This window comes from Legionella pelazae, assembly GCF_052527395.1.
Genome location: NZ_JBNVZS010000010.1, coordinates 1 through 57671 on the forward strand (window position 1 = coordinate 1; position 57671 = coordinate 57671).

Genomic DNA, 57671 nt, shown 5'->3' on the forward strand with positions numbered 1-57671 from the left:
ATTCTAAGGGTAAAAAAATTTGACAATAAACTAAGTCAATTTAATAATCATAAAAAGGAGGCAGGAGAGAATACTAATGAGAAGCATAATTCTTTGTATAGTTTTAGTGATTAATTTACCTTTCTCTTTAATTTTTGCTGCTAATTGTCCCGATCCGCTCACAAGTTCGCTTAGATGGGGCGAAATACCTAAGCCGTGGCAGGAAAATCCTTTTTCTGAGCATAAACCCCAAGGGGATGAAAATACCGAATTCGTTCGTGCTAATATTTTAGTTGCTGGTGCTTACAGCCGTGGCGTTGTTTGTTTTTATAAAAATAGTTTAGGTAACTATTCAATCTGGTGGCCTATTTTAGTAAAAATCCCGGCACGTGTTGATTATCGCTGGATTGAAACCTTAGGTGGCTATGTTTGTACGGAATCTTTAGAAAACTGTCAATTTTATCCAGCGAATTAATTTATTACCTTAACCGAGATACAGGCGGCGAGTATTAGGTTCTTCCTTGTCGCTAGGTGTAAGTAGTGTCTCCTCTATAAACTTTATTCGTTTTCTTAAACTTCCCTTTGTTAAACTCCCTTCTTTCTCTTTCTCTAGGTTAATGCCTGTGTTAGCAAGCCATTCCTGTAGCCGCTGAAGAAGACACGTTACATTTCTGAAATTATTATTAGATTCAGCAAGCCTTTCATGATTTATCAGAAAATTACGTACAGCCCTTACATGATTGCGGCCAAGGTGACATGTAACAGCTAACCAAAAATAAGAACGCACTGATGATAAGAATTTACCAGCTCTGCTGTTTTTAGAAAAATCATCTTCATCCATTTTACAATAATCTTGTAATAATGATAAAGCACAATAATAGTTTTGCTCAATATCAGGGTTAGGAGCGATTTTTTTATTCGATCGTGGTACGGTCGGTGAGGATATTGGACTATTGTTAGCTGGCTGCTTACGATGGAGTTCTATATTAGGTCGCCCTGTTTGTGGTGAGTATGTTATTGGGTTGTTTCCGCTTGGTAGCGCTTTGTTATGCTCTTTTTTTATTTCCGGAGATAGTTTCTGCTTACTATCCTGTGCTTTTACTTTGTCACATATTTTCATATAACTTGAGGGATAAGATATCTTTTTTTCTTTAGGAGTCTTAAATGGAATGGCGGCTGGGTTATCTTTCTCTCTTGGTGTAACCATCGATGCTTGCCTTGGATGGCTCTCTACTTTTGGCGCCTTTTTTACCTCTGCCCCTAAACTAAAAAATTCTTGATGTAATCTATCTATGGCACTGATATTAGGTTCACTACTAGAATCAAACATGACTGGTATAGAGTTTTCCCTAGCTAAAGTTTTAAGATAATTTTCATTTGCTTCCTTATTAGGATCGTTACATTTATCACATTTAGTGCCTACCAAGATCAACTTGGCATTCGGAAAACTACGTTTCCACTCTTTTAAGTCTTCCTCAATTTCTTTTCGGTTGCTACCTTGCTTAGCCAGCGTCTTTGACATATCTACGCAGTATACAATAATGTGAGCATTTTGAGCGATTGAATTATGTAATTTAGTATAGTTTTCATCTTTGCTGAATTCCCAAATATGAATCCTATGTTGATTGCTATTTAGATCTAGTATCGTTGTAAAATGATCTATTCCTTTGGTAGGCGGATAATGACTATTGCAAAGTTCAAATGGTGTCCCGTGTGGTAGAGTTGCTCTAACTGCTAAAGAGGTTTTACCGGTTTGCGAATTACCAACAATGCATACTGTCACATCTACCATATTAAACTCATTTGCCATAGTTATGTAGTTAATTAAGAGATGAACTACATAGCAGATACACAATTGTTTAATATTAACACAAAATGATTATTAAAATCAAATAATGTTTTACATTTTAGTCAACTGGTTAAATTGAGTTCGTATTTTATTTAATTGCTTATTTGATAAAATTCAAGAAATACTCGCTATAAGTCTGTTGAGAGGTATAAAAATACCTCAGCTAATTAGGTGGCAATTTAACATAGAAATGTAAGTTTTAGCTTATATATATTTTATTAGTGATCTTATTGATGTTTAATACTGTTAAGGGAACGTTAAGTATCACTAATGCCTACATGCACAGATTTTTAAACTTAGTACAAATATCTTAAAGGCCCATATTAGGTGAAATCTCCCGATTATCGGTATTAATGACATTTGTACCTGTCATGCCTTGAATAAAGCGAATTCGTCTTGCTAAGCTTCCATCGGGCTCAAGTTTAGAGTTACCAAGCGCAACCTTTAACTTCTCAAGAAGCTGTTCTACGTTTAAATTACTTTTGTCTGGCTCACTCAAAACTTTGCGTACAGTGGATGTATGATTACGTCCTAAATGAAAGGTGAAAAATAATTTTATTGAGCCCAGACCTGACGATAACTTAGATTTAGGCGTATCAGTTTTACAGTAATCTTTTAATAATTCTACAGCACAATGATAATTGCGAAGGTCTATATTCGCACCGAGAGCCCTGTTCTTAGGATTTTCAAAAACTTTATTCCATATCTTTTTATAACTAGCTGGAAAGACAGAAGTATCAAATGCAGACTGTAGGTTAGATGGTGGTTGTTGATGGGTTTTCTTTTCTTCCGCTATTTTTATAAATTCTTGCTGTAGATTTTCGCTAATTTTGGGATCATCCTTAGACGTTATCATTTTTTTAACATTTTTACTCTCTATTACAAGGTTATTAAAAATCGTTGTATTTTTTTCTAAATACTTAGAAGGTACGTCGCTCTTAGTGCCTACTACTATAATTTGACTATTGGGATATTGTTTCTGCATCTCTTTAATATCCTTTTCCAATTGTTCTTGGTTTAAGGGAGCAGTTGACATATCTACACAATATAAGAAAATATCTGTACCTTCATAGTACATCGCTTTTAGTGAATCATATCTTTGGTTTCCGCTAATATCCCAAATATCAGCTCCATCACCATCAGTATTGCTTTCCGACTTAATCACTAGACGTCGGAATGTAGCGCCCATAGTAGACTCATGGCTGGGATTAAATTGAAATTTATCACCCTGGACTATTTTCTGAACTAATACAGTTTTGCCACTACCTTCAGGACCAGTTAGACACACTTTAATAGTAGTCATAATAATTAAAAGTAAAATAATATCTTGTATTAATAGTATACCAAATGTTTATTAATTTTATATTAAGTTTTATTTCTAATCTAAAAACTGAAACAGCTGAGGTAAACTGTTAGTGATTCGTCTTGTGATCAAACTGCTCTAATTCCGCCTCTTGAACTGCTAAAATCTCAATTAAATAACGACGCAATATAGAAACTTCCGAAACGAGTCCAATGAAGTGTTGATGTTCATCAATCACAGCTAGCCTTTTTATTTTATTTTCTTTGACCGAATCAACATAATCAACAATAGATTCTTTTTGGTATACGCATGGAATATTTTTTTCAATGAGATTATAAAGTGAGAGGGGCGTAGCTTTTTCTAACTCTGTAGCTAATACTGAATAATTAATAAGCCCTATAAAACGTTCTTTATTGTCTTTAATTGCTAAGTAATTGACTTGTGCTTGAGTTGCAATTGCAGCGGCTTCAGGAATGGCTGTATCAGCTGCTATGACAGGCAATTTAATTAAAGGCAAATCACCAAAGGTTAATGCTTTTAGCCTGCCAATATCTTGTGGGCCTGTAATATCGGAACCACGGATATGGAAGCGCCAAGTTGAGAATGAATAACCGAAAAGATAGCGTGTTAATAGACTTGCTACGATAACGGTAACAATGGTTGAAAAGACCCCTAAATTTAGATTTGCTGTCTCTAATACTAGAAGTATGATAGCAGCTGGGGTTCCAATAATAGATGCAGCGACACCTGACATGCCGGCAACAATAGTCAAATCAAGCGGTATAGTGTCACCGAAAATAGGTACAACAATAAGGTAGTGAATAATACAGCCTAAGATAGCACCTAGAAGAAGGGAGGCAGAAAATAAGCCACCCCGAAATCCTGAACCCACGCAAACAACGGAAGCGGCGATCTTGGCTAGAAGAATTATGATAATGATATTTAACATTTTTGATCCAGCAAGGATTTCATTAATAGCGTAATGTCCAGGACCCATGACCTGTGGAACAATAAGTGCAATTACACCTAGCAGAAAACCACCAATGGCAGGTTTTATGTAGGCAGGAATGCATAACCGTTTTAATAAAGACTCAAAACCGGTGGTGCCTCGCATAACAATAATACCAATAATAGCTGACATAAAGCCTATAAAAATAGCTAATGGAAAGTGCCAGAGTGTAAGGTGTTCGGTGATATTTGCCTTAAAAAGTGGTTCATAACCAAGAAAAATATAAACCATAAAGCTACTTAGAGCACTTGCAAGTAAGGTTGGCATTAATGCGCGTGTTGCATACCCGCCAACTACTAATTCTAATGCATAGAAAGTGCCAGCCAGGGGAGCGCCAAAAATAGCAGCTATGCCAGCGCCTGTACCACAAGAGACCAGCAAGCGTAATTCCTGCCGTTCTAATTTTAAACACTGGCCTATAGCGCTTAAAGTACCAGCACCTAATTGAGTCATTGCTGCTTCAAAACCAACGGAACCGCCTATGGAAATGGATACAATAGATAATCCGACAAAAGAAAGTGAATCCAGAAAAGACATTTTGCCGCCTTCAATAGCATTAGCCTCAATTGGATCGACAGGGGTTAGTCGTCCGTAGCGGCCAATTAAAAGCAAAAAAAAGCCTAAAATTAAGCCACCAACCGTAGTAACACCTACAATTCTTTCCCAAGGAGCATTGGTTGCACTTTGGGCATTAATATTAACGCCAAATAAGAGAATTTGAATATGACCAACTAAGGTACGGATAAAGACAACTGCAGAGCCTACGCCGATTCCTCCTAATGCGGCCAAGCTAAATAATTTTAAATTGAGATAAGTATTAAGTTTGTAAGTTAAGCTATTTCGTAAAGAAATTGCCATATCTTTATCCCTAAATATTGAAATAAGCTAGTATTAGCGATTTAAAATAATCAATCACTTAAGTGGCTAGCCTATCTTGAGCTTTCTGCTCATCCTCTAGAATGTACTATACTTTTTATGCAGCTTAATTAGGAGTATTAGCATGTCTAGTAAGATAAATCTAGTAAATCAGGATGAGGTTTCCATGCTTCAGCAATATTATCAAAATATCATTAATTCTCTACCTAATCTCGTTTATATTCTTGATAAAGATTGTACGTTAGTAGGTTGTAATAATAACGTATTAACGATGCTTGGACTTACTGACTTATCTAAATTAGAGGAAAGTTTCTACCAACGGTTGATAACTTTTGCCGAGTGGTCAGAGGAGCGGGCACAAATGCTTAAACGGGATGATATTAATGCTTTGCTGTCTGATACGCCCAGTTATTCTGCTCCGGAAAAACCTGTACTTGATAGAGGGGGGAAGGTTACCTATTATCTTGCTACTAGGGTGCCTCTTTTAAAACAAGCAAATCAGGTAGAAGGGCTGCTAGTTATTTTAATAGATATTACAGAGAATAAGTTATTAACAGAGCAACTTGAAAAAATTAAACAGCAATTGCAGCAAAATAATGCTAAGCCAAACCTCACTTCCCTCTCAACTCATCTTAACGAAACAAAGAAAGATAGACCTAAAGTATTATTAGTGGAAGATAATGCTATTGCTCAAAAAGCAGGTCAAGCATTACTTATGCAGTTTGATTGCAAAGTTGAAGTTGCTCCTTCAGAAGGCGAAGTTGCAAAACTATTTAAGCCTGGAAAATATGATATTGTCCTAATGGATATTAGTCTTGAAGACACTTCGGGCTATGTCATGGCAAAAAGAATTCGCCAAATGGAAAAAGATACTTCATTTCATGTTCCCATTATTGCCCTCACGGGTTATCAAGCTGACGTCGTTAAGTATGATTGTGATGATTATTATATGGAGGGAGCGATTACTAAACCCTTAACAGGTGAGCAAGTTAAACAAATCATTCAACATTATATTTATAATATTGATATACCTGTTAGCGGTTTAAAAAGTATTAAATCAGAGCATGAAAATAATTAATGTAATCACTCTAAGAAAGAACACTGCATGAGGTAAGCAGTCTAATGCATAGTAGTTATAGGGATCTAGAACAAAAAGGAAAAAAAGATGACAGTTACAACAGGCTTATCAGGAAATGAGCTTTTTTGCTTAGCTCAAAAAGGATTCTTACCGGGTAATATTGTTGTTGGAAATAGTGTACACAGTTTAGGGATCATAGGCAGTGTGGGCTCTAATTTAAAGGCTATGTTAGGTGGTGAATTAAATCAGGTGACTCGCTTAATTGAGGAAGGACGAGAAACGGCTCTTAAGCGTATGTTTAAAGAGGCTGAAGCCCATAATGCATCGGGTATTACAGGCGTAACAAGTCAGTTAATATTCCATGGCTCAAATTTAGAATTTTTATCTATTGGTTCCGTCATTAAATCAAATAATACAGGGTTAAGGCTATTTTCAACTTCAGCTGATGGGCAGGAACTTTATGCGCAGCTTGATGCTGGTTATCAGCCCATTTGTTTTGCATTAGGTAATGTTGCTTATTCAATGGGTATTGGCCGAGGATTTATTGGCGGTATAAAGACGCTTATGAGAGGAGAGATTAAGGAATATTCTAATATTTTTAATACAACTCGCCATCTTGCTTTAAAACGAATCAAAGCGCATGCCATGGCAAATCGGGCTAATGCTGTATTAGGTATTCAAACGACTATTTTACCTTTTGGTGGTTTTAATGAGATGTTGATGATCGGTACTGCTTCAAAAGCGCCTTTTTTAGTTGGCAAAGATGTAGATGATGTTATTACCAGTGATATGACAAATATAGAAATGTGGAACATGGCATCATTAGGTTACATGCCTTTACAATTATTATTAGGAACCTCTGTCTATTCTTTAGGAATAGTGGGTGGGATTACTTCAGCAATTAAATCATTCGCCCGGGGTGAATTAACTGAGTTGTCACGGTTAATTTATGATGCTCGAGAAAATTCTTTAGGCATTATTAATGATGCAGCAAAAGCAATGGGTGCCGATGATGTTGTAGGAGTTAAAACCTATGTTTATCAATTAGGAAATGGTTTAGTTGAATTTTTAGCTATCGGGACAGCTGTGAAGAAGGCAACCTCTGTCAAGCCACAATCGTTGCAACTGCCGCCCCAGGCCATCGTTGTTGATAAAGATACTTATTATAACTTAGTAAGTGACTATGGTTTTAATGTTAATATTAATGAAGGTAGTAAACCTATAAATAAAAACGCCAGTTCTTCAGTCAGGGCAATGATTTTAATAGTTTTTTTATTTATTTTCGTTATTTATCATATTGTACAGGCCTTCTTTTAATAAAATGCTATTAATAGTGAATTAATAACTTAATAAAATTTTTATTCGCGCGATCTAAGTAATTCTTGTAAGGGCTTAGGTAAAAACGATTGCGCTTTAGTTGTTAAGGTTACTTCATTTTTCTGCCATAAAGTCCCTAAATAAATAATGATTAAACCGATAATGGTAAGTGCAACAGGAAATAAAACACTATTTTGGAAGACTTGCCAGGCAAGATGGCCTAGATAAATGCAGCAACCGATACCGCCAAACACCACAAAAACACGTCTTACTAAAATAACGCCAATGCCTATCATCATTAAATTGATGCAAAGATAAAAAAACTTAGAAAGTTCACTATCAGAACTTTGAGCTGTCATTCCTCCCCAAAATGTTATAACGCCAAATATATATAACCAAAATGCATAATCAACTGTATGACGAGAGCGTATATCAACCCAAAAGGCAATAAGCAGCATGATTAAGCCAAAATACATAGAAATAATTGCTTTAAATTCAAAATCGATATAATTTCCCATAATTAATTCAGCAATATCCATAGACATATACCAAAGAGTTACAGCAATAGGCATGATCATAAAAGGGTAGCGATAAATCCATGCTAAAATAAGCCCAATAATTAACGTTCCAAACTCCATCATAATCCATTGTGCTTGGATAGTTGTGTGAAAATCACGATAGTGAGATTCATCAGTCGGCCAGTAGCCTAACGCTTTCTGTAGTGAGTAGATTGCTAGAGGTGTTAAGGCAACAACAAACGTGGCGCAAATTCCAGCTGGTGTTTTATGATTTTTCCTATCAAACAGTGCGGTAAGAACTAGTCCAATTAAAGCGTAAATAATTGTAATAGTAAAAACACCCCAAGGGCCAAAACGTTCCCAGCCTAAATTCATAAATAATGTCATGGCACCTATAGCTACTAAGCCACCTAAATAATATAAGACATTTGTAAAATTAAATGATACTTGCTGGTTATTCTGAATTTTAATGAAATGATATAGGGCTTGAGCTTGCTCCGAGCTAAGAATACGTTCCTCCACTGCTTTATCTAAGTCTGTGCGAGAAATTTTCATGTTCTATCCTAATATTAAACAGACAGCCTTTTTATAAATTATAGAGTGCAATCAAGGTTATCTTAAGGGTTTTTCTGGTCAGCCATTTAATTTAGAGTTTGAATATTATGTAAAATTATTGAAAAAAGTGTTGATTAAATTTGATTTTTAATTAAATAATAGTTATTTTATCGGCACTTGCTCGTTTGATAGTGATGTCTATGCAAGAAGTACCCAGTTTTTTTGATTTTGCCTCTCTTTCTTCACAAGAAATTGCTCACCTGCTTGATAGATTTAATATACGCTTAACTGTCGATGAAGCCCTTTTTATCCAAAACTCATTACTTAAGAGGCCACCGACTTACGCAGAATGTATACTTTGGTCTATTCAAGGATCAGAACATTGCTCGTATAAGAGTAGTCGTAAATACTTAAGTCAATTTGTAACCTCAGCACCGCATGTTATTTTAGGCCCAAAAGAAGATGCAGGTATTGTTGCTGTAGCCACTGATCATCAAGGTCATCGCTATGGGATTGTCGTTAGTCATGAATCTCATAATCATCCTTCACAACTTGTCCCTTATGAAGGGGCGGCAACGGGTGTAGGAGGTAATGTCCGTGATGTTAGTTGTATGGGCGCAGAAGTTATTGCAGTAGCTGACAGCTTACGATTTGGCGATATTAATAAAACGAAAACCAATTGGATTGCAGAGGGCGTCATTCAAGGTATTGCCGGTTATGCAAATCCCTTAGGTATACCTAATATAGCAGGGGATGCTTACTTTGATGAAGCTTATAATGAAAATTGTTTAGTTACCTTAGTTACTCTTGGTGTTGTCCGTGAAGATCATGTCATTCACTCTTATGTACCACCTAATGCTCAAAATTATAAATTTATATTAGTAGGTAAACCCACTGACAATAGTGGTTTTGGCGGTGCGGCTTTTGCATCGGCAAACTTAGATGTCGCGCAAGAGGAAGATAATAAAGGCGCGGTTCAAGAGCCTAATGCTTTTTTACAGCGGCATATTCTCAAAGCAAATTATGCTTTATTTGAGTGGCTGCGTGAGCAAAATCTCCTGAGCCAAGTTGGTTTTAAGGATTTAGGGGCCGGAGGCATTGCTTGTGCATCAGTTGAACTAGCCGATGCTGGCGGTTATGGCGCTGAAATTAACCTTAATCTAGTACCAACGAGTATGGATGGGTTATTGCCTGCTGTTATTTTGTGTTCAGAAACTCAAGAGCGTTTTATGTGGGCAGTACCTGAACATTTAGTACCTATTATTTTAGATCATTATAATAAGCGTTTTGCGTTGCCTGATATTTGTGATGGTGCTTGTGCAACTGTCATTGGTAATTTACGTCATGATGGGTTATATATTGTTCAGTATGATGATAAGCCAATTGTCAGAGCAAAAGCACAAGATATTACACGTGGAATTCTCTATGATAGGCCATATGAATATGTTAGGGAAATCGCTCCAGAACCTGAGCACCTAGATTCAACTGATGTAAATACTATTTTGTTAAAGTTATTAAGTCATGAAAATATTGCATCACGCGAGCCAATTTATGAACGGTATGATAAACAAGTTCAAGGCAGAACTATTATTGAGTCAGGTTGGGCTGATGCAGGTGTTATTGCTCCTTTTAATGAAGATAAATACCCGCCTGAAATTCAGTTAACCGGTATTGCTTTATCACTCGATCACAGTCCGCGTTATAATAAAATTGATGCTTATTGGGGCGCTGTCAACGCTGTTTGTGAAGCAGTACGTAATGTTGTGGCAGTAGGTGCGTGGCCTTTATCGCTTACAGATTGTCTATGTTTTGGTAACCCTGAAAAACTTAAGCAAATGGGTGAGTTTGTCGAATCAGTAAAAGGGATTGTTGATGCTTCTAAAGCAGTGCAGTGGCCGGACAACCCGCAAACGACTCTTCCTATTATCTCTGGTAATGTTTCGCTTTATAATGAATCAGAGCAAGGCGCTATTCCGCCAAGTCCCATCATTAGCTGTCTAGGTCTCTTAGCTGATTATCGCAATGCCTTAACTTATGATTTAAAACAGCCAGACTCTATCTTATTACTTGTTGGCGAACGTAAAGATGAGTGTGGCGGAAGTGTTTACTATCAGTTGTTTAATAGGCTGGGCAATCAATTACCTAAGCCAGATTTACCCTTGTTTAATCAAGAAATAACCGCTGTTTTTTCCGCTATTAAACACGGTTTAGTCTTATCAGCACATGATATCTCTGAAGGAGGCGTAGCAGTGGCACTCGCTGAGATGAGTTTTAAGAATAATATCGGTATAGATGTTGAGCTACCAGGTCATTTACCTCTTGAGAAAAAGCTTTTTTCAGAAACTGGCGGTTTTATTCTTGAAATTTCACGGAAAGATTTATCAGCAATTGAAGAACTCTTTAATAATTTCTCGCTACCTTTTCAGATTATAGGGAAAACAACAAGTGAGCCTATTCTTAAAATAAATGGCCAGTTGAATTTAGCTATTAGCCTTGCCAAAACTGCTTGGCAACAAGGATTACGGGAGAAATTAACTTAATGACAAGTATCGATTATAAAGCAGCGGGTGTTGATGTTGATGCAGGCAATCAAGCTGTTTTTGCCATTAAAAAAGCCGTAGAAAGTACTTTTTCGCCCCAAGTCTTAACCAATATTGGTAGCTTTGGTGCAATGTATGATCTTAAGGTGCTTTTAGAACAATATAATCATCCAGTACTGGTCCAAAGTATCGATGGGGTCGGGACTAAGATGATGGTTGCGAAAATGATGCAAAAATTCGATACCATTGGCATTGATTTAGTGAGTGCTACTGCTAATGACATTATTGTCTTAGGCGCAAAACCGCTTACTTTATTAGATTATATTGCTAATGATCAGTTAAACCCTAAGATAATTGAGCAGATTGTTAAAGGTATAGTGGTGGGCTGCCTTGAAAATGATATTTCTTTAGTAGGCGGTGAAACTGCTGAAATGCCGGGTACTTATTTACCTGGCGAACATGATTTAGTGGGTGTTATTACAGGTGTAGTTGAAAAAGAGAAAGCTATTTTAGGACAAGCAATTAAAGCTGGCGATATTGTTGCAGCTCTCCCTTCAAGTGGTTTGCATACGAATGGTTATTCACTTGCTCGAAAGTTGTTGTTTGAGGTAGCAGGCTATAAAGTTGAGTCTTACATTGACGATCTAAGTCAAACAGTTGGTGAAGTATTGTTAACGCCGCATCTTAATTACACTAAACCTATCTTAGGCGCGCTACAAAAAGGAATTTCTATCAATGGAATGGCGCATATTACAGGCGGTGGTTTACTTGAAAATATACCTCGTATCCTGCCTACTAACTGTACTGTAGAAATTGATAAGCAGAAGATTCCTTCCCATCCTTTATTTAACTTATTACGCAAGCTGGGTAATTTAGATGATAACCAAATGTATAGAACCTTTAATATGGGAGCAGGTTTAGTATTATTTTTGTCAGCTGAAAATTTTAGTTTTCTAGATAAGTTTTTACAAGCTGAATTTCCATCTTTTCCACTTTATAAAATAGGCCAAGTTATTCCAGGTAGGCCAGGGGTGAGGCTATTATGATCCGTATTGGTTTAATTCAATTTCCAGGATCAAATTGCGAACGTGAAACCGCACTAGCAATAAAACGTGCTGGGATGCAGCCCGTTGAGTTTTTGTGGAATGAGTCACTTGAAAAATTAAAAAATTTCGATGGGTTTATACTTATTGGTGGTTTTTCTTATGAGGATCGTTCCCGAGCTGGCATTATTGCGGCCCTTGACCCTGTTATAAAAGAAATTAAGACACAAAGTGAACTCGGTAAACCCGTGCTTGGTATTTGTAATGGGGCGCAAATTTTATTGGAATCTGGTTTAGTTCCTGGCTTAGCACAGACTGAAATAGCATTAACTGAAAATAAGCGCATAACCGAAGGGAAAATTTTAGGCATGGGCTTTTATAATGCTTGGGTCAATATACGCTTAGCTAGCCAATCTAAAAGTACGGCCTTTACTCGTTATTTAAAACCTAACGACACTATTCACTTGCCTGTTGCTCATGCAGAAGGACGATTTATTATGTCTGATGCGTGCTTGCAGGCTATTAAAGAGCATAATTTAACCTTATTGCAATATTGTAATAAGCAAGGTGAAGTGATTAATGATTTTCCAGTGAATCCTAATGGCTCAATAGATAATATTGCTGCAATTAGCAACTTAGCTGGTAATGTCATGGCTATGATGCCACATCCTGAGCGTACCACTAACGGTAATCTTTTATTTCATTCTATGCGTGATTATATTATTTCAACGCAGCCTACCTATGAAGCTCAGGTTAAACCTTATCAAAATACCGTAATCAAACCAGCACTTTTTATTCCAGCGCCTAAACATAAACAATGTTTAGTTAAATCAATCATTACAGATAATCACGCCTTAACAGTCCAAAAAACCTTAAGAAAATTAGGCCTTCCTGTAACTGTAAATCGTTTTATACATTGGGAAGTTGATTGTGACGGCTCGGAAGAAATATTTGAAAAAATTAAAAAAAGTGGTGTTTTATATTGTGATCGGAAAGAGCGTGAAGTTCATTTGCCATCGCATTCTAATGAGAATGATTACTTTTGCTTAATACGCGCTAAGGATAATTTAGTTGGTCAGCGTACTAAGCAAACACTAAGCGAGCATTATTTTATTTCAAATGTTAAATCTATTACACATAGTATTTTATGGCACTTTAAGAGTGAGCATGGAAATATTAATTTGATGCTTGATGAAATTTTATTAACTAATATTATTGGGAATCAGTACGCACATGAATTCTACAGATATGATGGATAATTATCGGAAAAAAATTCGGGCCGCTATGCCATTTTGTCTAAATAAGACTAATTTTTCACTAGGAATTAGGCAGGAAGGCAAGGTAAGAGACACCTATGATTTAGGTGATAAGTTATTGCTCATTACTACAGATAGGTTAACAGCTTTTGATAGGCCGCTAGCCTTAATTCCTTATAAAGGACAGGTACTTAATTTAACAAGTGCCTGGTGGTTTGAGCAAACATCACCAATTGTACCTAATCATCTTCTAGCTGTGCCTGATCCCAATGTGGTTATTGCTAAAAAATGTAAGGTGTTTCCAATCGAGTTTGTTGTAAGAGGGTATATTACGGGTACAACCAATACTTCTTTATGGACACAATATCACCAAGGTGTACGCGAGTATTGTGGCATTGTTTTTCCCGAAGGTCTTAAAAAAAATCAAAAATTAGAAAAACCTGTTCTAACGCCAACAACGAAAGAAAAAGTTCATGATCGCCCAATTGCGCCAAAAGAAATTATTGCTGAAGGCTGGATGACTGAAGAGGATTGGGAAGAAGCAAGCGCCTTAGCAATTAAATTATATGAGCGAGGCGTAGAACTTGCTAGGCAACAAAATTTAATACTAGTCGATACTAAATATGAATTTGGTCGCGATGAAAAAGGCAACATTATAGTTATCGATGAGATACACACACCTGATTCAAGCCGCTACTGGCTCGCTAATAGTTATGAGCAATGTTTAGCTGAAGGCAGAGAGCCTGAAAATATTGATAAAGAGTTTTTAAGATTATGGTTTTCTAAAAATTGTGATCCTTATAAAGATGAACAATTACCGCAAGCGCCTACTGAATTAGTTGAAGAGCTTTCAGCTCGATACATCAAGCTCTATGAAATGATCACAGGACAAAAATTTAGCTTCGCAGTGCAAGATGAACCTATAGAGGAGCGAATTTTGCGTAATATAAAAGATTATATTGGTTAGAGGATTTTACTAAGTTTTAAATATTAATAGTTTGCCATTCCCGCGCAGGCGGGAATCCATCCTTGTGATCGTACTATGCCTATAAAATTAGGAATTCCCGCCTGCGCGAGGATGACATTCTAATTCGCAGAAGTGACAGTTTGAAGTCTACCTAGCTAAGCAACTATGTTGTTTTATCTGCGGGATTCAGCAATATAATTAGATAGCTGATTTCGGTGAACAAGTTGCAGGATGTTAAGTTGGCGAAGTTACAGGTTGAAGGCTGAGGTTTAAAAATTTTTTAATTTTTTATCTCGTATTGAAGTTCAAGCACCATTTTGTGGACTAGACTGTGATAAAGCTTAAAAAATTAATGAGCTTAAAGTTTTAAGGTAGTAAAATATGTGCGGTATAGTCGGTATTCATAGTCAAAGAGCCGTTGCTCCTGAATTATATGAAAGCTTAATTCATTTGCAGCATCGTGGCCAAGACGCTGCAGGAATTCTTACTTCTGATCAACGATTCTATTCAAAATATGGATTAGGTCTTGTTCGTGAAACATTTACCGCTGAAAATGTACTGTCCTTAAAAGGTCATGTTGGTATTGCACATACGCGCTATCCTACAGCGGGTGGCTATGGTGCGGCCGATGTTCAACCCCTTTGGATTGGTAGCCCACGCGGTATTGCGCTCGCCCATAATGGTAATTTATCAAATTATCAGGAATTAGCATATGAAATACGTAAGCAACATCGACATCTAAATACCGGCCTGGATTCAGAAGTGTTATTGCTCCTCTTTGCCGACTTACTTGCTAACAGTCCCGGTTTTATTGAAGATGATGATAGGTTCTTTGATGTATTATGTGATGTTGTTGGTTTACTTTTTGCAAAACTGGAAGGCGCTTATTCTGTAGTAAGTTTAGTCATTGGCAAAGGACTCATTGCTTTTCGAGATCCACACGGTATTCGTCCTTTAGTATGGGGCACAAGAGAAAACGAAGAGGGTACGTTAGATACTATTTTCGCTTCTGAAACAACCCCTTTTTATGCCTTAGGTTTCAATCCGCAAGGTGATATTTTGCCGGGCGAAGTGGCTTACGTAAATAGCCAAGGTAAGCTTTATCGGCGTGTTGTTAAAGCAGCCGAGTTTAGGCCGTGCATTTTTGAATATGTCTATTTTTCACGTCCTGATGCCACCATAAATGACATCAGTGTTTATCGTGCCCGATTACGTATGGGGCAAAACCTAGCTATCCAATGGAAGAAAAAATACCCTAATCTTTTACCAGATGTTGTTATCCCTGCGCCATTTACAGCAAATACTGCGGCCCTTTCTTTTGCCCATGAACTTGGTGTGCGTTATTCAGAAGGTCTTTATAAAAATCCCTTTATTGGTCGTACTTTTATTATGCCAAACCAAGATGCGCGTACAAGCAGCATCCGTCATAAACTCACCCCACAACGAACAGAAATTAAAAACAAAATAGTCTTAATTGTCGATGATAGTATTGTTCGTGGTACAACTTCACGAGAAATTGTTAAAATGGTTCGTGAGTCAGGTGCTAAGCAGATTTACTTTGTATCTACTTCCCCACCATTAAAGAATCCTTGTTTCTATGGTATTGATATTCCCTCTAAGAAAGAATTAATTGCCGCAAACTCGACTGAAGCAGAGATCGCCGAGTTTATCGGTGTTGATGCCTTACTTTATCAAACTAAAGAGGATTTATTGGAAGCTGTAACTCGACGTGGCCAATATAAAATAAATAAAACGTGTATGGCTTGTATGGATGGTGATTATTTTTGTAGCAAAATTACGCCAGGCAAAATGCAAGAGATAGAAATTTATCGCAACGCCTCACGTGATAAAAATAATAGTGATATAGAGGATTGAACGAATGAATATTCTTATTATTGGATCAGGTGCCAGAGAGCATGCCATCGCTAAAGCCTTACTACGTTCTAATCAAAAACCTAACTTATACTGTTATGGTACTTCTATCAATCCAGGTATAAAAGAATTGTGTAGGCAATATAATGTTGGAAATATTACCAATTGTACTGAAGTCAGTCGGCAAGCTAAGATTTGGGATATCCATTTAGCCATTATTGGTCCTGAAGCACCACTTGAAGGCGGGGTGGCAGATGCATTATGGCAAGCTGAGATTCCAACAATTGGGCCTAAAAAAGCATTAGCCCAAATAGAAACAAGTAAAGAATTTGGCCGTGATTTAATGCGAAAGCATCGAATTCCTGGTCTACCGAACTATAAAAAATTTACTAGCTTAGATCAGGTTACTGAATTTATAACGGAACTTGGCGAAGAAAATTATGTTATTAAAGCAGATGGATTAATGGGGGGCAAAGGGGTTAAAGTTGCCGGAGAGCACCTTAAATCTATTGAGGACGCTTTAGCTTTTGCAAGCGAAATTTTAGCTAAAAATCAAACTTTTATTATCGAAGAAAAATTAACTGGTCAAGAATTTTCTTTTATGTGTTTTGTTGATGGTAAAACATTAATTCCTATGCCTTTAGTACAGGATCATAAACGTGCTTATGAAGGTGATAAAGGTCCAAATACAGGCGGTATGGGCAGTTACTCTGATAGTAATCAGAGCTTACCTTTTCTTAGTGAACGAGAAGTAGCGGATGCTTTAAAAATTAATCAAGATGTATTTTTAGCTTTAAATAAAGAATGTGAGCAAAATTACATTGGCATCTTATATGGTAGTTTCATTGCAACTAAAAAAGGGGTCTTTGTTATTGAGTTTAATGCGCGCTTTGGTGACCCGGAAGCACTTAATGTTTTATCCATCCTAGATTCTGATTTTGTAACAATATGTCAACAAATGGTAACAGGCTCTTTAAAAAGGGAGAGCGTGCAATTTAAAAAACAAGCAACGGTATGTAAATACGTTGTACCAGAAGGGTATCCAGAGCAGCCTTTACAAGATTTTCCAGTTGATTTTAGTAGTATTAAAGATACACAAAATCTTTATTTAGCTGCTGTTCACGAGCTTGATGCTCAGACAGTACTTGCGACAGGTTCACGTACAGCAGCCTACGTGGGTATTGCTGATTCTATAATTGCTGCTGAGAAAATCGCTGAAGCAGCAGTTTCGAAGATTAAAGGTCCTTTATTCCACCGTAGCGATATTGGTACAGAGCAAGTAATTAAACGGCGTGTTCAAGATATGAAAAGGATTCGCAACCTATGATTCGCCTTGGTATTCTAGGTTCCACACGAGGTAGCAATTTAGTCGCGATTGTTGAGGCAATAAAGCAAAAAACGCTTAATGCATCCATAGAAATTGTCGTTAGTAACAAAGCAAAAGCACCCATTTTAGAGAAAGCAGCTCATGCTGGTTTATACACCGCTTATCTTTCTGCAAAGGGATTAACGAGAGAAGAATATGATTGTAAGTTAAGTCAATTATTAAGAAAATATCAGGTTGATTTAGTCGTTTTAATTGGTTATATGCGTATTTTATCAGCTGAATTTATTCAGAAGTGGCAACAGAAAATTATTAATATTCATCCTTCTTTGCTACCTGCTTATGCTGGTCTAATGGATTTAGAGGTACACCAAGCTGTGTTAGAAGCAGGTGAAAAACACAGTGGTTGTACTGTTCACTATGTTAATGAAGAGGTTGACGCAGGCCCAATTATTTTACAAAAGCAATGTGATATATTGCCAACGGATACACCTGAAGCGCTTAAAACACGTATTCAAAAATTAGAGGGCATTTTATTAATTGACGCAATTAAAACTATTTCACAAAAAATTTAATGATTAGTACTTGAGGAAAATTCATGACAAAAGCATTAGTAGCCATTTTAATGGGATCAAAATCAGATTGGCCTTTAATGGAAGAGGCAAGCAAGGTACTTGACGCCTTAGATGTCCCCCATCAGGTTCGAGCATTATCGGCTCATCGAACACCTGAAGCCTTATTTGAATATTTAAAAACAGCGGAGAAAGATGGGGTTGAAGTTTTTATTGCAGCTGCTGGTGGCGCTGCCCACTTGCCTGGCGTGGTGGCTGCTAAAACAACTCTGCCCGTTTTAGGTGTTCCTATTCCTTCATCAACGTTTACTAATGGCTTAGATGCACTCTTATCCATCGTTCAGATGCCAGCAGGTATTCCTGTTGGAACCTTAGCTGTGGGTAAAGCAGGTGCTATTAATGCAGCAATTTTAGCTGCTAGTATTTTAGGTAACAAACACCCAGAATATAGACAAGCTGTTAAGAATTATCGTGTTGAGCAAGCTCAAAAAGTTTTAGATAACTCAGTTATTAAGGGTTAATCCAAAATTTTAAAGAATTAAAATAATCGATGGATATAAGCTTATATCTATATCCATCGGTGAAGTTAAGAAAAATAATGCACGCTTAGCTCGGCATTCTAGTTATTCTTCTCTGCTTGTATAGTTCGTATTCTTTGCGCTTCAAAAGCTAAAAGTTTAAAGTAATCATAAGACATATAAAAATTGCCTTGATCGCCAAGACTTTTTCCCCAAGAGTTACGTAAGGTTAATAAACCTCTATATTCGTTTCCCTCATCATCTCTAGCTACAGCATTGTCATCGAAACCTGTAATAACCATTTCATGGCCTGCTGCAAAATCAGTGTTTAGCCATGCGTCGCGTGCAATAATAGGCGTAAGTACCCAAGTATCATGAGGTGCATTTTTACTACCTACAGCACCAACAACACCTAAGTCATAATCAACTAGAAAGACAGCAAAGGTTACACGATCACCAGAAAGTAAAGCTTTTTTAACTTCAGCTAATGTTTTATTGGTATCAATTCGATCATTAAATGCTTGATAGGGATCTAAAATAGGGGATGATTGTATTTCATCAAGGTTAAGCGGTTCACTGATGCGATGGAACTCCTCAAGCGGCATTGCCGTGACTGGATCCTCGCCCTCATGTGGGTATTTATTTAGACCACCACAACCTATATCGGCTTCTTGTTCTTTATTAACAATGCCAAATGTTTCCATTTGGTTAAGTACTGTCCGGGCTAATGAACCATCCCAGCCGCTAAAACCATAACCATTTTGAGCTAAATAATTACCCAATTGCAATTGGCAAAGCTGGCTTATATAGTCTCCTTTGTTAAGAGCAGCATCTATTGCCGCAGTTACAGCAAAAGTAACACAAGTACCATGTCGTCCTTGATCTAATACCGGAACAGTATTCATACCTAGCTGAATGTGTTCTGGACCTCTATAAGTAGCTATAGGGTTTACGGATGCTAATAGATTTCTAGCTTTTAAATGAATTAATTCTTTTTCTTTAGTAGATAATTTAATTTTTAGAAGCCTAATTTCTTTTGGCTGTTCACTTTTAATGAGCTGATTGGGGGTATTACTTTTAATTATAGTATGCGTTAACGTACCTGCTAGCTCTATTCCTTGCGCAAATAATTGACTGCTAACCAAGGATGATAATATCGCTAATTTTGCAATCCTCATGAAATGATTCTCTTACTTTTTTGGGAATTAGTAGTTTAACAGAGGAGAGAATTAGCTGCTATGAATTTTGAGAACGTGAGGTTTTTCTTATTAACTGAGTGTCAATTAATTCATCTATCTCGTCTTAAGAGGCTAACTATTAGAGTCTAGGAGTAAGTAGGCTAGAGTTAATTATAAAAAAGGGCGGAAAATCCGCCCTTTACGACAATATTTTTAGCGGCTTAAATTATCATTATCATACTGACGCCAATCGTTTTCTAAGTCTGAGTAGTCACGGTTAGGGTCACGACGTACACCCATCACGATACCGCCTGAACGAACACCTTCTTCATAGCGACGTGCTTTATCTTCAGGAATACCCCAGCCAGCTAATGCACCAATTAATCCGCCAGAAAGGCTTCCAGCGCCAGCACCAGCAAGTCCTGCTGCAATTGGGCCTGCAACAACTAAACCTAAACCAGGAATAGCTAAGTTAGTGCCGATAGCAGCAATAGCACCCAAGGTAGCACCTGTGATAGCACCAATCGCACCGCCAACGCCCATACCTTCTTTTACTCGATCACCATCATCTACCCTATTATCAGATAAATCAGAATCATCAGACATGCTAGAATTTGAGCTTGCTCTAGCTATATCAGAGTCATAGTATTTGCGACGAGTGTCTTCTGACATAATGACATTAATATCTTTAGGATCATAGCCACGATCAATATAAGAGCGATATGCATTCTCTGCAGAATCTTTATCACGGAAGTAGCCAGTAATCATTGAATCTTGGTTACGATTAAACGTTTGAGAGCGAGAAGAATCTCGGTTCGTTCCTTCGTTACGGTCCATATAATTGTCCATATTACTCTCCTAAATTAAGGTTACAATTAAACATAGGTCATAAATTCAAATTCTGCAAATTGATAACTTTATGACTAATAAAGAGATTAAATTCATTTAATTTAAGTTGACGGTCAAGCTCACTGGTGTAAAATCGAGACACTTTGCAGTAATTTACTCTTAACCGGTTGTTAGAAGGAAAAAAGTTATGCAAGGAAATGCCGAAAATAATAAAGCTTGTGATTTAATTTTATTTGGCACAAAAGGCGATCTTGCAAGTCGAAAGCTTTTACCAGCGCTTTATCAACTGGAAAAGCAAGGTTTGTTACATGCTCAAACGAGGGTTATTGGCGTTGCGCGTGATAATTTCAGCCAAGATAATTTTATTGATTTTGTTGAAGAAAACTTAAAGAAGTTTAACCAAGAGCCTCTAAATCAAGACGTTTGGCAAAAATTGCGAAAGAAACTATATTATGTACAAATCGATCTGACTCAAATAGCAGATTATACTAAACTTAAAGAAATAACAGATCCTAAGTCACGTATTGCTGTGAGTTATTTTGCAACCTCATCTTCTTTGTTTGGTTATATTAGTGAAGGATTAGCTAATGTTGGCTTAGCTAAAGATCCGGCTCGTGTTGTTGTAGAAAAACCTATCGGCCATAATTTAGCCTCTTCTATTACTATTAATGATCAAATTGCGCAATATTTTAAAGAAAGTCAAATTTATCGCATTGATCATTATCTAGGCAAAGAAACAGTATTAAATTTATTGGTGTTACGTTTTGCCAATGCAATTTTTGCAACAAATTGGGACTATAATGCCATTGATCATGTACAAATATCAGTTGCAGAAGAAGTCGGTGTTGAAGGGCGGTGGGGCTATTATGACAATGCCGGACAAATGCGAGATATGGTGCAGAATCATCTTCTACAGATTCTAGCTCTTATAGCAATGGAGCCACCAGTTAGCTTAGATGCTAATAATATTCGTGATGAAAAGTTAAAAGTACTCAAAGCATTAAGGCCTATTACTTTAGAAAATGTGCATGAAATGACAGTACGTGGTCAATATGCGAGTGGGTTTGTTGGAGGTCGTGCAGTTCCTGGTTATTTAGAAGAAAATGAAGCAAAAGCAAGCACAACTGAAACCTTTGTTGCTTTAAAAGTTTTTATTGATAATTGGCGCTGGGCAGGCGTTCCTTTTTATTTACGTACTGGTAAACGTATGCCGAGGAAGTACAGTGAGATATTAATCTCATTTAAGCCACAGCCTCATAATATATTTCATAAAACTTATAAGAACTTAAAAGCAAATAAATTAATTATTCGTCTGCAGCCTGATGAAGGTGTTGAAATTCAAATTATTAATAAAATTCCAGGTTTAGGTGAAACCATGCAGTTGCAGCAAAGTAAACTTGATTTAAGTTTTGATGAAACGTTTAAAGCTGAACGTATTGTTGATGCTTATGAACGTTTATTATTAGAAGCTATGTTAGGCAACCAGTGTTTATTTGTACGCCGAGATGAAGTTGAGGTTGCTTGGAAATGGGTTGATAGTATTTTAGAAGCCTGGCAAGTATATAATGAGCCTCCGCGAGCTTATCAAGCTGGTACATGGGGACCAGCTGCAGCAACTTCTTTATTAGCACGTGATGGCAGAAATTGGGATGAGTAATATGCATTTACAGCAATTTAATGATTCTGCTAGTTTAAATAGTTATTTTTGTAATAAATTAAAATCTATTTTAACAGAGGCGATAGCGATACGCGGTCATGCCTATTTAGTCGTATCAGGCGGTAAAACACCGCAATCTTTATTTAATCTTCTCTCTGAGGCAGATTTAGCTTGGGATAAAGTAACCATTCTCCTTGCTGACGAACGTTGGTTGCCAGTTAGTTCTAATGACAGTAACGAAGGAATGTTAAAGCGTCATCTACTCATAAATAAAGCGGCGAAAGCAAAATACATTAGTTTATTACCTAAAAGTAATGAACTTGAAAAAAATATTGAGGAAATTACTGCTCGCCTAGACTGCTTACCTCAATTTGACGCTGTTATTTTGGGTATGGGTGAAGATGGCCATACCGCATCGCTTTTTCCTTGTAGTAAGGAAATTCAAGCAGGCTTAACTACAGATACTTCAGTCATTGTTGTTAAACCCACAACAGCACCCTACACGCGAATTTCATTGACTAAAAATAGATTATTAAATAGTCGTTTTATCTTTTTACTTTTAGTAGGTGGAAATAAACTAGCTGTGCTTAAAGAAGCTGCTTCGGGGCAGGATACTCTTGCTATGCCTGTTCGAGCTTTTTTACATAATCCAGCTATTGAGCTGCAAGTGATGTTTTCGCCTTAGTGAGATATTTATGAATACAACTATTAAACAAGTCACCGAGCGTATTATTAAGCGAAGCACAAACAGCCGCGCGCGCTATTTGGCACGTTTAGAAAAAGCACGCTTAAAAGGCCCACATCGAGGTGCATTACATTGCGGTAATTTAGCGCATGGTTTTGCTGCTTGTCGAGAAGGTGATAAATTAGTCATGCGTCAATTAGTGCAACCTAATATTGCTATTGTTTCTGCTTATAATGATGTTTTATCAGCTCATAAACCTTATGAGTCATATCCAGCCATTCTTAAAGAAGCAATTAACGAAATAGGTGGGATAGCTCAGTTTGCTGGCGGTGTACCTGCGATGTGTGATGGCGTAACCCAAGGCCAGCCAGGTATGGATTTAAGTTTAATGAGCCGAGATGTTATCGCATTATCTACTGCTATCGCTTTATCCCATAATTTATTTGATGGCGGCTTAATGCTTGGCATTTGTGATAAAATTGTTCCTGGATTATTAATTGCAGCGTTAAGTTTTGGTCATTTGCCCTTTGTTTTTGTTCCAGCAGGACCTATGCCTTCTGGTATTTCTAACAAAGAAAAAGCGCGTATTCGTCAATTATATGCTGAAGGCAAGGTTGACAGGGAAGTTTTATTAGACGCCGAAGCTGCCTCCTATCATACCTCTGGCACATGTACATTTTTTGGTACAGCTAATTCTAACCAACTTATTGTAGAAATGATGGGTTTACATTTACCTGGCTCATCATTTATTAATCCAAATACACCTTTACGGACGGCGTTAACTCGAGCTGCTGCTAAACAAGTCATGAGTTTAACTGATTTAGGTAATCATTACTTACCTATTGGCCACATCGTTGAGGCAAAATCAATTGTTAATGGCATTATTGGCCTATTAGCTACAGGTGGCTCTACAAATCACACTATGCATCTTGTAGCGATTGCACGAGCTGCAGGTTTTATAATTAATTGGGATGATTTTGCTGATTTATCCAAAGTAACACCTCTTGTTGCTAAAATTTATCCTAATGGCAGTGCAGATATTAATCATTTTCACCGTGCTGGCGGTATGGCTTACTTAATCAATACTTTATTAGAAGCTGATTTGCTTCATGAAGATGTGCAGACCGTAGTAGGTCTAGGTTTACAGCATTATACAAAACAGCCTATTTTGCGTGATGGTCAATTACAATGGGTAGATGGTCCTTCAGTAACGTTAGATGACGAGGTGCTTCGTTCTGCTAAAGAGCCTTTTAGCAGCCATGGTGGATTAGAAGTTTTATCAGGTAATATTGGCCGGGCTGTTATTAAAACTTCAGCGCTTAATAAAGATAATTTAGTTGTGCAAGCTAAAGCAGAAGTCTTTACCAGCCAAGATGAATTTATGGAAGCATTTAAAGCGGGAAGATTAAATAAGGATTGTGTTGTCGTTATTCGCTTTCAAGGTCCAAAAGCTTGCGGTATGCCTGAGTTACATCAGTTGACTCCGCAGTTATCAGTATTACAAAATAGAGGTTTTCATGTGGCACTGGTTACAGATGGACGTATGTCCGGTGCCTCTGGAAATGTGCCGGCGGCATTGCATGTAACGCCTGAAGCACTGGATGAAGGCGCTATTGCTAAAATTCAGACAGGCGATTTAATTTTGCTTGACAGCAGGCAAGGTATTTTGCAACTTCTTATTTCTGATGAGGAACTAATTGCACGAGCACCGGCAAAACTTGATACTTCCGACTATTATCAAGGTATGGGACGTGAATTATTTGGCTGCCTGCGTACACAATTAACTGGAGCTGAGCAGGGTGCTTGTAGTTTGTTTGTTACTGAGGATTATTTATGAGTACTCAACTTGCTCACGAAACATGTGTCTATGCCATTGCTGCTGATATTGGCGGTACTAATGCTCGATTTAGCCGGGTTAATTTAATTAATTTAGCAGTTGATGAAGTTGCCGTTTTTCCTTGCGCAAATTTTCCAAACCTAGAAGAGGCATTAGTTCATTACCGCACTATGCATAATCTTCTGGATATAAAATATGCCTCTATTGCTATAGCGTGCCCTGTTATTAGCGATCAAGTATTTATGACCAACTTAAATTGGCATTTTTCAGTTAACAAACTAAAAGATAATTTAGGATTTAGCGAATTACAGGTACTTAATGACTTAACCGCAGCTGTTATGAGTTTACCTGTTTTAACCCCTGAGGAAAAAGTAAAAATTGGCTCAGGTGATATTGATATTACAAAACCTATGGTGATGCTAGGTGTAGGAACCGGCTTGGGCGTTGCCCATTTAGTTCCTACACCCTCCGGTTTTATGCCTTTATCAGGTGAGGGAGGGCATACAGGATGGGCTGCACAAAATGATCAAGAATGGTTCATTCATCGTTTTTTAACTAATAAGTTTGGGCATGTTTCTTCAGAGCGTTTACTATCTGGTCCGGGATTAGAAAATTTGTACTTAGCAATCGCGGCTTATCAGAAATTAGATGTTTCTCATTTATCTGCTGCAGAAATAGTAAATTTAGCATTAAACGGCAAATCTGAACTGGCCACGGTAGTCATTGATCAGTTTTTTGCAAGTTTAGGAAGCTATGCCGGTGATTTAGCTTTACGTTTATGCACCTTTGGTGGCGTCTATATTACAGGTGGCGTAGTACCTAAACTATTACCCTTAATGGAACATAGTGAATTTAGGGCTCGCTTTGAATCAAAAGGACGATTTAGTGAACTAAATAAGCAAATACCAACCTATGTTATTACCGCGGAGCAACCTGGCCTTCTGGGTGCTGCTCTTTATCTAAAACAAATTATGGAAAGTGAAGCGTATGTCTTTAAATAATTGGTCACTACAACCGGATACTTTATTTAGTCAGGGACCTATCATTCCTGTCTTGGTTATACGTCATGTTGAAGATGCTATTCCTTTAGCCACGACCTTAATTAGCTGCGGTATTACTCTTTTTGAAGTCACTTTAAGAACAGCAAGTGCCTTAGAAATTATTCATCGATTAAGACAGGAATTTCCAGATATATTGGTTGGGGCTGGAACGGTAACATCACCAACTCAATTAGAGCAGGTTATTCAAGTGGGCGCTCAGTTTGCTATTAGTCCTGGTTTGACTAGAGAATTATTACAAACAGCAAAAGACTCGACAATCCCATTAATTCCTGGTATTGCTAGTATTTCTGAATTAATGGAAGGGTTGCAATTTGGTTTTAATCATTTTAAGTTTTTTCCTGCTGAAGTAGTAGGCGGGGTTAACATGTTAGATTCAATTCATGGCCCATTTCCAAATGTTCATTTTTGTCCTACTGGCGGCATTAGTGAACGTAACTTCTTAGATTACTTGAACCTCCCAAATGTTTCTTGCGTTGGTGGTTCTTGGATCGTTCCTGAAGAAGCAGTAAAATCAAAAAATTGGGAGAAAATTAGAATGCTAAGTTCAACAGCTATAACTCAGGCAACTAGTGTTTTAGGTAAATCAGTACTACAAAAAAATTAACGTTTTAGAATGTAGAATATTTACGAAGATGCACTCTTTAATTTTCAAATTTTTATTACTGACATCTAAATTAAATCTTTTAAAGCTCAGTTAATGATTTCATGATTAATACTAAGTTATTTCCAAAAGTTAATATTTAGGCCGTTCATAATTAAAAATTTGACTAAAAGTAAGGATTGAATATGGCTTGGTTGGTAGCAATTATCGGTTCAGTAGCAGGTTTCTTATTCGGTTATGATGAAGGCATTATTGCAGGGTCATTAGATCTTGTTAAAAATCATTTTTCACTTACCCATACACATGTAGGTATTATGACCTCAGCGCTGCCTTTTGGCGCTTTATTTGGATCCATGTTTATAGGTGCGTTAATTGCTTCTCGTTTTACAAAATATATAGGTAGGCGCACAACCTTATCTTTTGCAGGCTTCTTTTTTCTATTAGGTGCTGGCGGCGCAGCGCTTGCTAATACTGAAACAATTCTAATAACTTCTCGATTTATTTTAGGCCTTGCTATTGGCATTGCTGCAGTAACAACACCTCTATACTTAGCAGAAACAGCACCCATGAAATTAAGAGGGGCAATAGTCGCTATTTATCAATTAGCCATTACAATTGGGATAGTTTGCGCTTATGCTGTTAATTATTTGCTCATAGAACAACAAGCTTGGCGCGCTATGTTTGCTTCTAGCGCGATTCCGGCATTAATTTTAACAGTAGGCATTTTATTTTTGCCAGAATCACCTCGATGGCTTTGTAGTGTAGGTAAGCATAACCTAGCCATTCGCTCTTTAAAAAGATTGCGTGCGGATAATTCTGTTGATCAAGAATTAAATGATATAGAAGAAACGCTTGCCAAAGAGCCGCATAATGGTAAAAATTGGCGCTTACTATTTCAAAAACGGCTACTACCAGTATTACTTTTAGGCGTTATATTATTCTGTTTACAGCAACTAAGTGGCATTAATGTCATTATTTATTATGCACCAGAGATTTTTAAAAATTTAGGCTTTACTAATACGATGGGGCAAATTTTAGCAACAATGGGTATCGGTTTAGTGAATGTTTTAGTTACTATACTTGCTATCTTTTGGGTTGATAAAATTGGCAGACGAAAGCTATTGCTGTTTGGTTTTGCGGGTACGTTTATTAGTCTTACTGCATTAAGTTTATTTTCCTTATTGCAGGTAAGTGCTTTAGCTTATCTGTCGGTGCTCTGCTTAACAGTTTATATCTTTTCATTCGCTATAAGTCTTGGACCTATTCCTCATATTGCGATGGCAGAAATTTTCCCCTTGCATGTTCGAGGTGCGGGCATGGGTTTATCATCAATGAGCAATTGGGGATTTAACACATTAATGGTCTTTAGCTTTCCAATTTTATATAGCCAAATTGGTATAGAATATACATTCCTAATGTATGGCGTAATTTGTTTTCTAGGCTTTATTTATTCCTATTACTGGATGCCTGAAACTAAAAATATAAGTCTTGAAGCCATTGAAGCTTATTTAATGGATAATAAACCGCTTCGCTATCTAGGCCGCGAGCAACAAGTTAGCGAAAATGATGCGACTATAGAACGACCAGATTTAGCACCCACATTATAATTTCTTTATTTGGATGACACGGCTGCGCCGTGGCATCCTCAAATAGTATAGATATATCTAATCTAACACTTTATTAGCATAAATAGTCATGCCTGCAATTAAGAAATCGAGTAATTTTGGATGGATATTTTCATAGAATTGCTTAAAATCTGTATGTTCTAGATACATCTGACTAAGGCCAATATAGCTTTCCTGCGTTGGAGTCCAAAATTTTTTAACCCAATTATAATGTCGTTTAATTATTTTCTGAACTTTATCATCCTCTGGCAATAAGCCGGCCTCAATAGCCATGACTAATTCTTGATTAATAGCATTTCCTTCTTCCTGGTGAGCTTCCCAATCTTGTTTTTGCCAGTGACTCACTTTTTTCCAACTTGCATCAATTTCTTTTTGGGTTAATCCTCCTTTTGCAACTAAATATTTTTCATATTCTGCTTGTTTATCGGCATTAAAGCCTTCGTACATTTCAATTTCACTCATGATTACTTTTCCTCTAATATGGGCAATCGTTTTATCAATTGTCTTAAGGAGAGCCTTAGTTTTATTTAAATTTTTCAGCAAAGCTTCCTTGTGTGCATGTAATGCTTCAAGTTTATCGAAGTCATGACTGCAGATTATTTTTTGGATTTCATTAAGCGAAAAACCTAACTCACGATAAAACAAAATTTGCTGTAATATCAGTAATTGATCTTCTTCATAATAGCGGTAATTATTACTGCCATAAAACGCAGGTTTTAATAAACCAATTTGATCATAAAAACGTAGTGTTCTCGTACTAATACCAGAAATTTTAGCTAATTGTTTTACCGTTAAAGACATAGCTACTCCTTAAGTGACACTAAAACGATAAAGGATTACGTAACGTTAATGTCAAGAGTTAGAGAAAAGTGAAGTAAAATAAGTGGATTATTTTATTTGCTAGCCGAACATGATTTCATAGAAAATAATTCGTTAAATATATTTCCAATTTAATAGGAAATAGGTTGTTAAGTATTTAAAATTTAAATACCGCGATTATACCGCGGTATTAATTTTTGAGTTAATTAGGAAATTAGCTTGCTACAATCATATTATTTAATTGCTCACGTACTTTTATAGCTCGTAATACAGAGATATAGCTCCAGGTCAATGAATAAGCACCTTGTTGTTCACCTGTGTAGCGATTTATCTGTTCACTGATATATAAATTAGGTGCATATTTTTTAATTAAGTTTAGGTATTGATCGCCTTGTTTTAGATAAGAAGTGAAAAGTGCTTTATCTTTGTTAGGTAACATAGTCCCTATCGTATAGTAATATTCTGCCATAGTTGCTGTTAGAATAAACCAAGGGTTTCCTTCGCTATCACCATAGCCATCATAGAGGTCATCAATATAACGACCAAATAAAATACCATCAGTATGACCTGCATTAATGGGATAGGTTTGAAATTGCTCCTTTAATGCTAAGGCAGTATTTTTAATATAATCATCTGCTGGAGCGAAGACATTATCATGCGTATTACCTAATAAAGTGGCTAATATTACTGAGGTATCTAATTCTAGTGTCTTTTGTCGGCCAGGATGGGGCGGGCGAGTTGCTTGAATAATTTTATTTTTTTTATCAATAAATAAATTAAGATCTTGGGTAATCCGTTTTGCTTCTGTTTCATAATAAATAGCGCGTGATTCATCATGAAGTTGTCTTGCTAATTGAGCGCCTTCTAGCAAGGCTTTCCTTTGTACCATTTCGGTAAAGAAATGATGGCCATAAACTTCTTCCCATAAGTCAAAGTTATCTTCTTGCCAATGCGTAGCCACAAAATCTAAATCAGTTGTGATAGTACCTGGCGATGAAGAGAGAGGGTTTGCATTATAAAGATGAGTATTGACATAATCTAACTCATTATCTTTAAGTAAAACTTGGGCAAAATGAATTTGAGTGAGAGCCCTAAGTGCAGGCCCATCATGTTGCGGGCGGCCCCAAGGGCCATCAAAAGGCAAGCCATTTAAGTAAAATTTAGGCTCACCTAGGATATGCTGGCCAGGTAGAGGATCAATTTGATTTTGAACTTTTTGAGTCCAATTAACATAATTTAAAAGTCTTTGCTTATCTTCAAAATGATGATCTTTCTCATACCAAGTTTCAATTAAATCCATCGTGATTGCTGCATCTCGAATCCAATCAAAATAATAGTTGGGATAAACTTGAGACGGTGAAGCGACTACAGCGCCTTGATCATTAATATTGGCAAGAAAATTTTTTTTAAGTAAGTCAATTTCAGCAGAAGAGAAAATATCTGCATAGCTTTGCAAGGCCAATAGACATAAGCCTGTAGTTAAAATCCGTTTCATTGTTACTCCTAATATAATTTTTAGCGTAAGCAGAATATCTTAATAAAAATAAAGAAATCAAGTCGCTTAAAAATTTAATATTTAAATTAACTTACATCGACTATAGTTAAAAGAATTGCTTATTAAGTGTATTATCATGATGAAAAAAATATTAATTACCGGTGCCAGTCGAGGTATTGGTTTAGAAACTGCTAAGCTATTTCTTGATAAAGGTTGGCAGGTTATTGGAACATCGACTACAGGCCACAGTAAGTTAAAACATCCAGGCTTAACTATTCATGCGCTTAATTTAGCAAATTCTCAAGCCATAACTCACTTTGTCAATCAAATAGGTTCAATTGATGTTTTAATTAATAATGCTGCAGTCTTACTAGATCATTGGCAGGAGGTAAAGATCAATTTAGACGAGCTTAGAAAAACATTCGATATTAATGTTTTTGGTACAATTGAATTAACTGAAAGTTGCTTAAAAAAAATCGTTAATCAAGGTCAAATTATCAACATATCATCTGGGTGGGGCGCTTTTAGTTCAAATGATTCACCTTACGCACCGCTTTATAAGCTATCTAAAGTTTGTCTGAATATGTATACAAAATTATTAGCTGAGAGGCTTTCTAATATTATTGTTTCAAGTTTTGACCCAGGCTGGGTAAAAACAGATATGGGAACACAAAATGCCCCAAAATTAGCAAGTACCGTTGCCCAAGAATTATATGATTTAGTACACTTATCAAAAAAATCTGGCCTTTTTTGGCATGAAGGTAAAGTAAGGGAATGGTAACTCTAACTTCAAGCATTAGCTATTGAAGGTAAAATAAAGTGGTTACCCCTAAGCAGGTATCTTGTGTTAAAGTCAATTTTTAAATAATGGATAGCAACTAGCAGCTAATTAATATCCCAACAATTTAATAATTCATAGTTTTTCATTGAAAATTTAATTAGATAGTTTAATTTAGCACATTACCATAAAGATAAATTATTAAGGTTTAAGTTAACCTACTTATTAGCTGTTTATTAGTTTGTCTGATACATTTAATAAGAAAGGGATATTAAGGATAGAGCATGCAAAAAAGGACTTGGGAGCAGCATCATTTACAGCAATGTAAACAAAAATTTCCTACCTCTTTTTACGAGGATGCAGATCATTTAAATTCCTTTAAGGAAGACTTTGGTAGATTAATTTCCGCAGAGGCAAAAGCAATATTTATTCCAAAAGATATGAAATCACTGCAAGAATTTGTAGCCTTTGCTAATGAAAACAACTTACCAATGACCATTCGAGGTAATGGTCTGAGTCAGTGTGGGCAGTCTTTATCTTTAGCTGGCGTTATAATAAATACAGTAATGCTTGATTCTATTTACGGGTGTGAAGATCAATTAATTTGGGTTGATGGCAATGCAAGTTGGTCAGCATTGATAGATATATCGTTACAACATAATCAAATACCCTATATTACGCCTTATAATTGCGGCTTATCAATCGGCGGCGTATTATCTGTTGGCGGCGTAGGGGCCGCTTCATTTCAATATGGCAGTGCGGTAAATCATGTGCAAGCGTTAGAAATCATTACAGCTGATGGTAATCTTTTACAAGTTGATTCTAATTCAGCACTATTTCATGCATGCTTAGGGGGGCAGGGCCAATTTGGTATAATTACAAAGGCTTGTATTAAGCTTAAGCCCTGTAAAAATCAGGTTCGAACCTTTTTCTTAGCTTACCTAGATGAAAAAGAATGGCTGCATGATTTAGCTTTATTTAGACAATGTGCCGATTATATAGAATGTTTTTGTTCTCCCGCAGTTCAGGGTGCAAAATTAACCTCAGCTGGTAGAAAACCCTTTGCACAATGGTTATTTGCTTTACATGTTTCAATGGAGTTTACAGAGCGAGCGCCGGAACTTTCTAGTATTCCACAAGTTAGTCCTTGGAAGATTTTGCATATACAAGATGAACCTATTAAAAATTATTTACATCGTCATGATGGCCGTTTTCAATTAATGAAGTTAACAGGCCAATGGGAACTACCTCATCCTTGGTATGAATGCTTTGTCCCTAAGCAGGTATTATTTGAGAATTTTCAGGACTTCTTAGCTTCTCTACCTTTGCACTATGTCCCTATTTTACAAGTTGTTCCAATTGCTTCTAAGCAACCAAATGGGTTTCTTATGTTACCGTCCGAGGAGGATATTTTTGCAGTAATGATTTTAAATCCTGGTATACCTGCTGCGTTAATACCTAGTTGTTTAGAAGCGATAGAAAATCTTGATAAACGATTTTTACCGCAAGGCGGCAAGCGTTATCTATCTGGTTATTTAGGTAAAGAAGTAAATAACCATTATTGGCAAAGACATTTTGAGCATCGCTATGATGACTGGAAAAATTTAAAAACTCAGTTTGACCCAAAATATCTTTTCCAGTCAGTGCTCCATAACTGGCAATAAATAATTTAGCATCGCCTGTAAATTTATATTACGTTGCAAGTTCTTTAGGCTTTAGTCGTGTATTAATTATAGTTCTTTCACCTCTTGCATCTCATCTAAGCTTAGTGAACTATGCTATAGAAACTATCTAGGCTATGCTAAATTTCATTAAAGTAAATAAACTTGATGTGCTATAGCTCTCTTCAAAGTGAAAACCTAATGGTTCAATTGTCTTTCGCCATTCGGTTAGTGTACGTTGTCTGCCATTTAATAATACCATCATGACAATATCCATGGTTTTATTAGGATGCGGTTCGTCATCATCTGGCATGACTTGTTCGGCAATAAATAAGCTCGCTGTTTTAGGCATTCGGTTAGCACAATTTGTAATTATTTGTTGCATGAGTTGATCATTAAAGTCATGTAATACGCCTTTAAATAAATAAGCGTCAGCAAGTGGTATCTCTTTTAAAAAATCGCCAGCAACTAATTCCACATTGGGTGGAAAATCATCTGGGTTTAGTTGATCAATAACAAAGGGGGTATCAAAGAGTATCGTTCTAACTAAAGGATAATGCTTAACAATCGATTTAACCATACCACCTCGGCCACCGCCCATATCAACAATACTCTTTACTTGAGAAAAATCATATACCTTGCTAATGGTGTCATCATCATAAGTTGATAACTTGGCCATTCCACGATCAAAATTGGCTTGTTTTTGTGGATTTTTACTTAAAAAATTAAAAAAATGATCATGATGTTGATGGTAAAAAGCGGATTCTCCCGTTTTCAAACTCACATCCAGTTTAGAAAAAGCTTGCCACCAACTATCATCAACCATACATAAGACTTCACGTATAGAATGAGGATCATCATCACGTAGTGGTTTAGATAACTCCGTTAGAGAGTAACCAGTTTGGTGAGATTTAACGATCTTGTAAGCACTTAAAAATCTTAACAAGCGAGCTAATAATTCTGGTTTTGTCTGGGTTTTTTCTGCTAGCTCTTCTACTGTTATAGGGACTTCTGACAGATAATTAGCTATTCCAAGCTGTGCAACAGTATGTATAGCGCGAGAGATTACATACCAACGTGACATTGTGGCTAATACCATAAATGGTTCTTGTTGATAAGTCATTCTGTAATTTCCTTATTTTATTTTCCAAACAAAATCTAGTTAACTATTGAAAGAAGTTTAGCAGAGTCTAAGTTAATTAATTATTAATCTCATAACTTAAATAGTTAGTTAGTTTATTAGATTAGTAAGATAGTTGGCCAGAAGAATAATCTAACTTTTGTAAATTTGAATTACTCATTTGAGCTTCATCTCTTAAAAATTGTCTTGGTAAAGAGTGATTTTTTTCAAAATCTTTAAGGTAGTTTCCTAATGGAAACGATCTTAACGCTTTTACCTCATCAATAGAGAACTTTATATTGTTATTTGTGGGTTCCTGTAATGCTTGAATCATTTTTTTAGCTGCATGGATTCTCACTTCTTGCGGAACAGAACTACATGCATTAGCCATTTGTGATTTAAAATTTTGTGTTGTAGAACTTGGCCCCGTTGTCTGCGCTGAAAGTACATTGATATGTTGGTTTAACTTGTTAAGAAAATCAGTCGTGGGATTTGGTAACGCTACAGGCGTATTGAAGTGAGCTAATATTTTATCTTTATTCTCAAACATCTGTCTTTCGACAATGCTTAATCTTCCTGGCGTATGACCCTGAGGAATACCATTCTTGTCTATAATTAATGAACGTGGCTCACCTCGGCAGTTTTCGCCATTTATTCTATAACCACCATTAAATGGTTCGACGCTGGTTACGTAGTTATTACCATAGGGATCTCGAAGAGTAAATTTAGTCGCGGTTGGCTTAAAATCAGTACCTTGCCTAGCTTGAAAAGGCATAGCTGGCATGTCAGTTCTTACCGTTATTGAGTTAACATTTTTTTCTGTAGTAGGGCTACATGTTGCAACAACGATATTTGTACCTGAGGCTTTAAATTCATCAATTAATGATACAGCACTATAAATCTCAGCAAGGCTAGTAGTACCTAGCGGCTTTATTTTACCAAGCTCTTTATCGCAAAAACAGATTGGTTTATCTGACTTATTATTACTTTGTAAATAGTTTCTTAGCGCTTGGCCTTCGTAAATAACAATTTTGCCATCTTGTTGTTTAACAGCTAAGGCACCACGTTCAAGAACATCATGAGGTGGTGTTGTTAGCTTTTCCCATCCTGTTTTACCTTCAATTAACGAATTTTTAAATGTTAAAAAATTGTAGTTACTTTGGAGAGGCGAGATACGAATATTATGAACTGTATCTTGATACTGATGCCAATTGAGTTGTGCTCCATTACCATCGGTAATAGGCCAAATCTGTCCTTTGTGAGTCATTTCTTCTAAATGACGATGTCCGTCAGTAAAGCTAACGACATAATTGTTCTCCATTTTTCCAGGCGTGGTAATACTATGCTGCTTATCGAGCGATATTGTTTCAGAAAGCTTAGCTCCATGACCATTAATGACTAATGTCTTAGGTTTTGACGGTATTACTTCAGGAAGCTTACTACTTAATGAGACTGAAGGGTCTATGTTAAAATGCGTGAAAATGGCTTTCCTTTCTTGATACATCTGCATTTCAGCAGGCGTTAAAAAAGTATTATGAAATCCTCTAGCTTTACCGGTTTTATCAATGGTGATAGAGCGAGGCTCACCTCGACAATTCAACCCATTAATTCTATAACTACCATCACTGAGGGTATCAACGCTCGTTACGTAATTATCCCCTCTATGATTTTTAAGGACTAATGCTCCCGAATATTTTATTTGAGTAGGTGGCTGACTCATAGGTGACATTGTTTGCTTTTTAAGTTTTCTGAAGTTTTCGTAAGCTTGATAGACTTGCTGATTACTAATCTTTATTTGTGATTGTTTACTTCCTTGTGGTGTAGTCAATTGCACGCCTTTAATTCTACCATTTTCAATTAAAGCATGATTATTTGTTTGTTTAAGATAATTTAAAAAGCTAGCTAATTGGTTTTTAGCTAGAGCTCTATCTATTGGTATGATTTGAGGTTTGAATCCAGAAGGTGGTATGCCAGGTGATTTAACTATATTTGTCGTGTTTGGCGTAAAATTAGGGTCAAATTTTCTACTAATATTATCTTGAAAAATATCAAATGTTCTAGCGGAACGAGTTTGGCCATTAATTTGTACTGTAGGCTTTTCAGCAGATTGAATAGTTTGAGGATCAGTGCTTGGCTTGAAGTCAGAAACATTAGAATCCCCTAGGCAAATGCCATTAAAGTTATTGATATATTTAGTCGTTTTGGCTTGCTCTCTAAAATGCCCATGCAGATTGGCTAAGGGGACTTTTTCCCCTGTTACATTATGGGTTAATTCATAGCGTGCTCCACGATTATCTAAAATGGGTTTTGCTTCTTTCGATAGTGTAAACACCCTAGGATTATATAAAAGTGACGTGCCAAACTTATGTCCCCTTGTTTTTTGCCATTGTGACGCTAAGGCATCTGTATCAATTAAATTAGAACCGCGGTCAAGCTCTTTTAATTTATTGATTAAATATTTAAAGTTTTGGCTTGAAGGATCAGGTACCTCTTGCAATGCTAAACAACCAACGCCTTCCTTAAACATTTTATATATGTACTCAGCTTTTAACTCCATTTGTTGCTTACCCTCTTCAGGTAAAGCAGTAACGCCATCCACTTGGGCTGCAGGGAACAACGGCGATCCAGGGTGTAACATATTCAATGTAGCCATGGCGCCCCATCGCGTATTTTGTATGACAGCGTGCTCACGATCGGTTATAGGTCTTGTAACATCCTTATTGTTCGATTTAAATCGCATGTTCGGAACTTTAAGATCTGCGCGGCGAATATTATAATTAGGCATATAAATTAAATAAAGGTCAATTTGTATAATTTTAATACATTAAAGGGGCTCTTGCAAAGCTTAACTCTGCTAATCCTATAATACATATCCATATACCTTTCGGGTTTATCTTTGATTTAACTTAATGGATAATGATTAAACGTTGGATTTTATAATTAATTTTTGCTTTAGATAACTATACTTTATAGAATAAGGTTACTAAGTATGCTTAAGTATGTTAGTTTTTAGGTTATAAATGAATTTATGGAATGGCGAAAATTGTTTTTATCTGTGTCTGAATCCCAAAAATTAATTGCTATAATAATTTTCCTTATTATGACAAGCTTATTTCTTTATCAGATAATGAATTTTCTACAACAGGACTTGGCAGAAAATGTAACAGTGCAGCCTACTTTTGTTAACTCTAAACAAATTAAAATTACTAATAACTCAATTGTTTTTACTAAGCCTCTTTTCGGCGATTATATACCAGTGATTAATGAGGCAGATATCAAAGAATCAACGCTGGATGTGGAGTTAGTAGGTATTATGTTTTCACTTAATCCCGAAGCTTCTCAAGTTATTATTAAAGATACCACAGGAGAAGAGCGATCTTATCTAGTTGGTGATACACTACCTGGTGGCGCAGTAGTTAAACGTATTAATGAAAATGGAGTGGTTGTTTTATATAATGGTTCTTTAGAGAGCTTAAGTTTACCAAAAATTGAATTGCTCTTTAATAAACCAGCAAAGCCTTTAATCAGTGAGGAATAACGTTATGCAGAGAGTTGTTCGAATGGCTCTGTTGGCAGTACTAAGTATAGTATTAATAGCTTGTGTAAGTATAAGATCGTCTGATTTTTCCCAAGGTATCAGCTGTTTCAAAGCAGGAGATTATCGTAAAGCATTTATCCGCTTAAAACCTGAAGCTCACAAGGGCCAATGTGATGCTCAATATGCAATAGGTTATATGTATTATTATGGCAGAGGAGTAGTTGAGGATCGTCGAAAAGCCTGGTATTGGATAAGGCGCGCTGCTGCTCAAGGACAACCTGAAGCGGTTGAAGCGGTAAAAATTTTAATGACTACAAAAACAATCGAAAGTGTTTAAGCCATTCTTTAATGTGTTGCGCTAATAATAAGTGACATGATATAGCAACAATAGACCAAAATTAAAAGACCACCATGCCAACGTGTAATTTTTTTATGGCGAGTGTTAATCCATAAAAGAATAAGTGTGGTTAGAAACATAACTGGCATATCCCGCCATAAAATGGCATGGCTAATTAAGGCGGGATGAATAATTCCAGGAAAGACCAATACTGCAAGTAAATTAAATACATTGGCGCCTAAAATTGTCCCTATAGCTATATCATCAGCCCCTTTTCTAATTGCTAGAATAGATGTAGTAAGTTCAGGTAAGCTACTGCCTACAGCTGTTAAAGTTAGTCCAATAAATAAATCCCTAAGTCCGAATTGATGAGCTAAGTGCGAGCTATTAATAACAAGGAATTTTGCGCTAATAGGAACTACGATAAGACCTACGCATAAGCTAAGTATATAATTTCGTAATGAATGTTTGCGTAAAGTAGCTTGACGAAATTCTTCAGCAATCTGTCGCTCTGCAGTCGAATTTTTGAGCGTATATAATAAATAGCCGATAAATAGTAAGCATACTAATAATGATAAACAACTATCAATAATACTTATGTAACCATCCAGCATGAGTGAATAGATAAATAACATCGCTATAAAAAGTAAAGGAAATTCACGTTGCAAGAAAGACGATTGAACTTTAAGAGGTCTTATTAGTGCAATAAGGCCAAGCACAAACCCAATATTAGCAATATTAGAGCCAATAGCATTGCCTACAGCAATATCAGTCAAACCATCGAAAGAAGCACGAATTGCTATCATAATTTCAGGTGCTGATGTACCTAAGGCAACTAAGGTAAAACCTATTAATAGCGGCGGTAGGCGATAATAATAAGCTAATCCAGACGCACCTGAGACTAGGTGACTTGCTGACCAGAGCAATGCTGCAAAATTAACTAAGATTAAAAAAAAACTAGACATTTTATTTCTCAATACTGTTATTAGATATTCTGCAAACCACTTCTCCGAGTAAATTACTGCTCGTTAATTTTCTATAGTAATAGAGTCAATAGAATATTTATGATACTTGATTTAGATAACAACACAATGATATTGCTATTTTCTTTAACAATATTTTTAAATATTGGTTCGGTAAAAAGGCTGAATTTTAACTATTAGAGATAATTAAAATCGAGTTTCTTAGTACTTTCTAATTTGGCAGTAATTAATTTTTGTGTTAATATAAAACAGAAATTTTCTTTTAAATTCATTTTGATTTGATAATAACACTTTCGTTTAATCTCATGAACAGATTGTTACTAATAACAAGAAAATCAGGCACCTTGCTTTAATATTTGATGGGTAGCCTACGCTCATTAATCTTCACATAATGTCACCTCTTTAAGAGGACATATCGAATAAGTTGTTAGCATCTTTGCGAGCGCAGGAAGCCATCTAATTAATCTAATTCTTTGATGATGGTATTGCTATGTTTAAAGAACAATATCGCCTTTTGCGCCAAAAAAGCTTTAGGCAATACACATTAAGCTGTATGTTAGCTATGTTTGGTAATGGCTTAACATACATTATTATGGTTTGGGTGCTGATGCATTTTGATGCTTCAGTCGTTTCTACAGCTTTATTAATGACATGTTTTTGGCTGCCTAACGTTTTATTTGGCTCTTTATGTGGCGTCTTGGTAGATAGATGGAATCGGCAATATTTATTAATAGCTGTTAACGCCGCCCGAACTATTTGTCTTTTTGGCTTTGCCCTTTTAGGAAATGATTATGAAACACCACTAGCAATTTATATATTAGCAGCAGTTTTAGGGACGCTTTTAGCAGCATATGTTCCAGCAGCGATGAGTTTCGTACGTGAGTTAGTTTCTAATAAAGATTTACTCTATGGCAATGCACTTGCCGATATGGCTTATGAAATAGGCGCTGTTGCAGGCATGGGATGCGCTGGGCTTATTTTAGCGACGACCTCTTTTACCGCTTGCTTTATGATAAATGCCCTTTGTTATTTGTTGGCAACAGTAATCCTAATAAAAATTAAGTTACCACAACGGGCGCAAAAATCTTTGACTAATGAATCATTTGGTTTGCAATTTGTTCAGGGATGGCATTACATAAAACAAAGATTGCCACTATTTCTTATTTATTTAACACAAGGCTTATTTTTTATAAGTTATATGACTGCACCTGTTTTATTAGCGCCGTATGCCAAAACTGTTTTGCATAGTAGTGTAGGTCAATTTGGTTGGCTTGAATCAGGATTATCATTAGGTATCATCTTAGGCGGTTTTATTGCACCTTACTGTGCCTCTTACTTTTCTGTTTTAAAAGTCATTATTGGACAAGTTATTCTAGGGATAGTAGGTTTTTATTTGTTTAGTCATACATTAGATAATAATTTAGCTATTTTTTATCATTTTTTAATTGGCTTTTCATTTTCATCATGGGCATTAATTACAACTTTAGCCCAGGAAATGACTGATATTGCCTATCAGGGCCGAGTGCAATCACTGTTTAATAGCCTCTCGGGTATAGTTATTATTTTGTTTTATTATTTATTAAGTCAGTGGAAGGATTTGCCAATCACCAATTTATACTTAGGTGAGATAGGATTGTTATTATTAGCAATAATTATTTTATTTTATGTCGGATTTAATAGCAAAGATAAAATGGAACTCATTAACTAGCATGAAATTAGTCTACAGCAGGCTATCTTTCCTAATTGGGGTAAGCGAAATTATTAAGATATATCATTTTGCTTTACGTCTAAAAAATTGAGGATTATTTGATTAATAGGTTTAGCCAAACCTATTTCTGTTAATTGACTTATTTTAAACCATTTTCCTGTATTCTCAGCGACCTGATCAGGTAGTGAGATTATTTTAAGTGCTAGTGGAACCAAATCCAAGTGGAAATGGCTAAAAGTATGTCTAAAGTTTAGTAGTGGCTGTATATTAGGATTGTTGATTTGATAACGAGCCAAATACTCTAAGGGTTGCGTTTCCGTACTACAAGTAGGTAAGCACCAAAGGCCGCCCCATAGCCCAGTCGGAGGACGTTTCTCTAAATAAATCTTATTATCGTCAGTGTATAATAAGAAAAAATATTGTTTTTTTGTAGGTAGTGGTTTTTTAATTTTCTTAAAAGGATAAAGTTCTTCTTTTTGATTTAAATGCGCAAGACAAGTTGCCTGAACTGGGCATTGGACACAGACAGGTTTTCTTACTGTACAACAGGTTGCTCCTAAGTCCATGATTGCTTGAGTATAATCGGCGCAACGCTGTTTTGGCATGCATTGATTAGCAAGACTCCATAATTTTTTTTTCACATCACTTTGCTCAGGCCAACCATCAATCATAAAATACCGAGTTAAAACTCTTTTTACGTTACCATCTAAAATAGCTGATGATTGATTAAAAGCTAGCGATGCGATAGCAGCGGCCGTAGAAGGGCCGATACCAGGTAGTTCTATAAGCTGACTAAGATTATTGGGAAATTGATCTAGATACTTTTCAACAATTATTTTTGCAGCTTTATGGAGGTTTCTAGCACGACTGTAATATCCTAAACCTGACCAGTGTGCTAAAACAGCATCTTCAGTAGCATTTGCTAAATGACTAACAGTGGGAAAACTTGCCATAAAACGTTTAAAATAGGGTATAACGGTTTGAACTTGTGTTTGTTGTAACATTATCTCAGAAACCCAAACCTGATAGGCTGATCTTGGATGTTGCCAGGGCAAGTTTTTACGTCCGTACTGGTCAAACCAGTGCAATAGCGGTTCACTAAAATTTTGATAAATAATTTCGTTATTCATAACTAATGATTGAAAAATGCAACGAGCTGCTCTTTTATTTTTAATACAGGCTTAGCGATAGTATCCTTAATCCAAACTTTAGCTAAGCTTGCGTTTATTTTTCTAAAGTCAGGTAAAATAGTTGGCTGGCTTAAAGTGCCTTGAACGATTAATGGAAATCCGCCGCCTAGCAATTCTTGAATATTGTTTAATTTGCTATCTTCAACAGTTAAAGTTGCCAAAAGATGACTGATTAAATTGTAATTAGTTAGATTCATTTCACCTTCACCTTTTAACTGTAGCATATTAGTCTGCAACAGTAAGGTATCACTAAATAACATTTTATGGGTAAGCCGGTACTGAATTGCCATAAGTTTAAGTGGTGTTGGACCTTTAAAAATTAAAGTATTATCTTGGGATTCTTTGTCTAAATTTAACGTTGATTCCTTATTTTCTTGAGCCTTACTAATTTTAATACTTACTTTTTTAATTACTTTATCTAAATCTAGAATCTCAAGTGTACCCTGATGAAGACTAATATTACCGTTTCCTATTGTCGTAGCTAACCAATCCTGATTTGCGAGATTTGATTGACTGTGGAGGGAAAAATCTAATTTGCCTTTAATTAGCGCCTGATTAAATAAGGCAAGCGTTAGGCGAGCCCCATTTACGCCAGTTGCTGTTTGATTAATTTTTAATAATTTTGATAAAAAATTAAAGCTTAAATCGCCAATCGCTTCGCCTTGATAAAGTTTAAGGGTAAGGGGATTTAAAGAGATAATAGCCTGCTTAAAGCTTGTGTTTGCACCTATTTGGCTTATTTTAAATCGTCCGATTTTTAGATTTTGAATAAGAAGTTGCCCACGAATTAAGGTGGATTTTAATGCTGTTTCTAGTTGTTTAATTGAATCAGCAGTTAAATTTGCATCCCCTTTAAATTGTAACTGTGCATTAATAGTTTGCGGTTTAACATCATAATTTATATGAGCTTTTATTTGAAAAGGAAATAAATTTTGCTCTAAATTGATTTGCTCAACTCGTAATTGTAAGGCATTTAAAGTAAGTAATTGATTATTTATTGTAGTCTTTATCTTTCCATTGGTTATTAATAATCTCTCTATGGCAAATTTTTCATCAATATTTTTTTCTAAAGAACTAGCAGGGATATTATATGAGGCTTTTATAGGCGTTTGTTTATAATTAGCGTTTATATCTGCTGTAAAATCGTTAATTTTAATTTCATCAAATACAATTTTACCTTGCAATAAAGCTGATAGTCTTAAATTAAAAAATAATTGTCCTAAATTTATCTGATAAGGGCTTAACGGATCTTGGTTACCAATACGAATAGATTCTATTTTAACACTAGGCCGCGGGAATAACTGCCAGCTTATATTGCCCTCAATTTCACAAGGTTGTGCAGTATAAATTTTTACCTTAGAAGTTACAAAATCTTTAAGTATTGATGGACTAATCGCTTTAGTTAAGAGCCAAAAGAAAAAGCTAATAAATAAGAAAAGGGCTAGTAAAAATACGACAAATTTTTTAAAAAACCGCATAGCAACTATAAGAAGTAAAAAACGCAAGCATATCGATAACTTAAATCATGTCAAGTTTTATCCAATATGTTTTGATAAAAAACCTAATAACACGAAGAAGAATGTTATACTTTGCCACACCTGAAACCACTAAGATAAGTAATTTGTTCTTTTATAGAGTTTTTAGATCAAAATTTAACAAATTAAATGAATTAATTAAAAAAAATTATCAAATTCTATTGCTATTAACATAAGCTAAGTTTACTCTTAAATTCTTCTATATAGAAGGTTATGGAAGGTTATAGAACGTTGTAGACGTAGGATTTAGTTTTTTAGATGTACTCAGGATGAGTCAAATAAAAATCAAGGAGAACGTCATGCAATTAAGTGAGTGGGAAGTTATTATTCTCAAGCCTACCTATGTATTTTCATCATTTCTAGCGTCACAATTACCCGATATTGAATTACCTGATCCACATTTGTTAAGTGTTGATAACACAGCTTATGTTATTAAAAAGCAAAATAGTGATGAAGAAACATTAAATGAAATAGAACGTCATTTTAAAAGTATGTTTCATCATGAAATCAGCCGCTGGCTAGGCGACACTGCACATAATGAGATTGAGAGTAGTTTTTTAGATTTCCTCTGTTGTTTCAAATTCGAGCTGCACTCACATATTGTTTTGATGGAAAAATCAATGTCTCATGGTAAACAATTAATACGCGTTAAACCTCGTTCTGTTTTATTAAAGTGGATGAGAATGGCTGTAGAAGAACAACGAGATTTAACAAGTATTTTAGAAAAAGTAACCGTTTCTAACTTAGCTGAAAATGCTACTGTAATTGTTAAAAATTTTAATGACTTATCGGAAATAAAACCATTTCTTCAATTATATTATCCTCAAATTTTTGAAGCTGAAATGCTTAGAATGTGTGATGAAGCAGATCAGTGGCCAAAGATTGATTCTTATGACGCCTTCAATCGTTATTTTGCTATCGATATTCATTCTCAATTAATACATCTGCATTAAGGAGGTTGGCTATGGGGCCAATAGCTATAGCAGTTATCTGTACAGCAGTTTTTGGTGTAGTCAGTACTATTACAGCTTTTATCCACCGTCTATTATCAAGCCGTGATAAGCGGTTAAATGATCTTGCTCAGGCTAAAGCTCTAACGCAAGAAACGACAGAATTGGAGAAATTACGCCACGAAATGTTAAGTTACAAGCGTTATAATGCTTATTATCAAGTTTTAGGTGAGAATAAGGAAGCAGTTCAATATCTTGATCAGAAAATTGAGGAAATCTTAAAGAAAAAATCAGACCTTATTGAGCGTTATGCCCAAGCGATTGTTAAAGAGTCAAATGCAATTGTTACTGGAAATTGTTCGCCTGATCGTAAAGAAGTCTGTGATAAGTTAAGGCATGAAATTGATAGCCAACTTAAAACGTATGATGCAGAAATTAAACAGTTACAAAAGCGTCGGGCAAACTTATGGGATTCTAATAAAGAATTACAGGATTATATCCTTGAACAAGAAAAAAAGCGAAATGAACATATGGATGCTGTTTATCAGCAACATTCTGCTTTGCTTGAAAAAATTTTTCTGCGTCATAATGAAAATTCTGAAAATGTTACTAAAACACTTATTGATTCAACAACTCAAACCTTTAAATCCTTAATTACGGCCCCTATTGAATTTTTAACTAAAAGCTTTCGTATATCTAGGAATGCTTCATCAAATGTAGCAAAACAAGAACTATTAAAAAGGCAAAATATCGCAGCTTTAGAAGCCTTAATCAATGGTCAAGATGAGGTTGGTAACCCTGGCTTTGATAGAAAAAATAAACAAGATGGTGATAAAATACCTCTAGGCTATACCGCTAATTTTTCATTTAATATGTAAATTTTTATAAATTCACGGTTAATTTATGTTAATCGTGAATTTTTTTCTACCAATTTAGAATAAATTCGTGCATAATCTCTCTTCCTTGCCTCAATCAAAATTATTTACAGTTACGTTAATGCAAGACCAAACTTCATCAATATAGTTGCTAATTTTAAAGGAGTATTGCAGCATTTTTAACTTCTTTTTAACATATAGAATAGCCATATATCGTTAAGTTGGGTTTCTAAATAATGAATTGAGTCGCCGTTATTATGGAGTTGAAGATGAGAAAAAATTTTGGGACTATTTTAGTCATTTTCTTTATTAGCTTTTTTGCTTCTATTTCAATAGCAAACACCCAAGATGACCTTTTAAATTATGAAAAAAATACTGTAGAAGTTTTTCAAAAATTTTCTTCCAAAGTTGTTTCAGTTCACAGATTAGCGACAGTGCAACATGCCTATACAAAAATGCATGTTCCTGCTGGCGCTGGTTCGGGCATCATCTGGGATAATCAAGGGCATATTGTTACTAATTATCATGTAATTAAAGGCGCTGATGATCTTGCAGTCACAATAGGCAATGTTACCGTCCCAGCAAAAGTAATAGGTGCTGAACCACGTAAAGATCTTGCTGTTTTAGCTATATCTTCAGCGAAGGCGTTAAATTTATTAAAAAATTTCACTCCTTTTGAAATTATTCATAGTCGTGATTTATTAGTCGGTCAGAAGGTTATAGCTATTGGTAATCCTTTTGGACTTGATCATAGCTTAACTATTGGTGTGATTTCTGCTTTAGGCCGACAAGTACCAGGTGCTGGTGGTGTTACTATTCGTGAAATGATTCAAACGGATGCCTCTATTAATCCTGGAAATTCAGGTGGGCCACTACTTGATAGCAAGGGACGCTTAATTGGACTTAACACAGCCATTTATTCTAATTCAGGTTCATCAGCAGGTATTGGTTTTGCTGTTCCTTCTGATGATGTTGAACGTATTGTTCCTCAATTAATAAAACATGGCCGCGTCATTTTAGCAGGTATTGGTATTCGACGTGTTGAGCCTAGTATTGCAAAACACTTTGGTATTAAGAAGGGCATTTTAGTATTAGATGTATTACCGCATTCACCTGCAGCTGCAGCTGGATTACGGGGTACTTTTCGAGATGTCGATGGCAGAATACACTTAGGTGATATTATTACCGCAGTAAATGGCCACCCAATTCCTAATTACGATACTTTTTATAATTTACTTACCGATATCAAAGTAGGTGAAGAAATTACAATAACCGTTGAACGTGGCGGAAGACATATCAATCATAAATTAAAAACCATTGATATTGCCAGCTATTAATCTACTTCTATCCATTAAAAGAGAAAGCAAAGGTAAGTTGGGCTAAGCAAACGTAGCAACTGTCTTGAATTTTAATTCAAGACAGTTGCTACGTGTGATAACTTATTAAGTCATGCAAATATCGCTTAGGCGCCATACAATTGTTGATAGTGCTGAAGCTGTTTTAATTCTTCACTTAATTGCTTGCTCTCTAAATAAGTTATTAAATCATGTACATTGATAATCGATAGAACCTGAATTCCTTGTTTCCGTATTTCACTTATTGCCGATTGCTCTGTTAAGCCACGCTCACAGCGATCAAGCGCAATAATTACAGTTGTTAGAGAGCCGCCATTTTCTTGAATTAAAATCTGTGCTTCTCGAAAGGCAGTTCCTGCTGTGATGACGTCATCAATAATAATCGTGTCCCCAGTTAAGGGCGCGCCAATAAGTATTCCACCTTCACCATGATCTTTTGCCTCTTTGCGATTAAAGGTTACTGTAGCATTGATACCATAATCTGCTAAAGCAATGCTTGTAGCAGTCGCTAAAGGTAAACCTTTATAAGCAGGGCCAAACAAGTGTGAGCAATTTATATTATGTTCAACAAGTGTTTTCGCATAGAATTGACCAAGTTTTTTTAAAGCTTGCCCATGATAAAATAAACCAGCATTAAAGAAATAAGGACTCTGGCGGCCAGATTTTAGGGTAAAATTACCAAATTTCAATACGTTATAGCTTAAGGCAAGTTCAATAAAGGCCTCTTTCGTATAATTTTGAGACGTTTGTACTTGATTAATCAAAATAAAATTTCTCCTAAGTTATAAAAATTCTTAACAATCAACAAAAAAGTGCTATGCTAATCTTAATGCTAGTAATTTTTAGCATTGTTAGGTATTTATTTTAAATTGAATTTTCTCCTAATTAGAGCTATTAATAAAGGAGTAGTTTAAATTTAGCTGTTAAATACTTAGTGGTTAGATTTTCGATTACAAGCTTCAGACGAAAGGGGATAGCGAATGTCGCAAAGAGAGACTGGCCATGTTAAATGGTTCAATGAAAAAAAGGGATTTGGATTTATTGTCAATCAGAATGGTGATGATATCTTCATTCATTACAAAGATATTAATGGCACGGGCTTTAAAACGCTGCATGAGAACGATCTCGTTTCTTATATCGTTGATAAAGGACCAAAAGGATATAAAGCTCAAGATGTTACCGTTATTCGTGAATAATTAGAGCTATTAATAAATTATTGCCTTTAGAAAAGATAAATAATCTAGATTGTTCACTTAGGTTGTTAGAGCTTTCTATTTGCTAAATTCTTGCTAATGAAGCATGAATAAATAATTATTCGCCGAAATAAATAATAAGGCATCATTCATTACAGTAAGCCAGCTGGCTTAGATTAAGCTGGTCTACCTGTTTTTTAGAAATCACTTGGTTTTGTATTCGGTATACATGATAATGTACAAAACAGCTAAGAATAGTTTCAAATTTAAGAGTTCTAGTCATGTTATATTCGACCTTAGCAATTACCAGTAGGAGCAGCATTGATGAAAACTGCTAGACGTGTAGCTGTTATTACTGGCGCAGCAAATGGTATTGGTTTGGCATTGACTCAACATTGCCTACAAAGAGGTATGGATGTAGTAATGGCTGATAACGATATAGCGACTTTATGTGATCGTGTTGAGCAATTAAGTGGTCAGAATGAAGCAGAAATTTTTGGTGTAACTTGTGATGTAACAAAACCTGAAAATCTTAAACATCTAGCAAAACAAACTATTGAGCGATTTAATCGAGTTGATTGGTTATTTAATAATGCTGGAATCTGTGGACATCCTGAGCCTGTATGGGAGCTTACTAACGAACACATTCGTAAAGTAATGGATGTTAATCTTTATGGCATCATTTATTCTATACAAGCTTTTCTACCTATTATGTTCAATCAAACGCATCGCTCACATATTATTAATATGTCTAGCTTTTATGGGTTGTGTAGTGGTTCGCAAATGGCAGCTTATGCTATGTCAAAGCATGCGCTAGTTGCTCTTTCTGAATCTCTTTATTTTGATTTAAAGCGTCTAGATAAACCTGTAGATGTTTCTGTTGTTTGTCCTTCTTTTACGAATACGCAATTATTAGTTAATTCAACACCTCTAAATAATAATAAGCTGCATGAAATGCTAAAAGATTTAATTGAGCGAAGCAGACCAGCAGAGGATGTTGCTCAATACATTCTTTATGAATTAGAGAAAAATACTTTTTATATCTTACCTGACAAGGAAGTAAAAGAATATTGTAAACAAAGAGTAGAGGCAATAATTAATCAAACAGAGCCACACCAACATAGTATTGAAAAACTAATTGCCTCTTTAAGTGAACGCGCTCTCAGATTTAACTCGCTCATTATATGAGCTAATAGTTAAATGTTTTATCGTCTAATTAACTTAAAATAATAGAACAATGCATTTATTAAGTAGTCGATCTTTTTTACCCTTATTCCTAACCCAATTTTTTGGAGCATTCAATGATAATGCTTTTAAATTAGCGATGCTAACGTTAATTAGCTATCATTTAAGTTCCTCACAAGCTAATTCTGAGCATTATCAATCAGTTGCTGCTATTTTATTTACCTTACCTTTCTTTTTCTTTTCGGCTATCGCGGGTCAATTAGCAGATACTTATGATAAAGCATTTCTAACTCGGATTATTAAATTTGTTGAAGTGGTTTTAATGATCATAGGTAGTATTGCTCTGGTAAAGGGTAGTATTCCTTTTATGTTACTTACATTAGCTGGGCTTGGTATTCATTCTACTTTTTTTGGGCCAATTAAATATGCCATATTGCCTGACCATCTACCCAGGTCACAATTACTAAGTGCAACAGGTTTCATCGAAGCGAGTACATTTTTAGCAATTCTTACAGGTACTATTCTAGGTACTTTATCAATAGGAAATAAAAACCATGTTGGTTATGCTATTTTGTTGATTAATGCAGCTTCTTTAAGTGGACTTATAGCTAGCTTCTTCATTCTTCCAGCACCACCTGCGCAGTTAAATTTAACCAAAATAGATTTAAATATTTGGCATTCTACCATTAAGATTTTTAAAAAAGTGTTAAATAATAAGCGGATTTATCCCGCCGTATTACTCATTTCTTGGTTTTGGCTAATAGGTGCTGTTGTATTAACAAAATTACCCGATTACACCCATTATATCTTGCGTGCTGATACTACAGTTCTTGCTATGTTTTTAGGAATATTTTCAATTGGTATCGCAGCAGGATCTCTCGCTATTACTAAACTTTTAGCAGGTCAGATTACACTGCGATATGTGCCAGTAGCCATGTTGTTTCTATCAATTTTTGCTCTAGATCTGTATTTGGCATCTCCTCCGAGAAGACCCAGTTTACCTTTAATTAATTTATTACAATTTCTTATGGTTTTGCAGCATTGGCGAATTACTATTGATTTTTTCCTTTTTTCATTTTGTGGAGGCTTATTTGTCGTACCTTTATACACGTACTTACAGGTAATAAGTGCAGAAAGCCAACGGGCGCAAACCATTGCAGCAAATAACATTTATAATGCTTTAGCAATGGTTTTAGGCGGTTTTGTGGTCATGGTCATGCTAAAACTTAATTTTCTGATTAAAGATGTATTTTTAGCTATTGCATTAGCTAATATTATTGTCACTGTTGTGTTAAATCGGCTTTATAAGGTTAGTCATTTAACCAATCTTTAGCAGGCAAAAAATCTGTATAAAGTTTTGCTTCGGGGCTTCCTTTTTCTGGCTGCCAGTTGTAAATCCAGTTTACCTCAGGTGGGAGTGACATTAGTATGGATTCTGTTCGACCTCCTGATTGTAAACCAAACAATGTTCCACGATCATAAATTAAATTAAACTCAACATAGCGGCCACGACGATATAATTGAAACGCTTTTTCCTTCTCACCATATGGTAAATCTTTGCGTTTTCTTACTATAGGCTCATAGGCTTGTATAAAATGATCGCCAACACTTTGCATAAAAGCAAAACTATGTTCAAAACTCACCTCATTAAAATCATCAAAAAATAAGCCACCAATTCCTCGTGCCTCTTGTCGATGTTTTAAGAAAAAATAATCATCACACCATTTTTTGAAGGTAGTATAAAGATGCTCGCCAAAAGGTAAGCACGCTTGTCTAGCAATATAATGCCAGTGTCGACAATCTTCATAGAATCCATAATAAGGAGTTAGATCAAAACCACCACCAAACCACCATATAGGTGGTAAGTCAGCTCTCTCGGCAACAAAAAAGCGAATATTGGCATGAGCAGTAGGTACATAAGGATTTTCTGGATGTACTACAATAGATACTCCTAGGGCATTAAATGAGCGGCCAGCAAGTTCAGAGCGTAATGCGCTGGCGCTAGGTGGCAATTGCTGGCCCGAAACATGGGAAAAATTAACGCCTGCTTTAGCAAATAAATTACCGTTTTCTAAAATACGAGTAATTCCTCCACCTCCTAGTTCTCTGGCCCAAATATCCTTATGAAACGTTTTACCATCCAGTTCGCTTAATGTTGAACAGAGCGTTTGTTGAAGTTTAAGTAAATAATCTTTAATTAAGAAAATGGCATTATCAGGTAAAAGAAAATTACTCACACAAAAGCTCTTAATAAGGAAATTGGCTCATAATACTATATTCTGTCTAAAAAAATTAGGTCATTTGAACTTATTGTAATTTTTTATTATATTCTTCATAAAAATGAATGCTCTCCTTCATTTTAAACTTAATAAATTTATGTATTTGGCTTAGTTAAATTATCATCATAATTAATTTGAGTTAAAGGATAATAAGAACGATTCAGGTCGATTAATCAAGTTAGTTACAATAAATTATTGTTTATAGCTGCTGTTGTTTGAAATGTCTCATCTTCTACTTCTTTTTTCTCTGCTTTAGTAAATAATGTCCGTACTCTGCTTCCTTTTTTATAAAAATCAATTTGCTTCTCTCTGCCTTTTTTTAATTCGAGAGCTTTTTTATGACCACTTTCATCGCTATTAATGATATTGATTGCTTTTTTAAAAATGGAAGAATTATTTAAGAAGGGCTCTGACTGTTCAATTCCTTCAATAACTAAATTAAAAATGGAAAATAGGATTTCCACTGGTAAAAGACTGAAATAGTTTTTATGGGTCTCTTCTGGTTCATATTTGCATGAATAATGTTGTCTCCTTGCTTGTGCTAGTAATATAGAGAAAACAACAACATCTCTTCGGAGTTGTATATTTTCATTTACTTCTAATTGAATGCTAATTCTAAGCTCACGTTTAACATTTTTTACTGATAGGTAAAGAGAGGTTAAATGTTTATTTTTTTTCAAAGCCAAATATATAAGCTCGGCACCCTGGCTGTCAAATTTATTACCATTTAGATTAACAGACATTAAGCTTTTATTAATTTCAAGCATTTTTGCAAAGTGTTGAATACCTGTATTACTAATTCTATTATCCGAGATATTTAAAGTGCGCAGCGATTGATTAGTTTGTAAATATTCAGAGATTAATGAAATACCTTTATCTGAAAGCAGCGTACCACTTAGGTTTAGATTTATTAATGATTTATTAACTCTTATTATTTTTGCTAAAATTTCTTCATCATCAGGGGAAATGGTATTGTTGTGTAGATTAAGACATTCTAAGGTTGAGTTGTTTAGGAGTGCCTTAAAAAGAAGCTGTTTATTGGTATTATTTGCGCTAATTTGAGTGCTACTTAAGTTTAATATTTTTATTGTTTGATTATTTTCAAGCCATTGAGCGATGAGATTCGCATGGCGGCCAATTTCAATTCCTGCAAGAGATAATATTTTTAATGATTTATTTAAAAGTAATGCATTAAGTAACTGTAAGATGTCAGCTCTTCCATTCATAAACAAAAGATTGTCCATTTTTAATTCAACTATCGAACTAGATGACTTTATGAACTCTGCTAAGGATTGAACTGCTTCTGCTCTTAAATAAAGCTTGCCGGAAGATAAATTTATTGAGGATAAAGTATTAGTGTTGAGAATTGCATTAAGTATAATTGCTAGCTCATTGTCTCTAAAAAGATGATTGCTAATATCTAAAATTCTAAGGGTTTTATTTGATCGGATAAAAGCAGCAATATAGGGCGCCATACTTATAGTAATATTGCATCCTGATAAAATTAATTCTTTCAAATAATTCATGCGAGGCAAAGCAGTGCTTAAGTATTTGATCCCGTTTTCATGAAAATATGAATCACTTAAATCTAAATGATTTAAGTTTTCTAAAGTTTCAATCGATTGAACTATTAGAGGAAAAAACTCTTCAAAATCTTCCGGCGTTCCTGTATCAAATTCTGTATTTCTAATTGAGAGAGATACAACACTCTTTTTATTTTCAAGTGCTTTTATCACTGTAAAAAGTTTATCAATGCTAATTTTTACATTTATTAATTGTAGCTGGGTTATAACTTGACTTATTCTGAGTGCTTGGCTCAATTCGTTAATTTGTTGTAAATCCAGAGAAGTGCGATGAATTTTAACTATAGATATTTCATCAGAACTGATGCTTTTAATTAATAAATTGAATTTTTTAGGATCCATATATAATGGATTTAGTCTAAGTAAGCGCAATAGATTATCATAGCCTCTAATTATTGAATAGAATTTTTGTTGCGAAGGTGTCAGTAGAGTTCCTTCTAATTGGCTAACTGAAACATCGAAATGGCATAGCGATTGCATCTAGAAATTTAAAGTGACCATTGGAGAGCACATCGTGTTTGATTTAGATGGTTATTCCTATAAATATGACAATTTAAATCAGTTAGACACGCCAACATCTTCTTCTAATGAAAAAGAAACAGCTTTTTTACCTTGTATTGATAAGACTTGGGCTTTATTAACATGGTATCATCTTAACTATGTTATTCCAGATTTCAGTAAACGGCTTACTTCCACTTTTCAATCTAATCAAATACTCCAAGCATCAGCTTTAGTAGGGCGTAAAGTAATTATTGCTTCTAATTATTTATTAATTGATAAAGAAACTTCCTGCCGTATACTTGTTGAAGTCATTACCAAAGTTAATAAAGCTATTGTTTACATTTACGATTGTACTGACAGATTAATACGTAAACTTTTGTTAGATGAACAGCCGGCAGGTTTTTTAGAATTTGAATGGGATCTATTAAATCATCAAGGGTTACGCATCCCGGCTGGTAAATATTCAATACATGTTATTGGTTCTATCGCCAGTAGGAAAATTGAGCTTAAGACATTAATTATTGCTAATGTTAATGGTGTAAATTTAGGCCAAAAAATAGGTGAAGTTAAGTTAAGTGTTGCAGGTATCGGCGAAGTTGCTTTAGAGCAAGTCGAATTTATTTCTAATTAAATAAGCAATTGAAATTAATTAATTTTATTAAGTAAGCCTTAAAGTCTAAAAAAAATTAAGCTAGTATAAGCAAACTTTAAATAGCAGTGAGCGTTCATGGCAGAGCCGATAATCAATTGCCCAAGTTGCAAAAATGAAGTCAAATTGACTGAATCTTTAGCAGCACCTTTAGTGGAGTCAATAAAGAAACAATATCAATTAGAGCTCGCAGAAAAAGATTTGGAAATTGCTGCAAGGGAAGAATTTTATAAAAAAAAAGAAGTAGAGTTAAAAGAGGCACAAAGAAGATTAAATGAGAAAATAGAAGCCCAGGTTCAAGAGCAACTGCAAAAAGAGCGCTTAAATATAGCAGCTGAAGAAGCTAAAAAAGCTAAATATGCTTTGGGGAATGAATTAGAAAATAAGTCTAAAGAATTAGGTGAGCTAAAGGCTATTTTAGCAATGCGCGAAGAAAAACTAGCCGCAGCACAAAAAGCACAAGCAGAACTGCTAAAACAACAGCGAGAACTTGAAGATGCTAAGCGCGAGATGGATTTAACAATAGAAAGAAGTATTCAAGAAGGCTTAGCTGAAATTCGAGCAAAAGCAAAGCGCGAAGCAGAAGATGCACTACAACTTAAAGTTCAAGAAAAAGAAGAAACCATTCAAGCTATGCAAAAACAAATAGAGCAATTAAAGCAAAAGGCTGAACAAGGCTCGCAACAATTACAAGGGGAGGTGCAAGAATTACTCTTAGAAAGAATGCTCCAAACAAAATTTCCTACTGATATTATTGAGCCCGTACCAAAGGGTGAGTTTGGTGGTGATATCTTGCAGCGTGTTTTTGCTTTAGGCGGCCAATGTTGCGGTACTATTCTTTGGGAGTCAAAACGAACAAAGCATTGGAATGAGCATTGGCTAGCAAAATTACGTGATGATCAACGAGCAGCTAAAGCTGAAATTTGTGTCATAGTAAGTCAAGCCTTACCTCTGCATGTTGAAACTTTTGAGCAGCTAGAAGGCGTCTGGGTAACTCATCCAAGAGCAGCATTTCCTGTTGCTATGGTCTTAAGGCAAACACTTCTAGAAGTTGCAATGGTCCGTAAAACATCTGAAGGCCAACAAACGAAAACAGAACTTGTCTATCAATATTTAACAGGGTCACGTTTTAGACAACGTGTTGAAGCGATTGTTGAATCTTTTTCTGCTATGCAATCTGATTTGGAAAAAGAACGCAAAGTTATTCTTAAGCAATGGGCAAAGCGTCATGAGCAAATTGAACGCGTTATGCAGGCAACGGTAGGTATGTATGGTGATCTGCAGGGGATTGCTGGCAAGTCACTGCAAGAGATTGCAGGTCTCGAATTTGCTGCTTTAGAGACAGATACTTTAGAAGAAGTAATTATCTAATTTAAAGACTTTATAACTATTTCTTAAATGTATAAAAAATTGCTAAATCCTTCTATAGCGTCATGAATTATAGCGATTTTTTTAAGTTTGATTTGTCTGCGTTACAGTCTAGAAAAATAAGCATTATCTAATACTACGCTTGAATAAATAGGTTTTTTTATAACATCTAACAAACAAGGATTATTATCTAGACTTGAAGAGTATACAAAAATATCAGTATTACTGCGATGCTTATCAAGGTATTGTTTATCAGACTGCGATTTTGAATTATAATCACCATCAATTAGAAACGCAGAGTAGGCAGGCCCAAGAAGGGAATGCACGCGGTTATGCCCAAAACCTAAATAACAGAGATAAGGTTGGTTATTGTGCTCTTTTTTAATTATCTGGACAGCGCTTTGATCAAAGCGTTCCTCTCGTTCTTTCAAATAATCATCCCAATCTTGTTTTGTTGGGCATTTAATGTAGTAAGGATCAGGATGGGTGTTTTTTCTAGCATCGTTGCTATCTAAGCCAACAATCCTAATTCCAGCTTTGTGTGCTTCATAAATCACATCAGAATAAGTCTCTCTATTTCCTGCATTTATTTGCAATTGAGATGGGGGATGTTCCGACGATAATGAGGCATTATATATATCTAATAATTCTTGCTGCTCAACCTGAGAAAACTCCCAGAAAAGTGTCATTACTCCAAGTTTCCTAAAGTATGGAAAATTTGCAATCAAGAAGTCTTTAGGGAACTTATGGCCATGATTTTCATAAATGAAAATTCCTGGCGCTCCTTGAGACTGATTGGGTTTTATAATATTAGAAAATCCTTTTGTTAATTGATTTTTTATATCCTGTTCTTTACTTAAAGATTTAGAAAAGATACTCAATGAAGAGACTTTTATATTGTCAATACTCATAATGTAAACCTTCTTGATTATCCAAACATATAATCAATCCATACTATGGATATTATTTTATGTTTAGTGAAAATAAGCGCTTTAAATTGGCTCTATGATTAAGAGCCGTTTGTAAGTCCTGAACACTGGTGTTGGAATGTGGATTATATCGTTTAGCGCTTTCTTATAAATAATACCGCACCAACCTCGATAACAGTGTCCAGGCAGCGCATTAATAATTTAGCTTTTGTTTCTTCAATTAATAAAGATAGTTTTTTAGATGAATTATTAGAGTTTTGGTTAATTTTTACTAGATACTCGAAAAGGTAAGTACAAATTTCTGATGTGCTACTTAGGGATAAAATTTGGTTGAATTTAGACATTTTTGTATTACCTGTATTTTAATGACTTTAGTTTCGTATTTTTTTGCTAAATAGTTAAAACATCAAACATCAGGGTGTGACCTCGCATTAATGTAAGAATATTTCTGAGCGCTCTCTTTCTATGGTCAATTTAAAATCAAGAGGCTCTTTTTATTTTCAATTAATTCACGTATGATTCATTTTTTAAATTATCCCAAGTGAATAGAATTAAGGTGAAAGTATGCAATCCAAATTCGAGAAGTTTAATGAATTACCACCAGAACTTAAAATTGAAACCGCTCAAAATTTTTTATCAAACCGTGATTTAGTAAACTTAGCTCAGACATCAAAATATCATTTGGCTTTGTTTAAACCTGTGATTGATGTTCGTAAATTATTGCATCATGTGACACGCGGGGAACATGATGTGGTTAAAGCGATGTTAAAGCAGGATATAAGTTTAATGTTTAAAAGGGGCAAAGTAACGGATTGTTCTGGGCGAGAATTTGAGAACATAAGTAGCTTTGAATATGCACTGTGGGCTCTGGATAAACACATGTGGACAAAAATGATTGCCTGCGTACCTCAGAATGAGGAAGGCAGAAAAGTATTCGCACAATTGATTGCTCAATACAACAAAGTCAACACGGACGGAGTCACTTATAGGCTTAATGGGAAAACAAGCACTGAAAAGCATTTTGATTTCGAAAATACCATCATTAAAGAGCTGCAAACGCAAGTGGATTCGATAAACGCGCCAGAGGATAAGGATTGGGATACCATTGATAATCAGTGGCGAGAAGGTGTTGGTGGTGCACAAAAGCTGCTACCTATGCATGTTGTTGATGAGTACTGCTCTAATGAGCCGTTTTATCCTGTGCCTCAGTTTACCTCACAGCCAAAATCATCGAAACAATTTTATAATTGGGCTACTGGCAAGGATGAAAATTGGTTTAGTGTTGATTCTAAGTTGGCGGTTGATTTTGCAGTGTATAAGGCCCGTGTGGGGGCGGGCGCGCGCGGGGCTCGCGGTGCGGCCCGCGCCGCGTGTTGATTTGGATGCCATGACGGCATTATGTAAAGTAAGAACAAACGATTTTATCGATCTCAAATCGCAACTTGAAGACCAGATGACGCTAAATAATCATCACCAAGTGTCTCAGATTTGACCGAATTGACATCATGTCGATGAAGAAGCCTGGCGGCGTACGCCGCCACATGCTCATCCCAGCATGAGTCCAAAAACCA

47 protein-coding genes and 1 pseudogene are annotated in these 57671 nt (G+C 35.6%); 31 read left to right on the forward strand and 17 right to left on the reverse strand.

Features of this window, described 5'->3' with window-relative positions:
* Nucleotides 1-76: 76 nt before the first annotated feature.
* Nucleotides 77-454, forward strand: a complete 378-nt coding sequence (locus ACQUW5_RS10560) for a DUF3757 domain-containing protein (protein WP_444991214.1) — start codon at nucleotides 77-79, stop codon at nucleotides 452-454.
* 9 nt (nucleotides 455-463) lie between these two features.
* Here the strand turns inward: ACQUW5_RS10560 and ACQUW5_RS10565 are convergent, their stop codons facing one another.
* The 3 genes from ACQUW5_RS10565 to ACQUW5_RS10575 form a co-directional block, all read right to left on the reverse strand.
* Entirely contained in the window at nucleotides 464-1771 is a 1308-nt protein-coding gene (locus tag ACQUW5_RS10565) for a hypothetical protein (RefSeq protein ID WP_444991215.1), read from the reverse strand.
* A 367-nt stretch (nucleotides 1772-2138) separates the two neighbouring features.
* Nucleotides 2139-3131 (reverse strand): GTP-binding protein, encoded by a 993-nt coding sequence (locus ACQUW5_RS10570; RefSeq protein ID WP_444991216.1) that lies wholly within the window; start codon nucleotides 3129-3131, stop codon nucleotides 2139-2141.
* Between the two features lie 109 nt (nucleotides 3132-3240).
* The gene (locus ACQUW5_RS10575) at nucleotides 3241-4998 is read right to left on the reverse strand and encodes a chloride channel protein (RefSeq protein WP_444991217.1); all 1758 of its coding nucleotides are present in this window, start codon (nucleotides 4996-4998) and stop codon (nucleotides 3241-3243) included.
* A gap of 142 nt (nucleotides 4999-5140) precedes the next feature.
* Here ACQUW5_RS10575 and ACQUW5_RS10580 point away from each other — a divergent pair, with 142 nt between their 5' ends.
* A complete protein-coding gene (locus ACQUW5_RS10580; protein WP_444991218.1) occupies nucleotides 5141-6094 on the forward strand; it encodes a response regulator in 954 nt (317 codons plus the stop codon).
* An 87-nt stretch (nucleotides 6095-6181) separates the two neighbouring features.
* On the forward strand, nucleotides 6182-7411 hold the full coding sequence (locus ACQUW5_RS10585; RefSeq protein WP_444991219.1) for a heavy metal-binding domain-containing protein: 1230 nt from the start codon (nucleotides 6182-6184) through the stop codon (nucleotides 7409-7411).
* A 41-nt stretch (nucleotides 7412-7452) separates the two neighbouring features.
* Here the strand turns inward: ACQUW5_RS10585 and ACQUW5_RS10590 are convergent, their stop codons facing one another.
* On the reverse strand, nucleotides 7453-8484 hold the full coding sequence (locus ACQUW5_RS10590; RefSeq protein WP_444991220.1) for a DUF2157 domain-containing protein: 1032 nt from the start codon (nucleotides 8482-8484) through the stop codon (nucleotides 7453-7455).
* Between the two features lie 200 nt (nucleotides 8485-8684).
* Here ACQUW5_RS10590 and purL point away from each other — a divergent pair, with 200 nt between their 5' ends.
* The 8 genes from purL to purE all read left to right on the forward strand — a co-directional run bounded on the left by purL (nucleotide 8685) and on the right by purE (nucleotide 18579).
* Entirely contained in the window at nucleotides 8685-11024 is a 2340-nt protein-coding gene (gene purL, locus ACQUW5_RS10595; protein ID WP_444991221.1) for a phosphoribosylformylglycinamidine synthase subunit PurL, read from the forward strand.
* Entirely contained in the window at nucleotides 11024-12070 is a 1047-nt protein-coding gene (purM, locus tag ACQUW5_RS10600) for a phosphoribosylformylglycinamidine cyclo-ligase (RefSeq protein ID WP_444991222.1), read from the forward strand. The genes purL and purM overlap by 1 nt, the downstream gene beginning before the upstream one ends.
* The gene (gene purQ, locus ACQUW5_RS10605; RefSeq protein WP_444991223.1) at nucleotides 12067-13326 is read left to right on the forward strand and encodes a phosphoribosylformylglycinamidine synthase I; all 1260 of its coding nucleotides are present in this window, start codon (nucleotides 12067-12069) and stop codon (nucleotides 13324-13326) included. The genes purM and purQ overlap by 4 nt, the downstream gene beginning before the upstream one ends.
* On the forward strand, nucleotides 13301-14290 hold the full coding sequence (locus tag ACQUW5_RS10610) for a phosphoribosylaminoimidazolesuccinocarboxamide synthase (protein ID WP_444991224.1): 990 nt from the start codon (nucleotides 13301-13303) through the stop codon (nucleotides 14288-14290). Before purQ ends, ACQUW5_RS10610 begins: the two co-directional genes overlap by 26 nt.
* Before the next feature lie 381 nt (nucleotides 14291-14671).
* Nucleotides 14672-16165, forward strand: coding sequence for an amidophosphoribosyltransferase (gene purF, locus ACQUW5_RS10615; protein WP_444991225.1), 1494 nt, complete (start codon nucleotides 14672-14674; stop codon nucleotides 16163-16165).
* Between the two features lie 4 nt (nucleotides 16166-16169).
* Complete coding sequence (gene purD / locus ACQUW5_RS10620; RefSeq protein ID WP_444991226.1) at nucleotides 16170-17489, forward strand: phosphoribosylamine--glycine ligase; 1320 nt, start codon at nucleotides 16170-16172, stop codon at nucleotides 17487-17489.
* Entirely contained in the window at nucleotides 17486-18061 is a 576-nt protein-coding gene (gene purN, locus ACQUW5_RS10625; protein WP_444991227.1) for a phosphoribosylglycinamide formyltransferase, read from the forward strand. Before purD ends, purN begins: the two co-directional genes overlap by 4 nt.
* Before the next feature lie 23 nt (nucleotides 18062-18084).
* Complete coding sequence (purE, locus tag ACQUW5_RS10630) at nucleotides 18085-18579, forward strand: 5-(carboxyamino)imidazole ribonucleotide mutase (protein ID WP_444991228.1); 495 nt, start codon at nucleotides 18085-18087, stop codon at nucleotides 18577-18579.
* A gap of 98 nt (nucleotides 18580-18677) precedes the next feature.
* Here purE and ACQUW5_RS10635 read toward each other — a convergent pair whose 3' ends face one another.
* Together ACQUW5_RS10635 and ACQUW5_RS10640 are read right to left on the reverse strand one after the other, a co-directional pair.
* Entirely contained in the window at nucleotides 18678-19754 is a 1077-nt protein-coding gene (locus ACQUW5_RS10635) for a C1 family peptidase (protein ID WP_444991229.1), read from the reverse strand.
* A gap of 213 nt (nucleotides 19755-19967) precedes the next feature.
* Nucleotides 19968-20603 carry a hypothetical protein gene (locus tag ACQUW5_RS10640; protein ID WP_444991230.1) on the reverse strand — a complete coding sequence of 212 codons (636 nt, stop codon included), beginning with the start codon at nucleotides 20601-20603 and terminating at the stop codon, nucleotides 19968-19970.
* 187 nt (nucleotides 20604-20790) lie between these two features.
* On the opposite strand from ACQUW5_RS10640, the gene zwf reads away from it, so the two are divergent.
* The 6 genes from zwf (at nucleotide 20791) to ACQUW5_RS10670 (ending at nucleotide 28051) form a co-directional block, all read left to right on the forward strand.
* Entirely contained in the window at nucleotides 20791-22260 is a 1470-nt protein-coding gene (gene zwf, locus ACQUW5_RS10645) for a glucose-6-phosphate dehydrogenase (RefSeq protein ID WP_444991231.1), read from the forward strand.
* Entirely contained in the window at nucleotides 22253-22945 is a 693-nt protein-coding gene (gene pgl, locus ACQUW5_RS10650; protein ID WP_444991232.1) for a 6-phosphogluconolactonase, read from the forward strand. The genes zwf and pgl overlap by 8 nt, the downstream gene beginning before the upstream one ends.
* A gap of 10 nt (nucleotides 22946-22955) precedes the next feature.
* Nucleotides 22956-24782, forward strand: coding sequence for a phosphogluconate dehydratase (edd, locus tag ACQUW5_RS10655; protein ID WP_444991233.1), 1827 nt, complete (start codon nucleotides 22956-22958; stop codon nucleotides 24780-24782).
* Nucleotides 24779-25783, forward strand: coding sequence for a glucokinase (gene glk, locus ACQUW5_RS10660; protein WP_444991234.1), 1005 nt, complete (start codon nucleotides 24779-24781; stop codon nucleotides 25781-25783). Before edd ends, glk begins: the two co-directional genes overlap by 4 nt.
* Nucleotides 25770-26447, forward strand: a complete 678-nt coding sequence (locus tag ACQUW5_RS10665) for a bifunctional 4-hydroxy-2-oxoglutarate aldolase/2-dehydro-3-deoxy-phosphogluconate aldolase (RefSeq protein ID WP_444991235.1) — start codon at nucleotides 25770-25772, stop codon at nucleotides 26445-26447. Before glk ends, ACQUW5_RS10665 begins: the two co-directional genes overlap by 14 nt.
* Nucleotides 26448-26629: 182 nt before the next feature.
* Nucleotides 26630-28051 (forward strand): sugar porter family MFS transporter, encoded by a 1422-nt coding sequence (locus ACQUW5_RS10670; protein WP_444991236.1) that lies wholly within the window; start codon nucleotides 26630-26632, stop codon nucleotides 28049-28051.
* A 57-nt stretch (nucleotides 28052-28108) separates the two neighbouring features.
* Here ACQUW5_RS10670 and ACQUW5_RS10675 read toward each other — a convergent pair whose 3' ends face one another.
* Entirely contained in the window at nucleotides 28109-28870 is a 762-nt protein-coding gene (locus tag ACQUW5_RS10675) for a MerR family transcriptional regulator (RefSeq protein ID WP_444991237.1), read from the reverse strand.
* 232 nt (nucleotides 28871-29102) lie between these two features.
* Entirely contained in the window at nucleotides 29103-30383 is a 1281-nt protein-coding gene (locus ACQUW5_RS10680) for a glycoside hydrolase family 15 protein (RefSeq protein WP_444991238.1), read from the reverse strand.
* Nucleotides 30384-30522: 139 nt separating this feature from the next.
* Here ACQUW5_RS10680 and ACQUW5_RS10685 point away from each other — a divergent pair, with 139 nt between their 5' ends.
* Together ACQUW5_RS10685 and ACQUW5_RS10690 are read left to right on the forward strand one after the other, a co-directional pair.
* A complete protein-coding gene (locus ACQUW5_RS10685; protein ID WP_444991314.1) occupies nucleotides 30523-31164 on the forward strand; it encodes an SDR family NAD(P)-dependent oxidoreductase in 642 nt (213 codons plus the stop codon).
* 281 nt (nucleotides 31165-31445) lie between these two features.
* A complete protein-coding gene (locus ACQUW5_RS10690; protein ID WP_444991239.1) occupies nucleotides 31446-32825 on the forward strand; it encodes an FAD-binding protein in 1380 nt (459 codons plus the stop codon).
* Between the two features lie 127 nt (nucleotides 32826-32952).
* Here ACQUW5_RS10690 and ACQUW5_RS10695 read toward each other — a convergent pair whose 3' ends face one another.
* Together ACQUW5_RS10695 and ACQUW5_RS10700 are read right to left on the reverse strand one after the other, a co-directional pair.
* Nucleotides 32953-33945, reverse strand: a complete 993-nt coding sequence (locus ACQUW5_RS10695; RefSeq protein WP_444991240.1) for a methyltransferase — start codon at nucleotides 33943-33945, stop codon at nucleotides 32953-32955.
* Nucleotides 33946-34066: 121 nt separating this feature from the next.
* Nucleotides 34067-36682, reverse strand: coding sequence for a hypothetical protein (locus tag ACQUW5_RS10700; RefSeq protein ID WP_444991241.1), 2616 nt, complete (start codon nucleotides 36680-36682; stop codon nucleotides 34067-34069).
* A 288-nt stretch (nucleotides 36683-36970) separates the two neighbouring features.
* Here ACQUW5_RS10700 and ACQUW5_RS10705 point away from each other — a divergent pair, with 288 nt between their 5' ends.
* Nucleotides 36971-37480: a type II secretion system protein N gene (locus ACQUW5_RS10705; RefSeq protein WP_444991242.1), complete on the forward strand. Its 510-nt coding sequence runs from the start codon at nucleotides 36971-36973 to the stop codon at nucleotides 37478-37480.
* A gap of 4 nt (nucleotides 37481-37484) precedes the next feature.
* On the forward strand, nucleotides 37485-37817 hold the full coding sequence (locus ACQUW5_RS10710; protein ID WP_444991243.1) for a tetratricopeptide repeat protein: 333 nt from the start codon (nucleotides 37485-37487) through the stop codon (nucleotides 37815-37817).
* Nucleotides 37818-37825: 8 nt separating this feature from the next.
* Here the strand turns inward: ACQUW5_RS10710 and ACQUW5_RS10715 are convergent, their stop codons facing one another.
* Complete coding sequence (locus ACQUW5_RS10715; protein ID WP_444991244.1) at nucleotides 37826-38782, reverse strand: calcium/sodium antiporter; 957 nt, start codon at nucleotides 38780-38782, stop codon at nucleotides 37826-37828.
* Nucleotides 38783-39290: 508 nt separating this feature from the next.
* On the opposite strand from ACQUW5_RS10715, the gene ACQUW5_RS10720 reads away from it, so the two are divergent.
* On the forward strand, nucleotides 39291-40508 hold the full coding sequence (locus tag ACQUW5_RS10720; RefSeq protein ID WP_444991245.1) for an MFS transporter: 1218 nt from the start codon (nucleotides 39291-39293) through the stop codon (nucleotides 40506-40508).
* A gap of 53 nt (nucleotides 40509-40561) precedes the next feature.
* On the opposite strand, the gene mutY is transcribed toward ACQUW5_RS10720, so the two are convergent.
* Together mutY and ACQUW5_RS10730 are read right to left on the reverse strand one after the other, a co-directional pair.
* Nucleotides 40562-41638 (reverse strand): A/G-specific adenine glycosylase, encoded by a 1077-nt coding sequence (gene mutY, locus ACQUW5_RS10725; RefSeq protein ID WP_444991246.1) that lies wholly within the window; start codon nucleotides 41636-41638, stop codon nucleotides 40562-40564.
* Between the two features lie 2 nt (nucleotides 41639-41640).
* A complete protein-coding gene (locus ACQUW5_RS10730; RefSeq protein ID WP_444991247.1) occupies nucleotides 41641-43176 on the reverse strand; it encodes an AsmA family protein in 1536 nt (511 codons plus the stop codon).
* Between the two features lie 356 nt (nucleotides 43177-43532).
* On the opposite strand from ACQUW5_RS10730, the gene ACQUW5_RS10735 reads away from it, so the two are divergent.
* From ACQUW5_RS10735 to ACQUW5_RS10745, 3 genes are all read left to right on the forward strand, one after another.
* Nucleotides 43533-44186, forward strand: a complete 654-nt coding sequence (locus ACQUW5_RS10735; RefSeq protein WP_444991248.1) for a hypothetical protein — start codon at nucleotides 43533-43535, stop codon at nucleotides 44184-44186.
* Nucleotides 44187-44197: 11 nt separating this feature from the next.
* Nucleotides 44198-45061: a hypothetical protein gene (locus ACQUW5_RS10740; RefSeq protein ID WP_444991249.1), complete on the forward strand. Its 864-nt coding sequence runs from the start codon at nucleotides 44198-44200 to the stop codon at nucleotides 45059-45061.
* A gap of 254 nt (nucleotides 45062-45315) precedes the next feature.
* Nucleotides 45316-46395, forward strand: coding sequence for a S1C family serine protease (locus ACQUW5_RS10745; RefSeq protein WP_444991250.1), 1080 nt, complete (start codon nucleotides 45316-45318; stop codon nucleotides 46393-46395).
* Between the two features lie 125 nt (nucleotides 46396-46520).
* Here ACQUW5_RS10745 and pyrE read toward each other — a convergent pair whose 3' ends face one another.
* The gene (pyrE, locus tag ACQUW5_RS10750; protein ID WP_444991315.1) at nucleotides 46521-47174 is read right to left on the reverse strand and encodes an orotate phosphoribosyltransferase; all 654 of its coding nucleotides are present in this window, start codon (nucleotides 47172-47174) and stop codon (nucleotides 46521-46523) included.
* Nucleotides 47175-47393: 219 nt separating this feature from the next.
* On the opposite strand from pyrE, the gene ACQUW5_RS10755 reads away from it, so the two are divergent.
* From ACQUW5_RS10755 to ACQUW5_RS10765, 3 genes are all read left to right on the forward strand, one after another.
* Nucleotides 47394-47609 (forward strand): cold-shock protein, encoded by a 216-nt coding sequence (locus ACQUW5_RS10755; protein ID WP_444991251.1) that lies wholly within the window; start codon nucleotides 47394-47396, stop codon nucleotides 47607-47609.
* A gap of 321 nt (nucleotides 47610-47930) precedes the next feature.
* Entirely contained in the window at nucleotides 47931-48794 is an 864-nt protein-coding gene (locus ACQUW5_RS10760; protein ID WP_444991252.1) for an SDR family NAD(P)-dependent oxidoreductase, read from the forward strand.
* A 49-nt stretch (nucleotides 48795-48843) separates the two neighbouring features.
* Nucleotides 48844-50124, forward strand: coding sequence for an MFS transporter (locus tag ACQUW5_RS10765; RefSeq protein ID WP_444991253.1), 1281 nt, complete (start codon nucleotides 48844-48846; stop codon nucleotides 50122-50124).
* Here the strand turns inward: ACQUW5_RS10765 and hemF are convergent.
* Nucleotides 50102-51028, reverse strand: a complete 927-nt coding sequence (gene hemF, locus ACQUW5_RS10770; RefSeq protein ID WP_444991254.1) for an oxygen-dependent coproporphyrinogen oxidase — start codon at nucleotides 51026-51028, stop codon at nucleotides 50102-50104. The two genes, ACQUW5_RS10765 and hemF, sit on opposite strands and share 23 nt — an antisense overlap.
* A gap of 224 nt (nucleotides 51029-51252) precedes the next feature.
* Entirely contained in the window at nucleotides 51253-52995 is a 1743-nt protein-coding gene (locus tag ACQUW5_RS10775) for a leucine-rich repeat domain-containing protein (protein ID WP_444991255.1), read from the reverse strand.
* 172 nt (nucleotides 52996-53167) lie between these two features.
* On the opposite strand from ACQUW5_RS10775, the gene ACQUW5_RS10780 reads away from it, so the two are divergent.
* Nucleotides 53168-53785, forward strand: a complete 618-nt coding sequence (locus tag ACQUW5_RS10780) for an FLgD tudor-like domain-containing protein (RefSeq protein WP_444991256.1) — start codon at nucleotides 53168-53170, stop codon at nucleotides 53783-53785.
* Between the two features lie 96 nt (nucleotides 53786-53881).
* Entirely contained in the window at nucleotides 53882-55174 is a 1293-nt protein-coding gene (locus ACQUW5_RS10785) for a DUF2130 domain-containing protein (protein WP_444991257.1), read from the forward strand.
* Between the two features lie 101 nt (nucleotides 55175-55275).
* On the opposite strand, the gene ACQUW5_RS10790 is transcribed toward ACQUW5_RS10785, so the two are convergent.
* Nucleotides 55276-56082, reverse strand: coding sequence for a TraB/GumN family protein (locus ACQUW5_RS10790; protein ID WP_444991258.1), 807 nt, complete (start codon nucleotides 56080-56082; stop codon nucleotides 55276-55278).
* 582 nt (nucleotides 56083-56664) lie between these two features.
* On the opposite strand from ACQUW5_RS10790, the pseudogene ACQUW5_RS10795 reads away from it, so the two are divergent.
* Nucleotides 56665-57592 (forward strand): annotated as a pseudogene (locus ACQUW5_RS10795) (Dot/Icm T4SS effector CpeA-related protein).
* Nucleotides 57593-57671 lie beyond the last annotated feature (79 nt).

Excerpts from the sequence above, each read along its gene's own strand:
- ACQUW5_RS10575 (WP_444991217.1), bottom strand. The coding sequence starts at position 4,998 with ATGGCAATTTCTTTACGAAATAGCTTAACTTACAAACTTAATACTTAT.
- purQ (WP_444991223.1), top strand. The coding sequence starts at position 12,067 with ATGATCCGTATTGGTTTAATTCAATTTCCAGGATCAAATTGCGAACGT.
- ACQUW5_RS10670 (WP_444991236.1), top strand. The coding sequence starts at position 26,630 with ATGGCTTGGTTGGTAGCAATTATCGGTTCAGTAGCAGGTTTCTTATTC.
- purD (WP_444991226.1), top strand. The coding sequence starts at position 16,170 with ATGAATATTCTTATTATTGGATCAGGTGCCAGAGAGCATGCCATCGCT.
- zwf (WP_444991231.1), top strand. The coding sequence starts at position 20,791 with ATGCAAGGAAATGCCGAAAATAATAAAGCTTGTGATTTAATTTTATTT.
- ACQUW5_RS10685 (WP_444991314.1), top strand. The coding sequence starts at position 30,523 with ATGAAAAAAATATTAATTACCGGTGCCAGTCGAGGTATTGGTTTAGAA.
- ACQUW5_RS10640 (WP_444991230.1), bottom strand. The coding sequence starts at position 20,603 with ATGGACAATTATATGGACCGTAACGAAGGAACGAACCGAGATTCTTCT.
- ACQUW5_RS10585 (WP_444991219.1), top strand. The coding sequence starts at position 6,182 with ATGACAGTTACAACAGGCTTATCAGGAAATGAGCTTTTTTGCTTAGCT.
- purL (WP_444991221.1), top strand. The coding sequence starts at position 8,685 with ATGCAAGAAGTACCCAGTTTTTTTGATTTTGCCTCTCTTTCTTCACAA.
- ACQUW5_RS10690 (WP_444991239.1), top strand. The coding sequence starts at position 31,446 with ATGCAAAAAAGGACTTGGGAGCAGCATCATTTACAGCAATGTAAACAA.
- ACQUW5_RS10790 (WP_444991258.1), bottom strand. The coding sequence starts at position 56,082 with ATGAGTATTGACAATATAAAAGTCTCTTCATTGAGTATCTTTTCTAAA.
- ACQUW5_RS10730 (WP_444991247.1), bottom strand. The coding sequence starts at position 43,176 with ATGCGGTTTTTTAAAAAATTTGTCGTATTTTTACTAGCCCTTTTCTTA.
- ACQUW5_RS10760 (WP_444991252.1), top strand. The coding sequence starts at position 47,931 with ATGAAAACTGCTAGACGTGTAGCTGTTATTACTGGCGCAGCAAATGGT.
- ACQUW5_RS10560 (WP_444991214.1), top strand. The coding sequence starts at position 77 with ATGAGAAGCATAATTCTTTGTATAGTTTTAGTGATTAATTTACCTTTC.
- ACQUW5_RS10700 (WP_444991241.1), bottom strand. The coding sequence starts at position 36,682 with ATGCGATTTAAATCGAACAATAAGGATGTTACAAGACCTATAACCGAT.
- purN (WP_444991227.1), top strand. The coding sequence starts at position 17,486 with ATGATTCGCCTTGGTATTCTAGGTTCCACACGAGGTAGCAATTTAGTC.
- ACQUW5_RS10710 (WP_444991243.1), top strand. The coding sequence starts at position 37,485 with ATGCAGAGAGTTGTTCGAATGGCTCTGTTGGCAGTACTAAGTATAGTA.
- ACQUW5_RS10765 (WP_444991253.1), top strand. The coding sequence starts at position 48,844 with ATGCATTTATTAAGTAGTCGATCTTTTTTACCCTTATTCCTAACCCAA.
- edd (WP_444991233.1), top strand. The coding sequence starts at position 22,956 with ATGAATACAACTATTAAACAAGTCACCGAGCGTATTATTAAGCGAAGC.
- ACQUW5_RS10665 (WP_444991235.1), top strand. The coding sequence starts at position 25,770 with ATGTCTTTAAATAATTGGTCACTACAACCGGATACTTTATTTAGTCAG.
- ACQUW5_RS10695 (WP_444991240.1), bottom strand. The coding sequence starts at position 33,945 with ATGACTTATCAACAAGAACCATTTATGGTATTAGCCACAATGTCACGT.
- ACQUW5_RS10740 (WP_444991249.1), top strand. The coding sequence starts at position 44,198 with ATGGGGCCAATAGCTATAGCAGTTATCTGTACAGCAGTTTTTGGTGTA.
- mutY (WP_444991246.1), bottom strand. The coding sequence starts at position 41,638 with ATGAATAACGAAATTATTTATCAAAATTTTAGTGAACCGCTATTGCAC.
- ACQUW5_RS10715 (WP_444991244.1), bottom strand. The coding sequence starts at position 38,782 with ATGTCTAGTTTTTTTTTAATCTTAGTTAATTTTGCAGCATTGCTCTGG.
- ACQUW5_RS10785 (WP_444991257.1), top strand. The coding sequence starts at position 53,882 with ATGGCAGAGCCGATAATCAATTGCCCAAGTTGCAAAAATGAAGTCAAA.
- pgl (WP_444991232.1), top strand. The coding sequence starts at position 22,253 with ATGAGTAATATGCATTTACAGCAATTTAATGATTCTGCTAGTTTAAAT.
- purM (WP_444991222.1), top strand. The coding sequence starts at position 11,024 with ATGACAAGTATCGATTATAAAGCAGCGGGTGTTGATGTTGATGCAGGC.
- purF (WP_444991225.1), top strand. The coding sequence starts at position 14,672 with ATGTGCGGTATAGTCGGTATTCATAGTCAAAGAGCCGTTGCTCCTGAA.
- ACQUW5_RS10565 (WP_444991215.1), bottom strand. The coding sequence starts at position 1,771 with ATGGTAGATGTGACAGTATGCATTGTTGGTAATTCGCAAACCGGTAAA.
- ACQUW5_RS10610 (WP_444991224.1), top strand. The coding sequence starts at position 13,301 with ATGAATTCTACAGATATGATGGATAATTATCGGAAAAAAATTCGGGCC.
- ACQUW5_RS10635 (WP_444991229.1), bottom strand. The coding sequence starts at position 19,754 with ATGAGGATTGCAAAATTAGCGATATTATCATCCTTGGTTAGCAGTCAA.
- ACQUW5_RS10580 (WP_444991218.1), top strand. The coding sequence starts at position 5,141 with ATGTCTAGTAAGATAAATCTAGTAAATCAGGATGAGGTTTCCATGCTT.
- purE (WP_444991228.1), top strand. The coding sequence starts at position 18,085 with ATGACAAAAGCATTAGTAGCCATTTTAATGGGATCAAAATCAGATTGG.
- glk (WP_444991234.1), top strand. The coding sequence starts at position 24,779 with ATGAGTACTCAACTTGCTCACGAAACATGTGTCTATGCCATTGCTGCT.
- ACQUW5_RS10570 (WP_444991216.1), bottom strand. The coding sequence starts at position 3,131 with ATGACTACTATTAAAGTGTGTCTAACTGGTCCTGAAGGTAGTGGCAAA.
- ACQUW5_RS10590 (WP_444991220.1), bottom strand. The coding sequence starts at position 8,484 with ATGAAAATTTCTCGCACAGACTTAGATAAAGCAGTGGAGGAACGTATT.
- ACQUW5_RS10705 (WP_444991242.1), top strand. The coding sequence starts at position 36,971 with ATGGAATGGCGAAAATTGTTTTTATCTGTGTCTGAATCCCAAAAATTA.
- ACQUW5_RS10720 (WP_444991245.1), top strand. The coding sequence starts at position 39,291 with ATGTTTAAAGAACAATATCGCCTTTTGCGCCAAAAAAGCTTTAGGCAA.
- ACQUW5_RS10680 (WP_444991238.1), bottom strand. The coding sequence starts at position 30,383 with ATGAAACGGATTTTAACTACAGGCTTATGTCTATTGGCCTTGCAAAGC.
- ACQUW5_RS10735 (WP_444991248.1), top strand. The coding sequence starts at position 43,533 with ATGCAATTAAGTGAGTGGGAAGTTATTATTCTCAAGCCTACCTATGTA.
- ACQUW5_RS10745 (WP_444991250.1), top strand. The coding sequence starts at position 45,316 with ATGGAGTTGAAGATGAGAAAAAATTTTGGGACTATTTTAGTCATTTTC.
- ACQUW5_RS10675 (WP_444991237.1), bottom strand. The coding sequence starts at position 28,870 with ATGTCTTTAACGGTAAAACAATTAGCTAAAATTTCTGGTATTAGTACG.
- ACQUW5_RS10755 (WP_444991251.1), top strand. The coding sequence starts at position 47,394 with ATGTCGCAAAGAGAGACTGGCCATGTTAAATGGTTCAATGAAAAAAAG.
- ACQUW5_RS10775 (WP_444991255.1), bottom strand. The coding sequence starts at position 52,995 with ATGGATCCTAAAAAATTCAATTTATTAATTAAAAGCATCAGTTCTGAT.